At 65.8% G+C, this 54,643-nt stretch carries 59 protein-coding genes and 2 tRNA genes (1 of these 61 cut by a window edge); 29 read left to right on the top strand and 32 right to left on the bottom strand.

Annotation, left to right across the window (positions count from 1 at the left end; genetic code table 11):
- The 7 genes in view from EPL04_RS02515 to EPL04_RS02485 are tightly spaced (at most 18 nt apart) and all read left to right on the top strand, a layout consistent with a single transcriptional unit that may run on beyond the window.
- On the top strand, positions 1–14 hold the 3' portion of the coding sequence (locus EPL04_RS02515) for a plastocyanin/azurin family copper-binding protein (protein WP_134669128.1). Its footprint begins 655 nt before the window's first position; 14 of the gene's 669 nt are visible here — the last part of the coding sequence; its start codon lies beyond the left edge, outside the window; it ends in the stop codon at positions 12–14.
- Between the two features lie 2 nt (positions 15–16).
- The gene (locus EPL04_RS02510; protein ID WP_134669126.1) at positions 17–403 is read left to right on the top strand and encodes a DUF7318 family protein; all 387 of its coding nucleotides are present in this window, start codon (positions 17–19) and stop codon (positions 401–403) included.
- Between the two features lie 3 nt (positions 404–406).
- Positions 407–1,258, top strand: a complete 852-nt coding sequence (locus tag EPL04_RS02505; protein ID WP_134669124.1) for a ubiquinol-cytochrome c reductase iron-sulfur subunit — start codon at positions 407–409, stop codon at positions 1,256–1,258.
- A complete protein-coding gene (locus EPL04_RS02500) occupies positions 1,259–2,053 on the top strand; it encodes a cytochrome b (RefSeq protein WP_134669122.1) in 795 nt (264 codons plus the stop codon).
- A gap of 6 nt (positions 2,054–2,059) precedes the next feature.
- The gene (locus EPL04_RS02495) at positions 2,060–2,842 is read left to right on the top strand and encodes a cytochrome bc complex cytochrome b subunit (protein ID WP_134669121.1); all 783 of its coding nucleotides are present in this window, start codon (positions 2,060–2,062) and stop codon (positions 2,840–2,842) included.
- Between the two features lie 18 nt (positions 2,843–2,860).
- Positions 2,861–3,193 (top strand): DUF7315 family membrane protein, encoded by a 333-nt coding sequence (locus EPL04_RS02490; protein ID WP_134669119.1) that lies wholly within the window; start codon positions 2,861–2,863, stop codon positions 3,191–3,193.
- Complete coding sequence (locus tag EPL04_RS02485; RefSeq protein ID WP_134669117.1) at positions 3,186–3,440, top strand: DUF7314 family protein; 255 nt, start codon at positions 3,186–3,188, stop codon at positions 3,438–3,440. The genes EPL04_RS02490 and EPL04_RS02485 overlap by 8 nt, the downstream gene beginning before the upstream one ends.
- A gap of 389 nt (positions 3,441–3,829) precedes the next feature.
- On the opposite strand, the gene EPL04_RS02480 is transcribed toward EPL04_RS02485, so the two are convergent.
- The 3 genes from EPL04_RS02480 to EPL04_RS02470 form a co-directional block, all read right to left on the bottom strand.
- Positions 3,830–4,270, bottom strand: a complete 441-nt coding sequence (locus EPL04_RS02480) for a DUF7313 family protein (protein ID WP_134669116.1) — start codon at positions 4,268–4,270, stop codon at positions 3,830–3,832.
- Positions 4,271–4,331: 61 nt separating this feature from the next.
- Positions 4,332–5,096 carry an NAD(+)/NADH kinase gene (locus EPL04_RS02475; protein ID WP_134669114.1) on the bottom strand — a complete coding sequence of 255 codons (765 nt, stop codon included), beginning with the start codon at positions 5,094–5,096 and terminating at the stop codon, positions 4,332–4,334.
- Between the two features lie 47 nt (positions 5,097–5,143).
- Positions 5,144–6,454 carry a M28 family peptidase gene (locus EPL04_RS02470; RefSeq protein WP_134669112.1) on the bottom strand — a complete coding sequence of 437 codons (1,311 nt, stop codon included), beginning with the start codon at positions 6,452–6,454 and terminating at the stop codon, positions 5,144–5,146.
- 206 nt (positions 6,455–6,660) lie between these two features.
- On the opposite strand from EPL04_RS02470, the gene pdhA reads away from it, so the two are divergent.
- From pdhA to EPL04_RS02455, 3 genes are all read left to right on the top strand, one after another.
- Entirely contained in the window at positions 6,661–7,731 is a 1,071-nt protein-coding gene (pdhA, locus tag EPL04_RS02465) for a pyruvate dehydrogenase (acetyl-transferring) E1 component subunit alpha (RefSeq protein ID WP_167599396.1), read from the top strand.
- A gap of 95 nt (positions 7,732–7,826) precedes the next feature.
- Entirely contained in the window at positions 7,827–8,687 is an 861-nt protein-coding gene (locus tag EPL04_RS02460; RefSeq protein ID WP_134669110.1) for a cytochrome c oxidase subunit 3, read from the top strand.
- A 101-nt stretch (positions 8,688–8,788) separates the two neighbouring features.
- Positions 8,789–9,448, top strand: a complete 660-nt coding sequence (locus tag EPL04_RS02455; protein ID WP_134669108.1) for an HAD family hydrolase — start codon at positions 8,789–8,791, stop codon at positions 9,446–9,448.
- Between the two features lie 172 nt (positions 9,449–9,620).
- Here EPL04_RS02455 and coxB read toward each other — a convergent pair whose 3' ends face one another.
- A complete protein-coding gene (gene coxB, locus EPL04_RS02450) occupies positions 9,621–10,319 on the bottom strand; it encodes a cytochrome c oxidase subunit II (protein WP_134669106.1) in 699 nt (232 codons plus the stop codon).
- Between the two features lie 113 nt (positions 10,320–10,432).
- On the opposite strand from coxB, the gene EPL04_RS02445 reads away from it, so the two are divergent.
- Together EPL04_RS02445 and EPL04_RS02440 are read left to right on the top strand one after the other, a co-directional pair.
- Positions 10,433–11,842, top strand: coding sequence for a heme o synthase (locus EPL04_RS02445; protein WP_134669104.1), 1,410 nt, complete (start codon positions 10,433–10,435; stop codon positions 11,840–11,842).
- 2 nt (positions 11,843–11,844) lie between these two features.
- Positions 11,845–12,516, top strand: coding sequence for a DUF7546 family protein (locus tag EPL04_RS02440; RefSeq protein ID WP_134669102.1), 672 nt, complete (start codon positions 11,845–11,847; stop codon positions 12,514–12,516).
- A 38-nt stretch (positions 12,517–12,554) separates the two neighbouring features.
- On the opposite strand, the gene EPL04_RS18980 is transcribed toward EPL04_RS02440, so the two are convergent.
- The gene (locus tag EPL04_RS18980; RefSeq protein ID WP_209019546.1) at positions 12,555–12,923 is read right to left on the bottom strand and encodes a PGF-CTERM sorting domain-containing protein; all 369 of its coding nucleotides are present in this window, start codon (positions 12,921–12,923) and stop codon (positions 12,555–12,557) included.
- A 600-nt stretch (positions 12,924–13,523) separates the two neighbouring features.
- Between EPL04_RS18980 and EPL04_RS02430 the strand changes: the two genes are divergently transcribed.
- The 3 genes from EPL04_RS02430 (at position 13,524) to EPL04_RS02420 (ending at position 18,044) form a co-directional block, all read left to right on the top strand.
- Positions 13,524–16,223 carry a PKD domain-containing protein gene (locus EPL04_RS02430; protein ID WP_134669101.1) on the top strand — a complete coding sequence of 900 codons (2,700 nt, stop codon included), beginning with the start codon at positions 13,524–13,526 and terminating at the stop codon, positions 16,221–16,223.
- A gap of 82 nt (positions 16,224–16,305) precedes the next feature.
- Positions 16,306–17,289, top strand: coding sequence for an ABC transporter ATP-binding protein (locus tag EPL04_RS02425; protein ID WP_134669099.1), 984 nt, complete (start codon positions 16,306–16,308; stop codon positions 17,287–17,289).
- Complete coding sequence (locus EPL04_RS02420; RefSeq protein WP_134669097.1) at positions 17,286–18,044, top strand: ABC transporter permease; 759 nt, start codon at positions 17,286–17,288, stop codon at positions 18,042–18,044. Before EPL04_RS02425 ends, EPL04_RS02420 begins: the two co-directional genes overlap by 4 nt.
- A gap of 293 nt (positions 18,045–18,337) precedes the next feature.
- On the opposite strand, the gene EPL04_RS02415 is transcribed toward EPL04_RS02420, so the two are convergent.
- Positions 18,338–19,201 (bottom strand): fructosamine kinase family protein, encoded by an 864-nt coding sequence (locus EPL04_RS02415; protein ID WP_134669095.1) that lies wholly within the window; start codon positions 19,199–19,201, stop codon positions 18,338–18,340.
- Positions 19,198–19,812: a DUF420 domain-containing protein gene (locus EPL04_RS02410; protein ID WP_134669093.1), complete on the bottom strand. Its 615-nt coding sequence runs from the start codon at positions 19,810–19,812 to the stop codon at positions 19,198–19,200. Before EPL04_RS02410 ends, EPL04_RS02415 begins: the two co-directional genes overlap by 4 nt.
- 165 nt (positions 19,813–19,977) lie before the next feature.
- On the opposite strand from EPL04_RS02410, the gene EPL04_RS02405 reads away from it, so the two are divergent.
- The 3 genes from EPL04_RS02405 to EPL04_RS02395 all read left to right on the top strand — a co-directional run bounded on the left by EPL04_RS02405 (position 19,978) and on the right by EPL04_RS02395 (position 21,950).
- A complete protein-coding gene (locus EPL04_RS02405) occupies positions 19,978–20,394 on the top strand; it encodes a cobalamin B12-binding domain-containing protein (RefSeq protein WP_134669092.1) in 417 nt (138 codons plus the stop codon).
- Positions 20,391–21,443 (top strand): methylmalonyl Co-A mutase-associated GTPase MeaB, encoded by a 1,053-nt coding sequence (meaB, locus tag EPL04_RS02400; RefSeq protein ID WP_134669090.1) that lies wholly within the window; start codon positions 20,391–20,393, stop codon positions 21,441–21,443. The genes EPL04_RS02405 and meaB overlap by 4 nt, the downstream gene beginning before the upstream one ends.
- Positions 21,444–21,521: 78 nt before the next feature.
- The gene (locus EPL04_RS02395) at positions 21,522–21,950 is read left to right on the top strand and encodes a universal stress protein (RefSeq protein ID WP_134669088.1); all 429 of its coding nucleotides are present in this window, start codon (positions 21,522–21,524) and stop codon (positions 21,948–21,950) included.
- Positions 21,951–21,968: 18 nt separating this feature from the next.
- Here the strand turns inward: EPL04_RS02395 and EPL04_RS02390 are convergent, their stop codons facing one another.
- The 16 genes from EPL04_RS02390 to moaA form a co-directional block, all read right to left on the bottom strand.
- Complete coding sequence (locus EPL04_RS02390; protein ID WP_134669086.1) at positions 21,969–23,174, bottom strand: inorganic phosphate transporter; 1,206 nt, start codon at positions 23,172–23,174, stop codon at positions 21,969–21,971.
- Positions 23,175–23,386: 212 nt separating this feature from the next.
- A complete protein-coding gene (gene rpsB, locus EPL04_RS02385) occupies positions 23,387–24,184 on the bottom strand; it encodes a 30S ribosomal protein S2 (RefSeq protein WP_134669084.1) in 798 nt (265 codons plus the stop codon).
- The gene (eno, locus tag EPL04_RS02380) at positions 24,181–25,392 is read right to left on the bottom strand and encodes a phosphopyruvate hydratase (protein ID WP_134669082.1); all 1,212 of its coding nucleotides are present in this window, start codon (positions 25,390–25,392) and stop codon (positions 24,181–24,183) included. Before eno ends, rpsB begins: the two co-directional genes overlap by 4 nt.
- Positions 25,389–25,568, bottom strand: coding sequence for a DNA-directed RNA polymerase subunit K (locus EPL04_RS02375; RefSeq protein ID WP_134669080.1), 180 nt, complete (start codon positions 25,566–25,568; stop codon positions 25,389–25,391). The genes eno and EPL04_RS02375 overlap by 4 nt, the downstream gene beginning before the upstream one ends.
- Positions 25,568–25,768, bottom strand: a complete 201-nt coding sequence (locus EPL04_RS02370) for a DNA-directed RNA polymerase subunit N (protein ID WP_134669078.1) — start codon at positions 25,766–25,768, stop codon at positions 25,568–25,570. The genes EPL04_RS02375 and EPL04_RS02370 overlap by 1 nt, the downstream gene beginning before the upstream one ends.
- A gap of 44 nt (positions 25,769–25,812) precedes the next feature.
- Positions 25,813–26,211 (bottom strand): 30S ribosomal protein S9, encoded by a 399-nt coding sequence (locus EPL04_RS02365; protein ID WP_134669076.1) that lies wholly within the window; start codon positions 26,209–26,211, stop codon positions 25,813–25,815.
- The gene (locus EPL04_RS02360) at positions 26,205–26,642 is read right to left on the bottom strand and encodes a 50S ribosomal protein L13 (protein ID WP_134669074.1); all 438 of its coding nucleotides are present in this window, start codon (positions 26,640–26,642) and stop codon (positions 26,205–26,207) included. The genes EPL04_RS02365 and EPL04_RS02360 overlap by 7 nt, the downstream gene beginning before the upstream one ends.
- Positions 26,639–26,992: a 50S ribosomal protein L18e gene (locus EPL04_RS02355; RefSeq protein ID WP_134669072.1), complete on the bottom strand. Its 354-nt coding sequence runs from the start codon at positions 26,990–26,992 to the stop codon at positions 26,639–26,641. The genes EPL04_RS02360 and EPL04_RS02355 overlap by 4 nt, the downstream gene beginning before the upstream one ends.
- Positions 26,993–27,025: 33 nt before the next feature.
- A tRNA-Leu gene (locus tag EPL04_RS02350) sits at positions 27,026–27,110 on the bottom strand.
- A gap of 164 nt (positions 27,111–27,274) precedes the next feature.
- Positions 27,275–28,021 carry a DNA-directed RNA polymerase subunit D gene (locus EPL04_RS02345; RefSeq protein WP_134669070.1) on the bottom strand — a complete coding sequence of 249 codons (747 nt, stop codon included), beginning with the start codon at positions 28,019–28,021 and terminating at the stop codon, positions 27,275–27,277.
- 3 nt (positions 28,022–28,024) lie between these two features.
- Entirely contained in the window at positions 28,025–28,417 is a 393-nt protein-coding gene (locus EPL04_RS02340) for a 30S ribosomal protein S11 (protein WP_134669068.1), read from the bottom strand.
- On the bottom strand, positions 28,414–28,938 hold the full coding sequence (locus EPL04_RS02335; protein WP_134669066.1) for a 30S ribosomal protein S4: 525 nt from the start codon (positions 28,936–28,938) through the stop codon (positions 28,414–28,416). The genes EPL04_RS02340 and EPL04_RS02335 overlap by 4 nt, the downstream gene beginning before the upstream one ends.
- Complete coding sequence (locus EPL04_RS02330; protein ID WP_134669064.1) at positions 28,938–29,459, bottom strand: 30S ribosomal protein S13; 522 nt, start codon at positions 29,457–29,459, stop codon at positions 28,938–28,940. Before EPL04_RS02330 ends, EPL04_RS02335 begins: the two co-directional genes overlap by 1 nt.
- 16 nt (positions 29,460–29,475) lie before the next feature.
- Positions 29,476–29,560 (bottom strand) — tRNA-Ser (locus EPL04_RS02325).
- Between the two features lie 132 nt (positions 29,561–29,692).
- Positions 29,693–30,019 (bottom strand): hypothetical protein, encoded by a 327-nt coding sequence (locus EPL04_RS02320; RefSeq protein WP_134669062.1) that lies wholly within the window; start codon positions 30,017–30,019, stop codon positions 29,693–29,695.
- 49 nt (positions 30,020–30,068) lie between these two features.
- Positions 30,069–31,076, bottom strand: coding sequence for a GTP 3',8-cyclase MoaA (moaA, locus tag EPL04_RS02315; RefSeq protein ID WP_134669060.1), 1,008 nt, complete (start codon positions 31,074–31,076; stop codon positions 30,069–30,071).
- Between the two features lie 210 nt (positions 31,077–31,286).
- Here moaA and EPL04_RS02310 point away from each other — a divergent pair, with 210 nt between their 5' ends.
- The gene (locus tag EPL04_RS02310) at positions 31,287–32,321 is read left to right on the top strand and encodes an Mrp/NBP35 family ATP-binding protein (RefSeq protein ID WP_134669058.1); all 1,035 of its coding nucleotides are present in this window, start codon (positions 31,287–31,289) and stop codon (positions 32,319–32,321) included.
- A gap of 3 nt (positions 32,322–32,324) precedes the next feature.
- Positions 32,325–32,537 (top strand): hypothetical protein, encoded by a 213-nt coding sequence (locus EPL04_RS02305; RefSeq protein ID WP_134669057.1) that lies wholly within the window; start codon positions 32,325–32,327, stop codon positions 32,535–32,537.
- A gap of 3 nt (positions 32,538–32,540) precedes the next feature.
- Here EPL04_RS02305 and EPL04_RS19140 read toward each other — a convergent pair whose 3' ends face one another.
- Positions 32,541–33,464 (bottom strand): hypothetical protein, encoded by a 924-nt coding sequence (locus tag EPL04_RS19140; RefSeq protein ID WP_245154516.1) that lies wholly within the window; start codon positions 33,462–33,464, stop codon positions 32,541–32,543.
- Positions 33,465–33,488: 24 nt separating this feature from the next.
- Positions 33,489–36,863 carry a PKD domain-containing protein gene (locus EPL04_RS02295; protein WP_134669055.1) on the bottom strand — a complete coding sequence of 1,125 codons (3,375 nt, stop codon included), beginning with the start codon at positions 36,861–36,863 and terminating at the stop codon, positions 33,489–33,491.
- Positions 36,864–37,090: 227 nt separating this feature from the next.
- Here EPL04_RS02295 and EPL04_RS02290 point away from each other — a divergent pair, with 227 nt between their 5' ends.
- Together EPL04_RS02290 and EPL04_RS02285 are read left to right on the top strand one after the other, a co-directional pair.
- Positions 37,091–38,980: a 2-oxoacid:acceptor oxidoreductase subunit alpha gene (locus EPL04_RS02290; protein ID WP_134669053.1), complete on the top strand. Its 1,890-nt coding sequence runs from the start codon at positions 37,091–37,093 to the stop codon at positions 38,978–38,980.
- A gap of 2 nt (positions 38,981–38,982) precedes the next feature.
- Positions 38,983–39,918 carry a thiamine pyrophosphate-dependent enzyme gene (locus tag EPL04_RS02285; protein WP_134669051.1) on the top strand — a complete coding sequence of 312 codons (936 nt, stop codon included), beginning with the start codon at positions 38,983–38,985 and terminating at the stop codon, positions 39,916–39,918.
- 55 nt (positions 39,919–39,973) lie between these two features.
- Here EPL04_RS02285 and EPL04_RS02280 read toward each other — a convergent pair whose 3' ends face one another.
- The gene (locus EPL04_RS02280; protein ID WP_134669050.1) at positions 39,974–40,183 is read right to left on the bottom strand and encodes a hypothetical protein; all 210 of its coding nucleotides are present in this window, start codon (positions 40,181–40,183) and stop codon (positions 39,974–39,976) included.
- A 197-nt stretch (positions 40,184–40,380) separates the two neighbouring features.
- On the opposite strand from EPL04_RS02280, the gene lrpA1 reads away from it, so the two are divergent.
- Positions 40,381–40,809, top strand: a complete 429-nt coding sequence (lrpA1, locus tag EPL04_RS02275) for an HTH-type transcriptional regulator LrpA1 (protein ID WP_134669048.1) — start codon at positions 40,381–40,383, stop codon at positions 40,807–40,809.
- Here the strand turns inward: lrpA1 and EPL04_RS02270 are convergent, their stop codons facing one another.
- The gene (locus EPL04_RS02270) at positions 40,810–41,967 is read right to left on the bottom strand and encodes a pyridoxal phosphate-dependent aminotransferase (protein WP_134669046.1); all 1,158 of its coding nucleotides are present in this window, start codon (positions 41,965–41,967) and stop codon (positions 40,810–40,812) included. It lies immediately after the preceding gene.
- A 95-nt stretch (positions 41,968–42,062) separates the two neighbouring features.
- On the opposite strand from EPL04_RS02270, the gene EPL04_RS02265 reads away from it, so the two are divergent.
- Positions 42,063–42,563, top strand: coding sequence for an SRPBCC family protein (locus tag EPL04_RS02265; protein ID WP_134669044.1), 501 nt, complete (start codon positions 42,063–42,065; stop codon positions 42,561–42,563).
- On the opposite strand, the gene EPL04_RS02260 is transcribed toward EPL04_RS02265, so the two are convergent.
- A complete protein-coding gene (locus tag EPL04_RS02260; protein WP_134669042.1) occupies positions 42,546–43,787 on the bottom strand; it encodes a tripartite tricarboxylate transporter permease in 1,242 nt (413 codons plus the stop codon). The genes EPL04_RS02265 and EPL04_RS02260 overlap by 18 nt on opposite strands.
- A gap of 161 nt (positions 43,788–43,948) precedes the next feature.
- Here EPL04_RS02260 and EPL04_RS02255 point away from each other — a divergent pair, with 161 nt between their 5' ends.
- Positions 43,949–46,675, top strand: coding sequence for a PAS domain S-box protein (locus tag EPL04_RS02255; RefSeq protein ID WP_134669040.1), 2,727 nt, complete (start codon positions 43,949–43,951; stop codon positions 46,673–46,675).
- 72 nt (positions 46,676–46,747) lie between these two features.
- On the opposite strand, the gene rpl12p is transcribed toward EPL04_RS02255, so the two are convergent.
- The 4 genes from rpl12p to EPL04_RS02235 form a co-directional block, all read right to left on the bottom strand.
- On the bottom strand, positions 46,748–47,098 hold the full coding sequence (gene rpl12p, locus EPL04_RS02250; RefSeq protein ID WP_134669038.1) for a 50S ribosomal protein P1: 351 nt from the start codon (positions 47,096–47,098) through the stop codon (positions 46,748–46,750).
- An 18-nt stretch (positions 47,099–47,116) separates the two neighbouring features.
- The gene (locus tag EPL04_RS02245; RefSeq protein ID WP_134669036.1) at positions 47,117–48,163 is read right to left on the bottom strand and encodes a 50S ribosomal protein L10; all 1,047 of its coding nucleotides are present in this window, start codon (positions 48,161–48,163) and stop codon (positions 47,117–47,119) included.
- Position 48,164: 1 nt separating this feature from the next.
- Entirely contained in the window at positions 48,165–48,803 is a 639-nt protein-coding gene (locus tag EPL04_RS02240; protein WP_134669035.1) for a 50S ribosomal protein L1, read from the bottom strand.
- 274 nt (positions 48,804–49,077) lie between these two features.
- Positions 49,078–49,566, bottom strand: coding sequence for a 50S ribosomal protein L11 (locus tag EPL04_RS02235; protein ID WP_134669033.1), 489 nt, complete (start codon positions 49,564–49,566; stop codon positions 49,078–49,080).
- 125 nt (positions 49,567–49,691) lie between these two features.
- Between EPL04_RS02235 and EPL04_RS02230 the strand changes: the two genes are divergently transcribed.
- From EPL04_RS02230 to EPL04_RS02215, 4 genes are all read left to right on the top strand, one after another.
- On the top strand, positions 49,692–50,801 hold the full coding sequence (locus EPL04_RS02230) for an OBG GTPase family GTP-binding protein (protein ID WP_134669032.1): 1,110 nt from the start codon (positions 49,692–49,694) through the stop codon (positions 50,799–50,801).
- A complete protein-coding gene (locus EPL04_RS02225) occupies positions 50,802–51,242 on the top strand; it encodes a TIGR04206 family protein (RefSeq protein WP_134669030.1) in 441 nt (146 codons plus the stop codon).
- A 66-nt stretch (positions 51,243–51,308) separates the two neighbouring features.
- Complete coding sequence (locus tag EPL04_RS02220) at positions 51,309–52,067, top strand: VOC family protein (RefSeq protein WP_134669028.1); 759 nt, start codon at positions 51,309–51,311, stop codon at positions 52,065–52,067.
- A gap of 540 nt (positions 52,068–52,607) precedes the next feature.
- A partial coding sequence (locus tag EPL04_RS02215; RefSeq protein WP_134669026.1) for a DUF7827 domain-containing protein occupies positions 52,608–54,643 on the top strand: 2,036 nt, incomplete at its 3' end.

The following is a 54,643-nucleotide window of genomic DNA, read 5'->3' as shown; positions in this document are numbered from 1 at the left end:
AGGGAGGTAACTGACGATGTCATCCACAGGCTCGACCTACGGCGACATTCACCGCTACGAACCGCCCCGAGAGAGCACGGCCGCCGCGATCGCCATCGTCTTGCTGACGGTGGTCGAGATCGTGTTCGTGGGTCTGTTCACGTACGGCCTGATCGACGGCTGGGGGTACACCGGGATCGGCAACATGTATCTCGGGTCGGTCCTCGCGGTCATCTTCATCGACCTCGCGTTCATCCTGTTGCTCTACCGCAAGGAGTTCCTCCCCGACGTGATGATCGTCAAGAAGCGCCGGCGCAAGTGGGAAGACCTCTACATCCGGGAAGATCAGCAGGACGGCGTCGACACGGTCGGCGACGCGTGGGACCAGTTCAAGCGCGCAGTGTATCCGTACTACAAACGATAAATCATGTCAGCAGACGATAAATATCCAGAGAGCACAGGGCGGCGTCGCTTCGTGAAAGGAGTCGTCGGGAGCGCGGCGCTCGCGGGCGTCGGCACCGCGACCGCTGTGGGGATCGACTCCGCCACCGGTCCGACCGGCGGCGGCGGCGGGATCGTCGACTTCTACGGCGTCGAGAACACCGCCGGCCCCGCGCCGCGGGCGATGCCCCAGATCCCGCTGGAAGTCGACTCCGAGGGGTATCTCAAGGGCATCTGGCCCGAACCCGAGACCATAACGCTCGAGAACGGCTCCGAGATCACCGTCGCGGAGATGGAACTCGGCGGCACCACCTACTCCTCAACGTGGTACCAGTACTGCGGGGTCCAGACGAACGCGGGCGTCCGTCCCGACGCCGATCAGGACAACTACTTCCGGTACATCGGCAACTCGAAGTACGACTGGCAGAACAGCGAGATGGAAGAAGGCGCTAAGATCCACGTCGACGACTTCAGCGACTACGAGACGTGGGGCAACGGCATCGGCGACGACGGCCTCGGCAAGCCCGCGCAGGCGAAGTGGCGCTCCGAGGACGTCTCCTCCTCGGAGATTCTGCCGGTTCAGGTCATCCGCTCGACCCGCGTCGAGGAGATGGCACAGGACAACGAGTGGCTCTCGGCCAGCACCGAAGAAGGCTTCATCGCCAACCTGAACAAGTGCACGCACTTCTGTTGCGTGCCGACGTTCAAGGGCCTCGCCGGCTCCGCCAGCGCCGAAGCCGAGAACCAGATCTACTGTCAGTGTCACCAGTCGGCGTACGACCCGTTCAGCATCGTCCAGAAATCGTTCGCCGCGCTTCCGATCCCGGAGGACAGCTAGATGAGTCTCGAGCGCAAAGACGAGTACGACCACGGCGAGTGGATGAAAGAGAAGGATCTCACGCCGGTAGAGTCGGTGTTCCTGACGACGCTCGTCTGGATGGACCGGCGCTTTCGGATCGTCGACTACCTCGAGATCCTGGAGACCCTCTACTACCGGGTCAACCTCCAGATGCCGAAAAGCCACACCGAGCAGTACAACCTCGACAACAAGTTCTGGTACTGGTACCCCCTGTACGCGCTCGGGAGCTTCTCGACCATCGCGTACGTGGTGGCCGCCCTGAGCGGGGCGCTGCTCGGGTTCTACTACGCACCGGGCACGGAGGGCGATCCGTCACTGGCGTACAACCAGCTCGCGTTCATCATGACCGACCTGAACTTCGGGTTCATGCTCCGGTCGATCCACCGGTGGTCGGCCCAGGTCATGGTCGCGGCCGTGTTCCTCCACATGCTCCGGGTCTACTTCACCGGGGCGTACAAGGAACCGCGCGAGCTGAACTGGATCATCGGGATCATCCTGATCAGTCTCACGATGGTGTTCGGGTACACGGGCTACCTGCTTCCGTGGGACCAGCTCGCGTTCTGGGCGGGCCAGATCGGCGTGGAGATGAGCCTCTCGATCCCCCTCGCGGGCGAGTGGGTCGCCAAGCTGTTGTTCGGCGGCTTCAGCCTCGGGGCGTCGACGCTCCAGCGGATGTACATCATCCACGTCTTCTTGCTCCCGTTCGTGGTGACTACGATCATCGCGGTCCACATCGCGATCGTGTGGATTCAGGGCATCGCCGAACCCCACTAATCAACCATGGCAGACGACCAATCACAAACCGACGAAAGCGGCGAAGCACAGACAGACGGTGGCACGGGCATCGTCCCGCCCGACGACGAGACGCCGACGTGGAGCGAGCGCAAAGAGCGCAGACAGGGTCTCTCGCGGCTGACCTACGAGTACTTCGAGCGCTCGCGCCGAGAGGACCAGGACCTCCGACAGGAGTCCAGCTACGTCGAGCGCGACGTGTTGGCGTTCCCGACGTGGCCCCACGAGATGATCCGGAACCTCTCGCTGACGAGCTTCTTCGTCGGCATGATCGTGTTCCTGTCGGCGACGCTCCCGCCCCACTTGGGCCCGCCCGCCGACCCGAGTTCGACGCCGGCGATCATCCTGCCCGACTGGTATCTCTACTGGTCGTTCGGACTGCTAAAGCTCGGCCCGCTCAACCCCGAACTCGCCATCCTCGGCGGCGAGAAGCTGTTCGCCGACCGTACCTACGGCGTGCTCGCCAACGTGGTCGTGGTCGGGTTCATCGCGATCGTCCCGTTCCTGAACAAGGGGAGCGCGCGCCGCCCGGTCGAACAGCCGTTCTGGGCGAGCGTCGGCGTCTCGGGCGTCGTGTTCGCGTTCACCATCAGCGTGCTGTCGGTCAAGAACATCATCAGCGACCTCATCGACCCCCACCTGCTGTTCGACCTCACGTTCTTGCTACCCATCGTGGCGGGTGCGGTCTCGTACGCGGTGTTGAAGTCGATGCAGGAGGGGTACATGTACGACCTCAACCGCCGGTACTACCGGCTTCGGCCGCCGAAGTAACGGACTCGGTCACCTTTCATGGATTCCAGTATCGACGACACCGACACCGACACCGACACCGACCCGGAGGCAAGCGCCCGCGAGGTCGTGGTCCCGCTCCAGCTGTACAAGGTCGTGACCGTCTTCTCGACGATGTTCGCCGTTGGATTCGTGGTCGGCGGATTCATCGTCCTCGACACCGCGACCCAGCGGGCGCGCCTCTCGATCGCGGAGGCCGACGTCCCGCTGGCCATCCTCGGAGTGGTGATGATCGCCGCAGGGGCGGTGGTGTACGCCTTCTCGACCCGGTTCCGCGCCGAGGGAATGGGAAAACCTAAAGACGGCTCCGACGAACCATCAAACAATGGCTGACGAATTCATCAAGGGACTCGGCATCCTCACGGGTGGCGGGCTCCTCTGGATGGTGCTGTCGGGCTGGTACACCACGCCGGGGTTCGAGGACACCCAGCTCGTCGGGGAGATCCCCGAGGGGCTCGGGGCGTACGGCGAGGCCGCGATCGCGCTCCGCGCGGGACTGTTCTGGTTCATCATTCTGGGCGTGTTGACCTTCTGGGTGCTGATCCCGGCGTTCAAACAGCTTCGAGAAGCCTCGACGTGAGGTCGCGGTCTGTTCTGGCGGACGATTTCGACGCCCGGTAGCGTCGCCGTTTCGGGCCCGAGCCACGCTCACGGCCGTAGGCTTCAGGCCGGACGGCGTGGTCGTCTCGGCCCGCCGTCGTGTGCGCGAGGCCCGAGGGTCCGGTCAGGTCTTCCGGAGCGTGCCGGCCCTGTACTCCTCGCGCTGTCGACGATCACTCGACCGAGCCACTTGCGAGCGTCCGCACCGACGCCCTCACGCGCCGAGCGTCGGCGTCGAGACGGCGGCGAGACGAGCGAGTCGGTCTCGTCAGAACGAGGACTGCTCGGCGAAAGACAGCGCCGATGAGAACGTAGAAACGGAGCCGCCCCGACGCGGTTCGGCGTCGGCGGCGTCGAGAACCCAACCGGTTAGACGATCGCGCTCCAGTACGGCTCGATGAGATAAAAGAAGCTCTGGTAGCCGGCGTAGAGCAACACGAGCGCGGACGCGGTGAGCGCGCCGTTGGGTCTGCTCAGCCGCTCGCCCTTCCTGAGTTCGACCTCCCGGGCCTCGAACTCGAAGAAGTCGGCGATGAACAGCCCGAGCACGAGCGCCGACATCACCATCCCCGCGTGGTGGTGTACCGTCAGGAGGTAGAACGACGCCAGCACGAGCACGCCGTTCGACACCTCGTGGACGACGTTGCGGCTCAGTTCGTCGTCGTGGTCGTCGGTTTGGGCCTGTTTTCGGTAGCCGCGGTACGCGAACAGCCGCGTCCCCATGTTGACCAGCACCAGCGCGAGCACCACGTACTCGATGACGGGCGCGACGACGGCGTCCACCGGTCCGAACATCGACAGCGATTGCATACTAGATATTCGTGAAGGCGGCGTATTATATCCTTTCCATCGCCGCGAGCGATCGCGGCGCTCACCCGAAGAACCGCCGTGACTCGGGCACCCGAGCCAGTCGGACCGCGTCGTCGGCGACGATATCGACCCGCGCGCTCGGAGCGACAGCGCGTGCGCGCTCGCCGTCGAGGAGCAACTCCACTTCGCCGTCGTCGCGTTCGACCGTCAGCGAGATCGGCTCCGCGACGTCGAGCACCCAGTGGTCGACGTTCACCGCGAACGGGGCGATCGGGACTACGCCGACGACGCCCCCGCCGGGTTCGAGCAGCGGGCCGCCCGTGTTCCGACCGTAGCCGGGACTGCCGGTCGGCGTCGAGACCACGATGCCGTCGGCCCGGACGCTCGCGACCGACTCGCCGCCCGACCGGATCGCGTACTCCGAGATGCGAGCCGGCTCGCTGGTGACCAGCATCGCGTCGGCCACCGCGCGCCCGACGGGGTCGCCGTCGACCGACGCGCCGAGCACCGTCCGGGAGTCGGTCTCGAACCCGTCGTCGAGCAGGGACTCGACCCCCGCGACCGCGTCCGGTTCGGGGACCGCGCCGTAGCCGTCTCCGGCCCCGACCGGGAGGACGGGCGTCGTGACTCCGGCCCGGACCAGCGCGACCACCGCCGGTTCGCCGACCGCGGCGATCGCGTCGAGGTCGGTCCCGACCAGTTCGGCCGCCGACCCCCGGACGGCGGTCGCGTCGCTGGTGTCGGCCGCGGCCGCGACGCTGTCGGCCACGGATCCCTCGCCGACGACGCCGAGTCGCCCGACTCCCCGCTCGTGAGCCCTAACCATCACCTTGCCCCTTGCGCGGCGTGCATGAAAAGCGTACGGAGTCGTCGTTACTCGTCGTAGGGCCAGTCGCCGATGATCTTCATCCCCTCGGCCTTGTCCTCGGCTTCGAGCGCGGTCGCGATCTCGGCGGGGTCTTTGGGCGCGACCTCGAACGTCTCGTCGGCGACTGCGACCGCGAGCTCGGTCAGCAAGATCGCCTGCTCGCGGAGGTCCCGGACCTCGATCTTGTCGAGGGTGTCGGCGTACGTGTGGCCCCAGCCGCGGCCCTCGTCGCCGGTCTCGCTCATGAGGTGGACGCCGGGGACGCCCCACTGGACGTACGGCCAGTGGTCGCTGTGGGGGCCCTGCTCGGGGATCGTCGTCATCGGGTGGCCGAACGCGTCGCCGACCTCGCTGGCGGCCTCCTCGAGCGCGTCGAAGCCGTGGGTGTACACCGAGAGGGTGCGGCCCCGGACCACGCCGTCGTTGTTGAGGACCGCCTTGACCGACTCGAAGTCGCGCTTCTCGGCGTCGTACCCCGATCCGACGAGTCCGACCTCCTCGGCGCCGTAGGCGACGAAGTGGACCTTCGTGTCGAGGTCGTCCTCGCGGGCCGCCAGCGCCTTCGCCATCTCGACCACCATCGCGGTGCCGGCGCCGTTGTCCGCCGCGCCCTCCGCGATGTCGTGGGCGTCGACGTGGCTGGTGACCAGCACCTCCTCGTCGGTGTCGGGGCCGAGTTCGGCGTGGACGTTCTGGCTCGTCGCGTCGTGGGCGTCGGCCTCGACCTCGACGGCGACCTCCTCGCCGTCGTAACGCCGGGCGAGTCGCGCGCCGACCTCCTTCGAGACGCCGACCGCGGGCACGTCCCCGATGGGGTCGTCCTCGGTGCCGACGCTCCCGGTCGGCGGGAGACACCCCTCGACGTGGTTCTTGAACACGAAGCCCGCCGCGCCCGCCTCGACCGCGTGGTAGTACTTCTCGCGGCGGTGGACGAACCGGTCGTAGTGGCTCGGGACGTTGGTCGCGACCATCACGACGTCGCCCTCGACGTCGGCGTCCTCGAAGTCCTCGGGTAGCCCGTAGCCGAGGTCTACGAGCTCGCCCGCGGCGGTTCCCGCCGGGCTCCGCGGAAGCGCGATACACGAGAGGCTGTCGCCGCCGGCCCGGATCTCGCTGTCGCCGCGGGTCCAACCCTGAATGTCGAACTCGTCGAGGCGGGCGTTCCGGGCCCCGGCCGATTCGAGCGCGTCGCGGGTCAGTTCGGCGCCCTCGCGTTCGCCCTCACTGCCCGCCATCCGGTCGCCGATGTCGACGAGGTCCTCGAGGTGGTTCCAGCCGGCGTCGCTCGTGAACGTCTCGCCGATCCAGTGTGTCATACGTTCGCGTGCTCGTGGATCGCTGGTAAGCTTTTCGAATCGAAACCCGACGGTTCGTTACTCGGGCGCCGGTTCGGCGGCGGATCGGTTACGAATCTTCACTAGATTTTTCAATACGGTCGTCTATCCACCGAGCTTTTCTCATGATGCCGACTTTTTATAACGTCCTGCGACGTTACACCGGTGGACAGTCGGTGATCGATGCTATGGCAACCCAGACACCCGACGTGAACCGCGTCGTCGACCTCGACGGCACCGTCGACGAGCGGGCCGACCCGGACCTCCCTGCCTCGACCGTCGAGGAACTCTACCGCCAGCAGGTGCTGGCCCGGACCTTCGACGAGAAGGCGGTCGGGCTCCACCGCCAGGGCCGGATCGGCACGTACGCACCGGTCCGCGGACAGGAGGCCGCGCAGGTCGGCGCGGCGGCCGCGCTCACCGCCGAGGACTTTTGCTTTCCGACCTACCGTGACCACGCGCTGTACCTCGGTCGGGGCGTCCCGCTCGAAAACGTGGTGGTCCACCTCCTCGGCGAGGGCAACTACGTCGACGGCACCGACGGCCCGGGCCGCCGGACGTTCCCGCCCACCATCCCGATCGCCACACAGATTCCCCACGCCGTCGGGGTGAGCATGGCGGCCGACTACCGCGACGACAACCGGGCGGCGCTTGTCAGCTTCGGCGACGGCGCCACCTCCGAGGGCGACTTCCACGAGGGGCTGAACTTCGCGGGCGTGTTCGACGCGCCGACGGTGTTCTTCTGTCAGAACAACCAGTGGGCGATCTCGGTGCCCCGCGAGCGCCAGACCGCGAGCGCCACCATCGCCCAGAAGGCCCGGGCCTACGGCTTCGAGGGCGTCCGGGTCGACGGCAACGACGTGCTGGCGGTGTACGGCGCGGTCAGCGACGCCCTCGACGCCGCGAAGGCCGGCGAGGGGCCCCGACTCATCGAGGCGGTCACCTACCGCCGGGGCGCCCACACCACGACCGACGACCCCTCGCAGTACCGCGACGATTCGGAGGTCGAGCGGTGGGCCGAGCGGGACCCGCTCGATCGCACCCGCGAGTACCTCGAAGACGCCCACGGCTGGACAGACGCCGACGAGCGCGACCTCCGGGCGTGGGCCGACGAGCGGGTCGCTGAGGCGGTGGTCGCCGCCGAGGAGCGGACCGGCCTCGACGTCGACGACATCTTCGAGCACGTCTACGCCCGGACGCCCGAGCGACTCCGCCGCCAGCGCGAGCGGGTGGTCGACGACCCCGAGGTCGACCGATAGGGTCGTCCGACGCGGCGGTCGCTCCCGGCCGGTCGGCTCCGGCAGGGCGGACGCGTTCAGGTGGCTTTTTACTATTCGACGCGCAAACCACCGGTATGACAGTAGCGGACGATTCAACGGAAGAGCACGGCCATCACCTCCCGGCGGTCGAGGACTGGCCCCGCGGGTTCGGCGAGGCCAGTTGGTGGCCGTTCATCGCGGCGCTGGGCGCCGGTGGCGTCTACATCGGCGCGGCGCTGTTCGTACTCGCGCAGGGCGAGGAGCCGATCGTCGACGCCATCTACGGTTCGGTGGTGTTCGTGGGGTCGGTCGGTCTGTTCCTCGTCGGGCTGTACGGCTGGGTGTACCACGCGTTCGTCAAGGCCTTCTGGAGCGGCGGCGGCCACGGCGATGGCAGCTCACTGCGATGGGGGATGATACTGTTCCTCGGCTCCGAGCTGGCGACGTTCGGGGCGGGGTTCGTGTACTTTTTCTTCATCCGTGCGGGGACCTGGCCCCCGACGGGCGCCGAGCTCCCGCCGTTGCTCAGCTCGCTGGTGCTCGCTAACACCGCCCTGCTGGTGCTTTCGAGTATCACGCTCCACTGGGGCCACGTCGAACTCCGGAAGGGCAACCGGCAGAACTTCGTCGTCGGCATCGGGGCGACGCTCCTGCTCGGCGTGGTGTTCATCGGCGGCCAGATATACGAGTACTACGAGTTCATCGTCCACGAGGGGTTCAATCTCACCTCGGGCATCTACAGTAGCGCCTTCTTCGGGCTGACGGGGCTCCACGGTCTCCACGTCTCGCTTGGCGCGGTGCTCATCGGTATCGTGTTCGTCCGGGGGCTGTACGGACAGTACACCGCCGACCGCCACGTCTCGGTGTCGACGGTCTCGATGTACTGGCACTTCGTCGACGCGGTGTGGATCTTCCTCGTGGTCGTGCTGTACGCCGGCGCGGCGATCACGCTCTGAGACGCCCCACTCTTTTCACCTCGCGAACACAGTCGCTTTCGCGACCGGGACCGCCGCGGCGTTCAGGAAACGCTTATCAGTGCGAACCACCCATATCCGCTATGCACTACGACGCCGTCGTGTTCGACAACGACGGTGTCCTTGTCGGCCGGACGAGCTACGACGTTCTCCGCGAGGCCGTGCAGGACACCTTTGCACAGTTCGATATCGCCGATCCCGACCCCGATCACGTCGAGGGCGTGACCGTCGGAACCACCCCCAACGAGGTCGCCGACGTCTGCGCCGAGTACGGGCTCGACGCCGCCGAGTTCTTCGCCGAGCGCGACCGGATGCTCTCGCGCGCCCAGCAAGAGGAGATCCGCGCGGGCCGAAAGACCCTCTACGACGACCTCGACACTCTCCGGGACCTCGACGTCCCGATGGGGATCGTGAGCTCGAACCAACAGGAGACCGTCGACTTCGTCCTCGACCACTTCGGGGTCTCGGATATCTTCGACACGGCGTACGGCCGCGAGCCCATCGTCGAGAGCCTCCGGCGGTGCAAGCCCGACCCCCACTACATCGACAAGGCGCTCGCCGACATCGACGGCGACTCCGTCCTGTTCGTCGGCGACAACGAGTCGGACATCCGGGCCGCCGAGAACGCGGGCATCGACTCGGCGTTCATCCGCCGACCCCACCGCGACGACTGGTACCTCAACGTCTGGCCGACGTGGGACATCGACTCGCTCGAAGACCTCCACGACATCTGCGCGGTCTGAACGGGGTCGGCGACCCGGCCACCATTGAGGAGTCGTTTCGACGCGTCGCGAGCCCTCGGCTCGCCGTCACGGGACAGTCGCCGTACACAAGAGTCCGCACGCTCGGATGTCATGGTCGAACGGGTACGGCAACGGGAGAACCGACGACCGCAGAGACGCTGTCAGAACCGCGCTACTGCTCGTCGAGCCACTCCTCGTACTCTTCTTGGGAGACGACCTCGACCTCGCCGAGCATCTGGGAGTGGCCGACGCCACAGTACTCCGCACAGTAGAGCTGGTAGGTCCCCTCGCTGGTCACCTTCGTCTTGAGTGTGTTGTGCGTGCCCGGCATGGCGTCTTGCTTCAGCCCGAGTTCCGGGACGTGGAACGCGTGTATCCAGTCCGAGGAGGTGATCCGGAGATACAGGTCGGTGTTGTTCGGGACGACCATCGTCCCGGTCGTCGAGACGTTCTCGCCCTCGTAGTTGTACGTCCAGAGGTACTTCTCGCCGACGACTTCGATCTCGACCGCGTCGCCCTGTGCTTCGAGGTCCCCCGTGTTCGAGACGTAGTCGTTGGCCATCACGCCGTAGGAGGCGTAGCCGACGACCAGCAACACCAGCGCGGTCGCGATGGTCCACGAGATCTCGAGCCGACGGTTCTCCTTGGTGGGCTGGGGATCGTCGTTGTTGCGGTACTTCAACACCGTGTAGATGAGGATCCCCTCGACGAGTACCGTGATGGGGATCGCCATGAACAGCAACTGGGTGTTGAGCGACCGGATCAGCTCCTCGGTCGTGGAGTCGTACCCCTGAGCGAGGACCGGATCGGCGAACAGGGCGAGCACCCCGACGCCCAGCAGCGTTGTGAGCGCTGTCCGCTTGGCTTTCATACTGGGTCCAACTTAGGACGATTTCCATAAATACCTACTGACTTGGCGGCCGTCCGGCCCCGATTTCGGTTCTACTAAATACGACGAGATGGAAGATACGACCAAGGATTCGCGTGACCGAACAAGGCTCTCCCCGCCGGCTCGTCTCGCTGCTCGCAGCGACCGCGATCGGCGTCTACCTCTTGGTGGTCGTCGGCGCGACGACCGCGCTGACCGACGCCGCCGCGGCGTGTCCGACGTGGCCCGCGTGTCACGGCCAGTGGGTCGTCCCGCTCGGCGATCCCCAGCTCGCGATCGCGTGGGGCCACCGGGTCGCCGCGCTCGGCGTCGGCTTGTTGCTGGCGGCCACCGCGGTCGTCGGCCTGCGCCGCTCGGACGTCTCGCGTCGCGTCAAACTCGGCGTCGGCATCGCGACCGCGCTCTACCCGGTCCAGATCGGGATGGGCGCGCTCGCGGCGACGACCGCCACCCCGGCGTTGCTGTCGGGGCTCCACCTGCTCGTCGGGATGGGAATCTTCTCGGGCGTCGTGCTCGCGCTCGCGTGGACGCTCGAACCCGAGACCCACGACGAGCCCCGCGGCGTCGAGGACCCCGACGAGGTGGCGCCGGCCAGCGACGCCCCGACCCAGCCCCGCGAGACGCCCACGTCCGCGCTCGCACGCGCTCGGCGGACAGTCGGCGCGTACTTCCGGCTGATGAAGCCCCGGCTGATGTGGCTGCTCTGTCTGGTCGCGTCGGCCGGCATGGCGCTCGCGGCCGGCCCCGCGCTTCGGGTCGAAACGGTGGTGGCGACGCTCGCAGGCGGCGTGCTCTCGATCGGCGCGTCGGGAACGTTCAACCACGTCCTCGAACGGGACGTCGACCGGAAGATGAACCGGACCGCCGACCGCCCGGCCGCCACGAGCCGGATCCCGGTGCGCAACGCCGTGGCGTTCGGCCTGCTGTTGGCCGCGCTCTCGCTGGTCGCGTTCCTCTCGGTGAACCTCCTGGCGGCGGTGCTGGGTCTGTTCGCCATCGTCTTTTACAGCGTCGTCTACACCCTCATCCTCAAGCCCAACACGGTCCAGAACACAGTCATCGGTGGGTTCGCGGGCGCGCTTCCGGCCCTGATCGGTTGGGCCGCCGTGACGGGCGACGTCGGGGTCCCAGCGCTCGTGCTCGCGGGGGTCATCTTCCTGTGGACGCCCGCCCACTTCTACAACCTCGCGCTGGCGTACAGGGACGACTACGCCCGCGGGGGCTTCCCGATGATGCCGGTGGTTCGCGGCGAGGCGGTTACCCGCAAGCACATCCTGCTGTACCTCGGCGCGACCCTGCTCGCGGCCGGCGTGCTCTCGACGGTCACGACGCTGGGGTGGCTCTACGCCGCGACCAGCGTGGCGTTCGGCGCCCTCTTCCTCTGGGCGGTGGTCCGCCTCCACTACGAGCGCACCGAGCGGGCGGCGTTCCGGTCGTTCCACGCTTCGAACGCCTACCTCGGCGCGCTGTTGCTCGCGGTCGTCGCCGACGCGCTGGTCCTCTGACCATGAGCCGCACCCTCGATCTCGACCTCGCGGGGCTGACCCCCGACCGGGACGCGTTGCTGTGGGCCGGACTCGTCGTCAACACCGAAATCATCCTGACCGCCGCGTACCTCCTCGTCGCGGACGTGACCGTCACCGAGTGGCGCTACCTCGTCTACCCGTTCGTCTGGATCAACCTCAGCGCGCTGGCGGTGGGCCGAACCGACCTCGTCGCCGAATCGAGCCGCGCCCGGTACGTCGGGGCGGCGATCGGTGCGGGCTACCTGCTCGTGCTGGCGTCGGTCGGCGGGCTTGTCTCGCCGGGGGTCGGGGTCGACCACGCGCTCGGCTGGCGGGTGGCGTGGCTCCCGCCCGGCTGGGGGCCGGCGCTCGTCTACAGCGGGACGGCGGTCCAGCTCACTCTGATGCCGTACAAGGTCGTCGGCTACCTGACGCTTGCGTATCTGGTGTACGCGTCGGTCCTCGACGCCGCCGGGTCGGCCGTCTCCGGTCTGCTCGGGCTGGTCTCGTGTGTGAGCTGTACGTGGCCTGTCCTCGCGAGCGTCGCGGGCGCGGTGGCGGGCAGCGGCACGGCTGTCGCGGCGGCCGCCAGCGAGTGGTCGTACCTGCTCGGGACCGTCGCGTTCGCCGTCACCGTCGGGCTGTTGGTGTGGCGCCCGACCGTCGGTCGGTGACCGATCCGACGCGTTCTCGAAATCGGACGAAGAAGGAGTTACTCGCGCCGGAGAAGCGCGAACGCACAGACGAGCGCACCGAGCGTCGCGATCACACCGAAGCCGGGCGTGGAGATCTGGAGGCCCTCACCGTCCTCCGACCCCGTCTGCGTGGGCGTCGCTGGCTCTTTCACGTCGTAGGTGAAGCTCAGTCCGTCGATCTCGCGGGCCATCTCCTGGTGGCCTTCCGGCCAGTACTGGATGTCGGCGGTGACGGTTCGCTGACCGGTGTTCTGGCTGTACACGTTCGCGGCGATGTCCTTGACGTTCGCGCCGGGGCGAACGGTAAACTTCGCGGTGACCATCCCCGCACCGGCGCTGGCGATGTCCGACGATCCCTCGATGGACATTCCGCTAGGGACCGACATCGTGATGTGGACCACGACCGGGCACTGGGCAGTCGGGTCGACCTGGAAGCCACCGGCGATGCGTCCGGGGCTTCCGGGTTCGACCGTCTTCTGGGCGGCGTAGAGCCGCGATTGGGAAAGCTTCGGCTCCGAACTTCCCGGCTCACACGCCGCGGTCGTGGTCGTTTCTGCGGTCGTCGGAGTGGCTGTCGTAGTCGTCTCCGCCGTCGTCGAGGAGGTAGTCGCCGTCGTTGTCGTAGCAGTCGTCGTAGTCGTTTCCGTCGTCGTCGCAGTAGCAGTCGCGTCGTTGCCGCCGTCCTGCGCCAGAGCGAGACCGCTCGCTCCGACCGGGAGAGCGAGAGCGGAGAGCAACACCGTGAATGCGATAGCGACAGATACGACTCGTGTCGTGTTCCGTATCATCTCTCAGTTCGTGCGTTCCACTCGGATATTCCGACTTATATCTTGCTAACTACATCTAATCTGTAGCGCATTAGCTAGCAATAAGACGAATAGTCGGGCCACAGTCGGGCACTCATCCAAATTCTCGGACGTATACTTGATCTGTAATTACTCGTCTAACGAAAGCTATAAGGCCGACATCTGACGGTCAACATACGAATGGAATTCATGACTTTCGACAGCCGTTCGTACGCAGTCGTGGTCGCAGTGCTTCTTCTCTCCGGAGCAGGTCTCGCGGGCGCGAGCCAATCACCGACTGCGACGTTCGAATACTCCCCTTCGGATCCGGTCGCGGGAGACACGGTGACGTTCGACGCGTCGGGATCGACGGACGCCGACGGTGAGATCGCCTCTTACGAGTGGGACACGGAGGGCGATGGCGACTACGGCGACTACGGCGAGCCCACCGGCCAGACAGCCGAGAAGACGTTCGATAGCCACGGGACCTACACGGTGGGCGTGCGAGTGACCGACGACAGCGGCGATACCGACACCTACACCGAGACGATACGGGTCACCAACGAAGCGCCGACCGCGTCGTTCAGCTACACGCCGTCGGACCCGGTCGCGGGAGATACCGTGACGTTCGACGCGTCGGGGTCGACGGACGCCGACGGCGAGATCGTCTCCTACGCGTGGGACACGGAGGGCGACGGCGACTACGGCGACTACGGCGAGCCCACCGGCCAGACAGCCGAGAAGACGTTCGATAGCCACGGGACCTACACCGTTGGGCTGAAAGTGACCGACAACGGCGGTAAGACCCACACCGTGACGGAGACGGTGACGGTGACGAACGAGGCGCCAGAACCGTCGTTCAGCGTCTCGCCATCCGAGCCGGTCCCCGACGAGACGGTGACGCTGGACGCGTCGGGGTCGACGGACGCCGACGGCCGGATCACGTCGTACAACTGGGACACGGAGGGCGACGGCGATTACGGCGACTACGGTGAGCCCACCGGCCAGACCGCGACCATGTCGTTCGACACCGCCGGAACGTACACCGTCGGGCTCGAAGTCACCGACAACGGCGGGAAATCGAAGACGTTCAGCAAGTCGGTGACGGTGACGAACGATGCGCCCACCGCGACCTTCAGTTTCTCCCCGTCCGAGCCGGCGCCCGACGAGGAGATAGCGCTCGATGCCACCGACTCGACGGACGCCGACGGCCAGATCACGTCCTACGCGTGGGACACGGAGGGCGACGGCGATTACGGCGACTACGGCGAGCCCACCGGCCAGACGGCTTCGGTGGCGTTCGACACCGCCGGTACCTACACCGTCGGGCTCGAAGTCACCGATAACGGCCAGGAGTCGACGACCGTAACCAAGCAGATAACAGTCACCAACGAGCCTCCAGAGCCGAACTTCACGTTCTCGCCGTCCGAGCCGGCGCCCGACGAGACGGTGACGCTGGACGCGTCGGGCTCGACGGACGCCGACGGCCAAATCACCTCCTACGTGTGGGACACGAACGGCGACGGCGACTACGGCGGCTGGGGCGAACCAACCGGCCAGACGGCCTCGACTGCGTTCGAGACGGCCGGCACCTACACAGTCGGGCTCGAAGTCACCGATAACGGCGAGGAGACCCGGACCGTGAGTCGGACGATAACGGTCTCGAACGACGCTCCCGAGCCCCGGTTCGACTACACGGTCTCGACCGACGACGGGCTCGACGTTCGACTCGACGCGTCAGAATCGAACGACACCGACGGATCTATCCACGACTACTCGTGGTACGTCGGCGACCGCCACGTCGCGTCGGGACAGACCGCGACGATTTCGTTCTCCGAGAAGGGATCGTACCGCGTTCGCCTCGAAGTCACGGACAACGGTGAGAAGACGGCGTCTACGACCCGCACCGTCGGCGTCAGCGAGCCTCCGACCGCTGAGTTCTCGTTCGGTTCGAACCCGGTCGGGACGGGGAACGCCGTCCGGTTCGATGCCGCCGAGTCCAGCGACCCGGACGGGCGGGTCACCGACTACGTCTGGAAGTTCGAGGACGGCAGGACGTTCCGGGGGAGGACCGTCGAGCGGACGTTCTCGGACCCCGGGACGCACAACGTGACGCTGACGGTCGGGGACGATACCGGCAACCGGGTACGCGAGCGCAAGACGATTCGGGCGGCGGTCCCGCCGGAGGCGTCGTTCGAGTGGAGTCCCGAGACGCCCAAAGACGGGATGGACGTCGTGTTCACCGGGAGCTCTCCCGCCAATGTGACCGGCTACGAGTGGGACTTCGACGCCGACGGCGAGTTCGAGGCGGACGGGAACACGGTGTCACACTCGTTCGACGAGGTCGGCAAGCACACCGTCTCTCTCAAGGTCGTCGACGGCGAGGGCGTCCCGGGCGTCCTCACGCGCGTGCTCACCGTTCAGAAGAGCGCGACGTTCCAGTTCACCTCCCACCGCTCGAACGTGTCGGTCGGCGACGAGGCCATCGTCACGTTCACGGTGACCAACAGGCTCCGGAACCGATCGCTCGACGCGAAGCTCGGTCTCGAACTTCCCCCCGAGGGGGCGTCTATCTCGTCGGTCGAGGGCGGGGAAGTCGTGAGCAGGAAAGGGACCGACTACATCACGGTCGGTCCGGGCGACGAGCAAACCCTGCGGGTCCACGTCCGGTTCAACGACCCCGGCGAGTACGATCTCACCGGGGAGGCGGTGTACTACTTCGACGGACGCAACGACAGCGACCGACGGGTCTCCGAGGTCGGACCGGTGAGCGTTTCGGTGGATTCGGCCGACGAGGGGTCGGTCACGTCCGAAGTACCCGGGTTCGGCATCGGATCCGCGCTGGTCGCACTCCTCGTCGCGGCGCTGATAGGGCGGCGTTCGCCCCCGGCCGGCGAGTAACCGGCCGGAGTCGCCGACAGCCCGTCTCCGGTTCTCGGAGCGTTCCGAAACCCCTTACCCCCGAACGGCCCAACCTCCGGCCATGACCGACGCAATCGTCGCCGAGGAGGTCCGGCGGACGTACGGCGACACCGCCGCGCTCGCCGGGGTCTCGCTCTCGGTGGCCGACGGGGAGGTGTTCGCGCTCATCGGCCCCAACGGCGCGGGCAAGACCACGCTGGTCCGGGCCCTGACGGGGACGACCGACCTCGATTCGGGGACGGTCTCGGTGCTGGGCGAGCGCCCGCGCGAGGTCGAACGCTCCCGGCTGGGACTGCTCCCCCAGTCGTTCGACCCGCCCGAACGGCTCACCGCGCGCGAGCTGGTCGCCTACTACGCGGGGCTGTACGACGACGCCCGCGACCCCGACGCGGTGCTCGCGGAGGTCGGCCTCGACGCGGCCGACGACACCCGCTACGAGAACCTCTCGGGCGGCCAGCGCCGCCGGACCTGCGTCGGGACCGCGCTGGTCAACGACCCCGACGTGCTCTTTCTCGACGAGCCGACGACCGGCATCGACCCCGCGGGCCGGCGCGCCCTCTGGGGGCTCATCGAAGACCTCGCCGCCGGCGGCACGACCGTTTTCCTGACGACCCACTACATGGCGGAGGCCGAGCGGCTCGCCGACCGCGTCGGACTGCTCGGAGGCGGCGAGCTCGTCGCGGTCGGCTCGCCCGGGGAGCTCGTCGCCGACCACGCGGGTCGAAGCCGACTCGTCGTCGAGTTCGCCGCGCCCGACGAGAGCGCGGACACACTCGACGGCTCGGACGCGGCGGCCGCGCTCGCCGACGGCTTCGACGCCGAGCCGACCGACGCCGGACTGGTCGTCCGCGGGGTCGACCCCGAGGGGATCGGCGCGGTCGTCGCGGCCCTCGACGATCGGGGCGTCGCCTACGACGCGCTGACGTGGAAAGAGCCTGACCTCGAAGACGTCTTCCTCCGGCTGACCGACCGGACGGTCGGCGACGACGACGCCGACCGCGTCGGTGGGCCGACCGATGCCGTCCTCGCGGGGGGCGACCGATGAGCGGGCCGGCCCGGATCCGATCCGAGGCGGTCGCGGCGTGGCACGCGTTCGTCCGGCGCCGGACCGCGGTGTTTTTCACCTTCTTCTTCCCGGTCATCCTCATCCTCATCTTCGCGGTGCTGGTGGGGACCAATCCCGGCGGCGGCGGGCTGTTCGCCGAGCCGCCGGGCTACTACCTCCCGGGGTATCTGGCGGTCGTAGTGCTTTTCACGCCGCTGTCGCGGGTCGGCTCGACCGTGGCCCGCCACCGTGAGGGCAACCGGTTCGAGAAGCTGGCGACCACGCCGCTGTCGCGGGCCGAGTGGCTGTTGGCCCACACGCTGGTCAACGTCCTCATCATCGGGATCGCCGCGTTGCTCATCCTCGGCCTGCTGACGCTGGCGACCGACGCCGCCCTCGCGCTCGGCCCCGCGAATCTGGCGGTGGTGGCGGCGTTCACCGCGCTGGCGGTCGCGCTGTTTTGCGGACTGGGCGCGATCCTGGGAAGCACCGCCGACTCGCAGGACGGCGTCATCGCCGCGAGCAACGGCATCGCGCTCCCGCTGCTCTTTCTCTCGGAGACGTTCGTCACGCCGGCGCTCCTGCCGGCGTGGTTCCGACCCGCGATGAACGTCTCGCCGCTGACGTACTTCGCGCGCGGCGTCCGTCAACTGACGTTTTCGGGCGGGCCGGTCGCCGGCGAGCTGGCGGTGCTGGCGGCGCTCGCGGTCGCCTTTTTCGCCGCCGGCGCGTACGCGATCCCGGAGACGGACTGATCGCAAGCGCCGACGGTAATCCGAGCGAAACGACGTAACGGCGCCGTACCGTTCCGCATTCTGGATTACCGCATGGGACGGTATCCGACTGCTCGACCGAGAGCCCGCGAGGGACCGACATTCGGGATCCGGAGATACAGTACGCCCACTCCAAGAGCACGACCGCGTTCATCGACGGCTCGGTCGTCGTCGGCGGGTACGTCTACGACGGCGAGGCGGTGGCCGACCTCCGAGGCGACTACGTGTTCGGCAACTGGAGCGGCTTCGGCGTCGTCGACCCGGTCGGAGACGGGTCAGCGCCCGAGGGCTTCGAGCGTCTCGCGAAGCCGGTTCGCGTACCGGTCGTCCCCGAAGTACAGCAGGTGGACCAACACCGGGTAGAGCTGATAGACCTCGCGGCGCCCCTCGAAGAACCCGGCGTCGATACCCCGGGCGGCCTCGTAGGCGTCGAAGAAGGCGTCGCCGAACGATCCCGCGAAGTCGACGTACGCGAGTTCGACCTCGGCGTGGCCGAAGTAGCAGGCGGGGTCGAGAAACGCCCGGACCTCGCCGTCCCGGACCACGAGGTTCTCGTCCCAGACGTCGCCGTGGAGGAGCGATGCGGGCGGCGACGACGGGAGCAACGACTCGAGGTCCGCGGCGAGCGACTCGACGCGGGCGAACAGGTCGGCCGACAGCGCGCCCGCCGCTCGGGCCTTGGCCGCGACGGACAGCAGGCGGTGGTCGCGGTAGAACGCGGCCCACGACTCCGTCCACGGGTTCGGCTGGCGGTACGGCCCGTCGAGGGTGTCGAACGGGAAGCCGTAGGCTCGCCGCTCTTTCCGCGGGGACTCCTCGTGGAGCGCGGCGAGGTGACGGGCCGCGTCGCGTTCGGCGTCGGCGGTGTGGTCGCCGTCGCCGGCGACGTACTCTACCACCAGCAGATCGTCGCTTCCGTGGACGACCTCGGGGACGGGCAGGCCCCGATCGTCCAGAAACGCCAGCATCTCGGCCTCGACTCCGAGGGGCGTCGGGCCCGTCTTGGCGACGACGGTGCGACCGTCGGCGAGGGCAGTCCGGAAGACCGCGCCGACCTCGCCGCCCTCGAGCGCCGAGAGTTCCTCGACGGCCGTGTCGAGCGCGTCGGCGACGCGCGAGTCGACGCCGGGCTGGCTCATCGGCGCCAGACGACCGGCGCGAGCGCCGCGAGATACTCCTCGACGCCGTAGATGTGGTTGAGCATGAGGTAGGTCACGATCCCGAGAGCGAGGCTCAGCCCCCACGCGGCGGCCGCGATGCGCCCGACGCGGGCGTGGGCGGTCTCGCGGAGCTCGGCCGGCGTGTGGGTCAGCCCGAGCACGACGGCGTGGATCACGACCGGCACCGAGACCGCCGAGAGGACGATGTGGATCGCCAGCATGATGAGGTACGCGTAGTAGACCAGACCGGTCGCGTCGATGCTCTTCTCGCCGCCGCCGCCGATCTTCACGAGGTAGAGCACCAGAAACAGGAGGATGAGCCCGAACGCGGTCAGCATCGCGGCCCGGTGTTTGCGGACCTCTTCGCGGCGGATCCACCGCCACCCGAGCAGGAGGGCGGTGAGCGCGACCGTGTTGACCGCCGCGATGGCGTGGCTGAACAGGTCGGTGGTCGCCCGCGAGAGCTCCGGATAGATCGGGAGCAGTCCCGCGAACGTCCCGAGCACGAGCACGTACCCCACCGCCGAGAGAATCGCGGTCGCGGCGCGGGGGTTGTTTTTCACCCGGCGCCTCGCCGTTGCGGTTGCCATGTCCGGTGGTTGGGACTACCGGCCCAAGAGCGTTCCTGTCCGACGTTCGGCCGGCGACGAAGCGACCGCAGTCGGGCGGTTCTCCAACCCCGTTTGGGCGAATCCAAATGAACTTTCGCAAATGTTTCCGTTAAAGTGAAACCCGAACGGACGGAATCGGTAGGTATGAGCGCAGACCAGGAACAGCAGTCGATCCGCTGTCTCGTCGCCAAGGTCGGTCTCGACGGTCACGACCGGGGGGCGCACGTCATCGCCCGGGCGTTCCGGGACGCGGGGTTCGAGGTCATCTACTCCGGGCTCCACAACGCCCCGGACGAGATCGTGCAGGCGGCGGTCCAGGAGGACGTCAACGTCCTCGGCATCTCTATCCTCTCGGGGGCTCACAACACCCTGATCCCGAAGGTCATCGACGGGCTGAAGGAGTACGACGCGTTCGAGGACACGCTCGTGCTGGTCGGCGGCGTGGTCCCCGACGACGACAAGGCCGAACTCAAAGACCTCGGCGTCGCCGAGGTGTTCGGCCCCGGCACGCCGATGGAAGAGACCGTCGAGTTCGTCCGCGAGAACGCTCCACAGCGATGAGCGCGCCCGACCACGACGAACTGCTCGAGGAACTGCTGGCGGGCAAACACCGCGCGCTCGCCCGCGTCATCACCAAGATCGAAAACCGCGACCCCGGCTACCGCGAACTGGTCTCGGCGCTTCACGCCCACACCGGCGACGCCGAGGTCGTCGGCATCACCGGCAGTCCGGGCGCCGGCAAGTCGACGCTGGTCGACAAGCTCGCGGACTACTACCGCGAGCGCGGCGAGACCGTCGGGGTCATCGCGGTCGACCCCTCCTCGCCGTTCACCGGCGGGGCGGTGCTTGGCGACCGCATCCGGATGGCGAGTAACGTCGGCGACATGGACGTGTTCTTCCGGTCGATGAGCGCCCGCGGGACGCTCGGCGGGCTCTCGACCGCGACCACGGACGCGGTAAAGGCCTTAGACGCCTTCGGAAAGGACAAGATCCTCATCGAGACCGTCGGCGCCGGCCAGAACGAGATCGACGTGGTGAAGACCGCCGACACCGTGGCGGTGCTGGTCCCGCCCGAGAGCGGCGACAACGTCCAGATGCTCAAGGCCGGCATCCTCGAGATCGGCGACGTGTTCGTCGTCAACAAGGCCGACCTCGACGGCGCGGACCGCACCGTCCAGGAGCTCCGAGAGATGATCCACATGCAGACCGACCGCACCGCGAACCTCGCGACGGGCCACCACGGCGCGAGCGCGGTCTCGGACGGCGACGCCGACGAGCGGGCCGACGACGAGGGCTGGACGCCGAGCGTCGTCGAGACGGTCGCCAAGACCGGCGAGGGGGTCGAGCGACTGGTCGAGACGCTCGCCGACCACTACGACTATCTGGAGTCGTCGGGCGCGCTCGAAGCCAAGGCCCGGACCAGATACGCCGAGGAGATCCGCAACCTCCTCCGGGAGGACGTCGGACAGCTCCTCGAAGCCGAGATCGAGCGCCGCGGCGGGATGGAGGAACTGCTCGCGGACGTGGTCGCCCGCGAGACCGATCCGTACGCGGTCGCCGACGAGGTCATCGAACCGCTCGAACGGTGTCTAGAAGCGCCCCGGGAGTGAGTCGGCCCGGCCTCGGATTCCGCGCCGAGATCGAGTTGTCGGGGGTGGGTACTTGTACGCGGGAGCGATAGCGTCGGTATGGCGCCCGACCACGTCCTCGTTCCCATCGACGGCTCGCCGCTCGCTGACCGAGCGCTCGTCCACGCCCTCGAGACCTTCGACTGTCGCGTCACGGTGCTGAACGTCGTGACGCCGATCGACGAATCAATGATCGAGAGCGGCGTCCTCGACCCGAACGAGCGACGCCACACCGAAGCCCGCGAGCGCGCGGCCGAGCTGATCGAGCGGGCGGAAACCCGCGCACGGGAGGTCGATCGAACGGTCGATACCGCGGTCGAGACGGGCGACCCGGTCGAGACGATACTCGCGTACGCCGACGCCTCCGCGGTCGACCACATCGTCATGGGCGGCCACGGCGGCGAGACCGGCCTGACCGCCCGACTGCTGGGGACGGTCGCGACGAACGTCGTCGCCCGAGCGCCCGTCACGGTGACCGTCGTCCGGTAGCGCTCGCCGACCGCCGACCTATCGGAGCCCGAGAACCGACGAGAGCGTCCGGTAGAGTCCGAATCCGATCACGATCGAGGTCACGAGCGTGACGACCCAGAACGCAAGCGTCACCCCGATCTTCCGGCGGGAGACGCCGGCCGATCCGGCGGCGAGCCCGCCGCCGATGACCCCGGAGATGATGATGTTGTTGAACGAGATCGGGATTCCGAACGCGATCGCGAGCTGTGCGATGACGAACCCCGGCACGAGGGCCGCGATGGACCGCCGAGCGCCGAGCTGGGCGTATTCGCGCGAGGTCGCCTGGAGGAGCCGGGGCGAGCCCATCCACGCGCCGGCGAGGATGCCGGCCGCGCCGATCGCCAGCAGGACGATCCCGGGCGCGCCGAGTTCGACCCGGTAGAGATTTTCCAGCGGCCCCGTCGCCAGCCCGACCTGACTCCCGCCGCTGGAGAAGGCGACGACGCTCCCGAGCCCGACCAGAAACGTCCGGGTCCCCCGTTCGACGGACTGCTGTGTCCGGCGTCGGATGAACTGGAAGCCCGCGGCGGCGAACGCCAGCGTCGTGACGACGGTGAGTACGTCGACGCCGCCAACGGCGGGGGCGTCGACAGTTCGCGCGGCGAACTCCGCGACCGACGCCTGACTGACTTCCGGCGGCGAGGGGACGACGCTCAGCCGGATATGCGCGAGGATCCCCGCGACGAGGGCGGCCAACAGCGGGATGCCGACGGTGTCGGGAACGTCGTCGCGGCGCAAGACCGTGGCAGTGAGGTACGCCAGTCCGCCGGACATCGGCGGCACCAGAACCCAGAACGTCCCGATTCGGCGGTACGTCTCGAACGTCGGATCCCCGCCGAGCGAGAGCCCGACCCCGACCATCGCACCGGTCGTCGCGAACGCCGCGGGCACCGGATAGCCGGTGTAGACGCCGAACGCCATGAACCCGGTGGCGGTCAACAGCCCGGCGGTCGCGGCCAGCGGCGTGATCGCGACGCCGTCGACGAGGCCGGCGCCGACCGTCTCGGAGATGCTCCCGCCCTGCACGAACGCCCCCAGTGCGGCGAGGATCCCGATGAGGAACGCCGCACGCATCGTGGAGATCGCGTTCGCGCCGATGGCGGGGGCGAACGGCGGCGAGTTGCTGTTCGCGCCGAGCGCCCACGCCGCGACCAGTCCGGTGGCGGTGGCGAGCACGACCAGCCCCCAGAACGCCGGCGTCACGCGGCTCTCCGGACGTCACCGGGCCGGGCGCGACCGCTCGCGGGGCGGATCCTCGCTCGAACGTCCCGAAACCTCACTCTTGTGCCGGATTCGAACTCGTCGCTGTCGATCATAGAGAGACATTCTGACGGACGGACAAAAGCGTTCGCCGGTCGCGGCCGTCGCTACGAGCATTCGTGCGAAATACGACCACGAACGCAGAAAAGCCCGCGTTAGATCCCGCTCTCGAAGTCGTCGAGCGAGTAGGCGGGCTCGGCGCCGCGCCGATCGAGCGTCTCGTTGGCCAGCAGCCAGTAGACGACCGACAGGGCCTTGCGACCCTTGTTGTTCGTCGGGACGACGAGGTCGACGTTCGAAGTGTTGTTGTTCGAGTCGCACATCGCGATGACCGGGATGCCCACAGTGATGGCCTCCTTGACAGCTTGGGCGTCGCCGATGGGGTCGGTCACGACGAGCACGTCGGGCTCGATGTAGCCGTCGTACTTGGGGTTGGTGAGCGTGCCGGGGATAAACCGGCCCGTACGGGCCCGCGCGCCCACGGCGTCGGCGAACTTCTCGGCCGGGAATCGACCGTACTGGCGCGAGGAGGTGACGAGCACCTGCTCGGGGTCGTAGTTCGCGAGGAAGTCCGCGGCGGTCCGGATGCGCTCGTCGGTCTTCGAGACGTCGAGGACGTACAGCCCGTCGGTCCGGACCCGGTGGATGAACCGCTCCATGTCCTGGGTCTTCTGCTGGGTCCCGATGTGGACCCCAGCGCCGAGGTACTCGTCGACGGGGATGAGGAGGTCGGCCTCCTCCTGGTTGTCCATGACGTCCTCGTCGAGGCTCGGGCCGGCGTCCTCGACTTCGGCGTCGTCGGTCGTCTGGTCGTCGTCAGCCTCTGCCGCCACGTCGTCGTCGGCGTCGACCGACGGCTCCGCACCGGATTCGCCCTCTGCTTCGAGGTCGGTCTCCGATTCGGCGGCTTCGAGGCCTTCGTCTTCTACCTGTTCGCTCTCGTTGTCACTCATGGTGTGGAAACGTTCTGCTCGATACGGATGAGCTCGTTCAGCTTCGCGGTTCGCTCGCCGCCGACCGCGCCCGTCTTGATGTACGGGGCGGCGGTCGCCGCGGCGAGGTGTGCGATAGTCGTGTCTTCGGTCTCTCCGCTCCGGTGGGAGATGACCGGTCGGTAGCCGTTCTCGACCGCGAGCTCGACGGCGTCGACGGCGTCCGAGAGGGTGCCGATCTGGTTGGGTTTGACCAGAACGGCGTTGGCCGCCTCCTGCTCGATGCCCGTCCGGAGTCGCTCGACGTTGGTGACGAACAGATCGTCGCCACAGACCAGCGTCCGGTCGCCGACCCGGTCGGTCAGCTCGGCAAAGCCCTCGTAGTCGTTCTCGTCGAGCGGGTCCTCGACGTACGCGAGGTCGTACTCGTCGACGAGGTCGGCGACGTACGCGATCTGCTCGTCGGCGTCGCGGGTGGTCTCGCGGTAGACGTACGCCTCTTCGTCGGCGTCGTAGAGTTCGGCGCCGGCCATATCGAGGCCGAACCGAATCTCGAAGCCGAACTCCTCGGCGACGGTCTCGACCGCCGCGTCGACGAGTTCGAACGCCTCGTCGTCGTCGATCGACGGTGCCCACGCGCCCTCGTCGCCCTTGCCGGCGGCGATGCCTCGGCCGTCGAGGCGATCGTGGACCTCCTGGTGGACCGCCGCGTTGGCGAACACCGCGTCCTGGACGCTCGGGGCGCCGACGGGTGCCGCGAGGAACTCCTGAATCGCGGTCGCGTCGGCGGCGTGCTCGCCGCCGCCGACCACGTTACCGAGCGGCGTCGGGAGCTCGTCGCCCCGGAACGCGCCGCCGAGATGCTGGTACAGCGGCGTGCCGAGCACGTCCGTGGCCGCCTTCGCGGCGGCCATGCTGATCGCGACCGCGCTGTTCGCGCCGATCTCGGAGAAGTCGTCGGTGCCGTCCGCGGCCCCGAGGGTGCGGTCGACGTCGCGCTGATCGCCGACGTACACCTGCCCTTCGAGTCGAGGGACGGCGTGTTCCCGGGCCGAGGCGATGGCCTCGGTCGGGTCGAGTTCGATCGCCTCGTACTCGCCGGTCGACGCCCCGCTCGGGGCCGCCGCCCGGCCGAACCCGCCGCTCTCGGTTATCACGTCGGCCTCGACCGTCCGGTTGCCTCGGGAGTCGAGGATCTGACGGAGTCGGACCTCGCTGACCAGCGTCATCGCTCGCCTCGTCGCACCGTGAACGGAAGGACGCCGGCGTCGTACTCCTCGGCCGCGATGAGGATGGGCTCGGTCTGGTCGGTCTCGACCAGCACCGGTGCGCCGTACGACACCTGCAGGGCTCGGGCCCCGATGATGCGTGCCTTCTCGTACCGGGAGTAGCGTTGCTGAGCCATTACTGGTAGGGGGAGACGATGTCGACGAGGTCCTTGTGCGAGACGAGCATCCGGCGACAGCACTGTCGCTCGACGCCGAGTTCGTCGAGGACCTTCTCGGGGTCCTCGTCGCCCTCTTTCGTCTCGGAGCGCGCCTTGAACTCCTCCCAGTACTCCCCGACGACCTTCCCGCATGTGAAACAACGGACCGGTACCATCATGGGTTATCGGGCCTCCGTGGACCGCGGGTTTCCTGTCATGGTAATCAGCGGTAGGACTTCTGGTAGCGCGCGCGAGCGCCGGGGCCGCCCCACTTCTTGGGCTCGGAGCGCCGGGAGTCGTTGACCAAAAGCGACCGGTCGAACTCGGTGAACGCGTCCCGGAGTTCGGCGTCGCTGGTGTGCTGGACGAGTCCGCGAGCGATCGCGGTCCGAACCGCGTCGGCCTGCCCGCTGACGCCGCCGCCCTGCACGTCGATCTCGACGTCGACCGCGTCGCGGCGTTCCTCGCCGGCGATGCGGAACGGTTCGAGCATCTTCAGTCGGGCCGTCTCCGGTTCGATCAGTTCGACTGGTCGGGAGTTGATTCGCACGCGACCCTCGCCGTCCGTGACCGTCGCACGGGCGATGGCCGTCTTCTTCTTGCCGCTCGTGTTGGTTACCATGTGACGTTAGCACCCAGATTCTTGCTGATGTCGCCCAGTTGGACGAACCGAATGTTCGAGAGCCGGTCCAGCGACGTGCCCTCGAGGACCTCGCTGTCCTCGTCGTGGGGGTTGCCGACGTAGACCCGGACGTTCTCGAACGCCTCGCGCCCGCGGGTCTTCTTGTACGGAACCATCCCGCGGATCGCGCGCTTGAAGATCATGTCCGGCCGCTTGGGGTAGTACGGACCGCTGTCCGACCCAAGTTCGGCGCGCTTCTCGTAGGTCTCCATCACGTCGTCCTCGCTGCCGGTGATGACCGCGTCCTCGGCGTTGACGACGGCGACGCGCTCGCCGTCGAGCGCGCGCTGTGCGACCTGACTTGCCACGCGACCGAGAATACAGTCGCGGGCGTCGACGACGACGTCTGCGTCGAATTCTGCGATACTCATCGGATCACCCGTACGTTCGAGCCGTCGGGGTTCTGTTCGATTGCCTGTTCGAGCTTGAGCGTCTCACCGTCTGCCTGCTGAATCTTCGTCTCCGCGGTGGACGAGAAGTCCACTGCGGCGACGGTGACGTTTTTCTGCAGAACGCCGCTCCCGAGAACCTTGCCGGGCACGATGACGGTCTCGTCTTCCTCGGCGTACCGCTCGATGCGGCCGAGGTTGACTTCCGCGTGCGTGCTTCGGGGCTTCTCGAGGCGATCTGCGACAGTACTCCACACGTCGGCGCCCGAACTGCGGGCCTCCGACTTCAGATCGGCGATGAGACTGCTGAGCCTCGGATTTGTCTTGCTCATAGTGCTTCCTCCTGATGGGAATGAAAACTGAAGTGCAGGGAGCAGGATTTGAACCTGCGGACTCCTACGAGACAGCGCCCTGAACGCTGCGCCGTTGGCCTGACTTGGCTATCCCTGCACGTAGAACACACATGCAGCCCGTCGCGGGCAACTGTGTGTAGTGGGTGGCCCTTCAAACCTGTTTCGGTCTGCGTCCGCCGTCGCGCTCCCGGCTTGCGATTGCGTCGCTGGCCGGACCGGGCGAGCGGCGCCGAAACGCGGTTCGAAGTGCCCTGCATTGTTCTATAGCTGTACGGCCTGTTCGAGTTCGTCGGCGCGGGAAGCGATCGAGTCGGCCGCCGCGGTGACGAGGTCGTCGACCGGTAGCGAGCCGTCGCTCTCGACGCTGAACACGAACGCGTTGTCCACGTCGTGGACTTCGAGCTCCTTGCCGGGGTAGCGGTTCGTGAGGTCGTGGTCGAACGCCTCGGTCGGGACGAGTTCGCCGTCGTCCTCGATGACCCCGCGAAGGATGTTGGTCTCGGCCTCGTCGTAGGCGTCGCGGTCGCCGACGACCTCCACGCGCTGGAGGTGTCGGTAGCCGACGGCCACGCCGCCCTGATGTTTGGCGTGGTCTTTCCCCGTCGAGAGGACGGCGTCGGCCTCGAGTTCGAGACGCTGGCCGTCCTTCAGGTCGATGATGGGGACGTTGTCGTCGGCCGGCTGGACCATCTCGTCGGAGCTGACGAGGTCGCCCGAGTAGGCGGTCCCCGGCCCCGACACGTCGAGGCTGAGGGTGACGCTGTCGCCCTCTTCGAACTCGCCCAGCGGCGTGCTGAGCGGGACCAGACCCAGTCGGAGCCCGATCTGCTCGTCGAACATGACCGACGAGTTCTCGATGAACCGAACGGTGTCGATCGAGAGCGTCGGCACGTCGGCGATGATCGCCCGGCGGATGCCGTTGGCGAACGCCGGCGTCACGCCCCGGACGAGGAACCGGGAGTCTCGGTCCCCGCGTTCGATGAACTCAACGTCGAAGTCCTCGCTCATGGATTAGAATCCACTCTTTCCTTTCGGCGCTCGGGTGCCGTCGTGCGGGATCGGGGTCACGTCCTCGATGCGACCGATCTCGAGTCCGGCGCGGGCGAGCGCGCGGATCGTCGCCTGCGCGCCCGGACCGGGGTTCTGCTGGAGATTCCCGCCGGGGCCGCGGACCCGAACGTGGACGCCCTCGATACCGGCGTCTTTGACGTCCTCGGCGACCGTCTCGGCCATCTGCATGGCCGCGTACGGCGAGGACTCGTCGCGGTTCTGCTTGACGACGGTCCCGCCCGAGGACTTCGCGATGGTCTCGGCGCCGGTCAGGTCAGTGACCGTGATGATGGTGTTGTTGAACGATGCGTGTACGTGGGCTACGCCCCATTTGCCGTCTTCGTTTGCGCTCATTCGTTACCCTCCGATCGCGCGGGGTGAAGGTCGTCCGCCAGCGGGCTGTTCTCGTCGAACGCGACGGTGTCTTGCTCGGCGACCTCGACCTTGTACGAGGGCGCCTGAACGCGCTGACCGTCGACGGTGACGTGGCCGTGGACCACGAACTGACGCGCCTGCTGGGGCGTCTGGGCCAGCCCCTTTCGGTAGGCGACCGTCTGGAGCCGGCGCTCCAGGACGTCGGTCACTTCCAGGAGCAACACGTCGTCGAGTTCGTCGCCGTCGTCGAGGATGCCGAGTCGCTTGAGCCGCGAGACGAACTCCGAGCCCTCGGTCGCTTCGACGTCGCCCTGCGCTCGCTGGCCGAGGATGTCGCGGGCTTCCCGGCGGAAGCCGCGAAGTTCCGACTGGGCGCGCCAGAGCTCTTCTTTGTTGTGGAGTCCGTAGCGGTCGACCAGACCGCTCTCCTCGGAGATGCGCTCGCCCTGGAAGGGGTGGTTCGGCGTCTCGTACGATTTGGTGTTCTGTCCGAGCGCCATTATTCCTCACCACCCTCCTCGTCGGCGGCCTCTTCGGCGGCCTGCTCTTCTTTGATCTCCTCGACGTTGACGCCGATGGTGCCCTCCGTACGGCCGGTCGAGCGGGTCCGCTGTCCGCGGACCTTCTGGCCGCGCTTGTGGCGGACGCCCTTGTACGAGTCGATCATCTTCATCCGGTTGATGTCCTGACGACGGGTCATGTTCAGATCGTTGCCCGTCTCGTGGGTGGTCTCACCGGAGAAGTAGTCGTTGCGGTGATTCGCGAGCCATTCTGGGACCTCGTCGGCGAAGCTCTCGACGGCGTCGACGACCGAGTCGATCTTGTCGTCGTCGAGACGGCCGAACGTCGCCGTTCGGTCGACGCCCGCCTTGTCGGCGATGATGCGCGCCGCTCGGCGACCGATCCCGTTCATCTCGGAGAGGGATCGCTCGACAGTCTTCGTCCCATCGAGGTCTGTGCGCCCGATGCGAACGAAGTACTGGAGGTCCTCGTCTTCCTCCTGTGGTTCTTCCGTGCTCATAGTTGGGTACTGAAAGCGTCGAGGGAGGGATTTGAACCCTCGAGGCTTGACGCCACAGAGTTAGCAACCCTGCGCCGTGGGCCAGACTAGGCTACCTCGACACGTTTCGTGCATTCACTGTCGCCCTCTCGGACTCGGGACCCGGCGCCCCTACAGGTTTGCAACTCAACGTACCCAGGGGATACATATAAACGCAACGAATCGCCGAGGGGCGGCCGGGCCGGCGTCTCGACCTACGACTCGTCGCTGTCGGCGCTCACGTCGCCCCCGGCGTCGCGGGCTTCGAGGCTCTCGACGGTCCCCAGTCGCGCCCATTCGGTCTCGTCGCCGTCCATGTCGGCCCGTCGGACCGTCAAGTCGCTCCACCCTTCGTCGTACTCCCCGCTGATCTCGTAGCGTTCGCCCGCTCGATCTCGGGGTCGGACCTCGACCCGCAACGATTCGTCGGGGACGTAGTCGACGGGGCTGGCTCGCCCCTCGAACTCGGTCCCGTCGTCGAGTACGACGCGCACGGTGTCCTCGGCATCGACCTCTCCGAACGTCTCGGCGAGATGGCTCATACGGGACGTTGGCCCGAGAGTCGGTTAAGCGTGCGGGCCCCCGCGAGAATCAGACCTCGATGTAGTCGTCGTTGATCTCCCACTCCCCGCCCTCGCCTTTCACCATGTACTCGCCGTAGTAGGGCACCCGGTTCGCCACGGTCTCGCGGAACGTCTCGCGGATCTCGGGCTTGGTCATCGCACCCATCGGCCGCAAGTCGTCGTTGCGGTTCAGACAGCCCTTGAGGTATCCTTCGTGCGTGACGCGGACGCGATGGCAGTTCGCACAGAAACTCTCGTTCTCGACCGGGTCGACGATCTCGACCATCCCGCGGCCCGACGAGTCCGTCGGGGCGCCGGCCTCCTCGGTCGCATCATCGCCGCCCACCCAGTAGCGCCGCCGGCCGTGCATCTCTCGGATCTCGATCTCGTCGGCCTGCTCTTCGAGCCACCCGTGGACCCGGTCTATGTCGATCGCCCACTCGGGTTTGCCGGTCAGCTCGGGCATGTACTCGATGAGCTGGAGCTGGAGCCCGTCGTTGTCGGCGACGTGGTCGACCATCTCTGGCACGTAGCCCGCGGTCTTCTCGAACACGACCATGTTGAGCTTCACCGGATCGAGCCCGGCGTCGAGCGCGGCGTCGACGCCTTCCATCACGCGGTCGTAGGCGCCGCTCTCGGTCACCTCGGCGAACGCCTCGGGGTCGAGCGCGTCCTGTGAGACGTTGACCCGTTCGAGTCCGGCGTCGACGAGGTCCTCGGCACGGCCGGGCAGGAAGGTCCCGTTCGTGGTCAGCGACACCTCCATCGCGTCGGGCGTGCGTCGGATGATCTCCTCTAAGTCCTGGCGCAACATCGGCTCGCCGCCCGTGAACTTCACCTTTCGGACGTCGAACTCCCGGGCGACTTCCAGAAACCGGACGACCTCGTCGGCGGTCATCTCGTCGTCCTGTGGGTCCATCGGTCCGCGGGTGTCGCCGAGCCCCTCGTTGTGACAGTAGACGCAATCGAAGTTACAGCGGTCCGTGAGCGAGACCCGCACCCCAGACACCTCGCGCCCGAAGTCGTCCTCCAACATATGCGATCCTTTCTCGTGAGACACCTTAAAATCGCGGGCGAACGACGCCGTGCTGTAACCAAATATAGTTACATATGTGCGGCGATCCGGCCGGTGTCGTTTTCATTTTCCGGTTCGATCGCTGTCACGCCGGCGCTGGGTCGGGTCCCCACGCTTCGTCCTCACCGGACTGCACAAGCCTTATCGCTCGCTCGCACCCTACCCACCCGCATGGACGAACCAGCGGTACGCGACCTGCTCCGGGAGGTCGAGGACCCGGATCTCGGCGACGATATCGTCTCGCTGAACCTCGTCAACGACATCTCCGTGGAGGGCGACACCGTCGAGATTTCGCTCGCGCTCGGCGCGCCGTACTCCCCCAACGAGACGGCGATCGCGAATCGAGTTCGCGAGGTGCTGGCCGACCACGACCTCGAGGTCGCTCTCTCGGCGCGCGTCGACGATGACGTCGCGGCCGACGACCAGGTGCTCCCGAACGTCGAGAACATCATCGCGGTCGCGTCGGGTAAGGGCGGCGTCGGCAAGTCGACAGTCGCGGTCAACATCGCCGCGGGCCTCTCCCAACTCGGGGCGCGAGTCGGACTGTTCGACGCCGACGTGTACGGCCCCAACGTCCCGAGGATGGTCGCGGCCGACGACGTGCCGACCGCGACCGAAGACGAGACCATGATCCCGCCCGAGCAGTTCGGCGTGAAGCTGATGAGCATGGCGTTTCTCGTCGGCGAGGACGATCCGGTCATCTGGCGCGGTCCGATGGTCCACAAGGTTCTCACCCAGCTCTGGGAGGACGTCGAGTGGGGTCACCTCGACTACATGGTCGTCGACCTCCCGCCGGGGACCGGCGACGCCCAGCTCACGCTCCTCCAGAGCGTCCCGGTCACGGGCGCGGTCATCGTCACGACGCCCCAAGAGGTCGCGGTCGACGACGCCCGCAAGGGCCTGCGGATGTTCGGCAAGCACGACACCAACGTCCTCGGGATCGCCGAGAACATGGCGACGTTCAAGTGTCCGGACTGTGGCGGCGAACACGACATCTTCGGGCGGGGCGGCGGTGCGGCGTTCGCCGAAGACAACGACATGCCGTTCCTCGGCTCGATCCCGATCGACCCCTCGGTCCGGACCGGCGGCGACGAGGGCGAACCCATCGTACTCGACGAGGACAGCGACACCGGCGACGCGTTCCGCGTGCTGACCGAGAACGTCGCCAACAACGTCGGGATTATCAAACGCCGAACGCAACAGTGAGCCATGTCTCAAGACCCTGATATCGAAGGTTCCGACCCCGAACGCGCCGAACGGCTCCGGGAGATCGCCGACGACGTTCGCGGAGACTCCTCCGAGAGCGAGCAGGTCGCCGCGATGCTCTACCGGGTGAGCGACCTCTACGATCCGGACGAGGAGACGTCGCCGAAGGACATCTACTTGAACATGCGCGAGATCCTCCGGACCAAAGAGTCCTGAGCGCTATCGGAGTCGCCGGAGGCTGACGAGTCCGACCACCAGCGCCGCGGCGACGAAGACGGCGGGGACGCCGCCGACTTCGTGGCCTCGACTCAACTTCGCGCCGATGTCACGCTCGTAGCTCGCGTTCTCGTACTCGTAGTTGTCGTCCATCCACGTCGGCCGGACGGGTTCGTACGGCGCGTTCCAGACTGCCGTGTCGTCCTCGACGGTCCCGGCGAACTCGACCTGATCGATTGCGCCGTCTTCCGTCGTCATATTACCGGTGTACAACCGCGCCTCGCCCGCGATTTCTGCGTCGCGCTCGTCGAGCAGTTCGACGCTGATCGTCCGGGTGTCTCCCGGGCGAACGGAGGCGGGATACAGACTGCCGTCGGTCCCGACGGTGTGGACCATGAGCTTCGTGCTGTAGAGTTGTTCCGACGGGTTCGCCAGCGTGACGTTGGCGACGACGGACTCTTGTCCCTTAGCGGTTCCCATCGTCACCTCGACGTCGGTGATTTTCGGAGTCGGTATCGATCCGGAATCGCTGGAGTCGATCTCGCGGGTGAAATTGAACTGCGTGTGGTTTCCGTACGTCGAGAAGGTGACTGTGTGGTCGTCTTGATTTACGTTTATTCCCGGCGTGAGGTTTATTCTCTGTTTGTGGGTCTCGCCGTGGTCTAAGCGCAGGTCTGAATCGTATACGCGCTGATTGTCAACTTTTATATTATACCCAGAAAATTTATTTTCCCAGCTTACTGTATTAGTTGATCTAACTAAGATGGAGCTATCTTCTTCTTGAATAACTAATTCGTGTTTATACCCGTCGCTTCCGTTGACCGTTATAGTGGTCTCGGCATCTTCTGACAACCCTTCGACCATCATAGGCGACATAAGACTAATGGTCAACAATAGTATGGTGACCCATATGAATTCATTTCCCATAGTATTAAATTAAATATTATATACTTATATTCTATGGTTTAATATGCTGGTTATCTGCCAGGGATCCATAGCACTATTATATTCGACCTTTTTAGAATATGACTTCTTATGCTTAGTGATGGTCTTTCCAGTCCGCTCATTAACATATTTTTCTGTAAGGGTACCACGGACCGTAGCCCTCGTTTTGATCACATGGTATTCATTAGAGTATGAGCGTTTCCAGAGTCGATCAACACCAGTCTGCTTCGCTAGATCCCATGATGTAATAGTTTCCGACTTCCCAACTCGCAAGTCTTCTTGAGCGTTTACCGCTCTATAGGCTGATCGAACTCGATTGACCGATCGTACTTTTTTCCATTCATATTCCGGTGGCTTAATGATATTTTTCCGAGAGGCTTCATACACTTGCACTGAGTCCTTATAGCGGGATTTTTCCCTAATCTTGTGCTCTGTTTCATATACCGCATCGTCTATTTTTACTCTCCTTGTTTTTCCGGTGAACTCTCCATTTACGCGTGAACCAGTCGTTGCCCAACGAGTTCTAGTGCGGGTAACCGTGTAGGTATAGGCTCGAGTAATTTCATAGGATCGGGTTTCAGTAGTATGGTATGTTTCTGTATGCGTAGTCTCGAAACATCCAAGATACCGATCACAACGAGTGATTGTCCTCGTTCTTGTCTTCTCGACCGGAACTTGTTTCCTCCTTGTCACTGTTTTAGTTCTTGTCTTCTGAACCTCGTGTTGGTATTCGTACTGCTTTTCAGTTCGGTACTCTACTGGTTCAACGACGACACGCCGAGTTTCACCAGTCAACTCTCCGTTCCATAGATTTGAATCGCGTAGTCTAGGACGTTCGGAAACATCACTTAACCAATGTTCCTCCGTCTTCACCTTCGTTACTTCCCTACGACTCGTTCCACTTGACCTCCAATCCATAGACACGAACGCGTCGCGAGCTGCCTTACTGCGGAAAGTTCTGGTCTCCGTCTCATATACCGCGTCCTTTATTTTAGTTTTCCTTTCAATCACATAGTTTGTCTCTCTATTTCTTTCGTTAATTGAATATCCATTAAGCAGATATCGATTGAGTTCTCGGGGGGTGTCGACACTAACCTCTCTCAATCGTGGTTTCTCTATTAAATAGCTTGATTCGATAACTGTAGGGTTTTTCCAGTACTGCTTCTGCTTAGTCAGTATATCAACCCTTGGTAATTTGGTTGTGTCTTCCTTCTTGGGGTTATCTTTGTTGTATATTACTATTTTTGGCCTTTCTTGCTTGGACAGAGCCGACACAGGTATATTGACAACACCGACCCGCTTTTGTGGGTTTTCAGTAGCGTCTGAGTGCTCTGGGCTTGATGCCGGAACTCGCTCCCATCTTTCGATTGAAGCTTCTCGATGCTTTACCGAAATCGCAAGGTCGAGATCGTCGTAGTATGTTCTCTTTGAAAGGAAGTACGGTTTCGTCTCGATGCGGACTCTCACAACATCGTTCGGTCCATATAACCCCGAGCTTAGAACTTCCTTTGACTTAATCCCAGGTGTGAAACTATCGAGGAAGTCGAAGCTACGTTTTGTTCGGAGATCGTACTGATCTTCGATGATACTAACAGCTCTTTTATAAGAAGAAAACTTCGCAGTTGTATTATCTGAATTTTCGGGATGCGCCCCATACTTCCATATATACTTCAGATCCGTTTTATCCGGATCAAAAGATCCGCTAGCATCAACGGATATTCCGTGTTCACGGGTGATGTATTCTTCTGTCCCATCATTTAGAACATTGATACGCAACTCTGGATTACTTGGAGTTACTCGAAATACAGTGGACCACCTATGCTTCCAGTCCAGTAAGTCGTTTTTATGTTTGTATAAGGTGCTTATTTTGTATGAACCGGGATAGTTGCCAGCCCAGAAACTTGTTATCGTGATGGTGTCGTCACCGTCCTTGATTTCTGTAGAAATATTTACCTTTGAAACATCCTCGCTTTCTGAACCGATACTAATGCTAATATTCTCTCGATCAACTCCATTTAAGTCAATTTTCAATACGTGACGCGCTGTATACCGCTCTGCATCGATTCGCTCGTGATACGAATCGACCGGACTGTTGACAAACTCGGACGTGACGATCTCGGGCTCTTTGACCGGGACGATTTCTCGACTGTCGCGTGCGACCTGCCCGCGCTCGTCGATCGCAACCACCGTTATTTCGTAGCGCTCACCAGGTGTGAATTCGTGATGTGAGAATCGCAGGGTCTGGTGGCGCCCGCCCGAGGGTTGGTAGCGTCGCCGGGTCGGTGCCGGCGCTCTCGCAATCTGCTCTCCGTCGAAGGTCACCCGGACGGTCTCCAAATTCTCGTACTCGTCTTCGGCTGTCGCGCTCCCCGAGACGGAGCCGAACCTATCGAGCGAGCGTATCGAGGCGTTCGGCCTCGGGTCGGCTACGACCGCGGTCGAACCGTTCGAAAAGGTCGCGACGTTCTCCGACCCGTCGGTGTACGAAACGACGGCGTAGAGTTCGTGATCGCCGGGTGCCCACGCGCGGACGAGGCGCGCTCCCGTTCCGATGCGCGTCGACGTATTGTGCCACGCGATCGACTCGATGTTGGCGGCCGCGGCGTCGAGTTGAACCTCGTAGCGGGCGCGGAGCGGTTTCGCGCCGGTGACGACCGCATCGCCGTCGACGACGGGCGTCGCTCGGTCGGCGAGGGTGCCCGTCCGATCCCGTTCGGGCGTCGAACGCGAGCGGGCGTTCGCGTCGGACCGCGCGGTAACGCCGAGGGAACTCGATGCCGTCTGTCCGTCGACGTCGTGGACCGTCGCCGTCAGTGTTCGCGCCCCGGTCGTCGGGAACCGCCGCGGTATCGTGTCTAAACCCTGTTCGGCCGCCACCGAGTGATTCGCCACCGTCACGCCGTCGACGGTCCAGACGACGAAATCGAGCGCGCCCGCCCCCCGGTCGAGGTCCGCGGTGTACGTCGTCGAGTCGCCGACCGTCGGCGTCTCGGGGCCCGAAAGCGAAATGTCCGGGGCCGCACCGGGCGTTACGTCCACGTACAGCGTATCGGACTTCGCGGTCCCGTCGTCGGCTACCACGGTCAACGTGACACTGTACCGGCCGACCTCCGCGGGGACGAACGATGTGCGCGGACACGTCCGACAGTTCGGCGTCACGGACTTGTTGCTCGGCGCGCGAATCGTCCAGCGGTAGGTGCCGATCTCCCCGTCGGGATCGCGCGATCCCGTGCCGTCGAGGTGCACCGTCGCGCCTTTGTTCACCTCTTGGTCGAGACCGGCGTCAGCGAGCGGTGCGTCGGTCGCGGCGGGAACGGTCGCGCCCACGGCCGTGGGGACGACGACGAGGACGAGAATAGCGGCGAGACTCGATTTCGACATTTTCGACCCAATTTTCTTCCTCTATCGTATATAAAATCACTTAATTAGATGTGGAAACAATATGGGCTAGTTCTGCGATAAACGAGCCGTTACGGCTGTGTCCATCCGAATCGGCCGTTCGTCGCGCCAGATTCCTCATGAACATTCCTTGCTAATCTATAGCAAAGGCTTTACTGTATCACCGACCAAGTTACGAACACTGGGCCTAACGGCCGTGAGCTACCACTATGACCGACGATGAACTCATCTGGCGAATCGCGGGTGGTTCCGGCGACGGGATCGACTCGACGAGCCAGAACTTCGCGAAGGCCCTGATGCGGTCGGGGCTGAACGTCTTCACGCACCGCCACTACCCGTCGCGGATCCGCGGCGGCCACACGTACGTAGAGATCCGGGCCAGCGACGAGGAGGTCAAGTCCCGCGGTGACGGGTACAACTTCCTGCTCGCGCTCGGCGACAGTTTCGCCCGGAATCCCCAGGAAGAGGCGTACTACGGGAACGAGGAGATCAAACCGCTCTCGGAGAACCTCGACGAGCTCCGGGAGGGCGGCGTCATCATCTACGACAAGGGACTGCTCGACGCGAGCGAGATCGACAACTTCGACGAGCGCGTCGAGGAGAACGACTGGCACGTCTACGACCTCGATCTGCGCGGACTGGCCAAAGAGTACGGCCGCGAGGTCATGCGCAACACCGCCGGCGTCGGCGCGACGGCCGCGCTGCTCGATCTCGACCTCGATCCGATCGAGGACCTGATGGACGACGCGATGAGCGGCGACGTGCTCGAGGCGAACCTCACCATCCTCCACGACGCCTACGATTCGCTCAAGGACGACTACGAGTTCACCCACGACCTCCGAGCGCCCGAGGGCACCAACGACGAAGAGCAGGTGTTCGTCTCCGGGTCCCACGGCATCGCGTACGGCGCCCTCGACGAGGGCTGTCGGTTCATCTCGGGGTATCCGATGACCCCGTGGACCGACGTCTACACCCTCATGACCCAGAACCTCTCGGAGTTCGGCGGCATCTCCGAGCAGGTCGAAGACGAGATCGCGGCGGCGTCGCTCGCCATCGGCGCGAGCCACGCCGGCGCCAAGGCGATGTCGGGGTCGTCCGGCGGCGGCTTCGCGCTGATGTCCGAGCCGCTCGGACTCGCCGAGATCACCGAGACGCCCATCGTGCTCGTCGAGGCGATGCGGGCCGGCCCCTCGACCGGGATGCCGACCAAGCCCGAGCAGGGCGACCTCGAACACGTCCTGTACACGAGCCAGGGCGACTCCAACCGCGTGGTGTTCGCGCCCGGCGATCCCGCCGAGTGTTACCGCCAGACCCGCAAAGCGTTCGAACTCGCCTACGACTACCAGATTCCGGCTATCGTCCTCTACGACCAGAAGCTCTCGGGAGGCCACCAGACCATCCCCGAGTCGGTCTTCGACGAGGAGCCAAACCCCGACCTCGGTAGCGTCGTCAGCGAGCAGGACCTCGAAGAGGCCGCCAAGAAGGCCGGCCGGTTCAAGCGGTACGTCTACGACGGCGAGGGCGGCGTCAGTCCCCGCTCGCTCCCCGGCCAGAAGGGCGGGAACTTCCTCGCCTCCGGCAACGAGCACAACGAGGTCGGCCACATCAGCGAGGATCCGGACAACCGGGTCACTCAGATGAACCGCCGGCTGGCGAAGCTCGACTCCATCAGCGAGGACCTCGCGGAGAACGCCGACCACCAGGCGGTCCACGGCCCCGAGGACGCCGACTACGGCATCCTCAGCTTCGGGTCGACGAAGGGCGTCGCCGAGGAGGCGGTCGACCGGCTGAACGAGGAGGGCCACTCGGTCAAGTCGATGAACGTCAGCGACATCATGCCGTTCGCCAAAGACGAAGTGACCGAGTTCCTCGAGAGCGTCGACGAGGCGCTGGTCATCGAGATGAACGCGACTGCGCAGTTCCGTCGCCACATCCAGGGCCAGCTCGGACGCTTCGGCGAGAAGCTGTACAGCCTGCTCAAATACGACGGCAACCCGTTCGAGCCCGCGGAAGTCGTCTCCGGCTTCGAGGTCCGTCTCGAAGGCGGCGCAGACGTGACCGACCACAACGTCCGCATCGAATCCGCAACGGGTGATTAATCATGAGTGCATTCAACGCAATCGGCGAGGACCGAGAGATTGACCGAGACGAGTTCACCCCGGAGATCGAACCGCAGGCGACGTGGTGTCCGGGCTGTGGCGACTTCGGCGTCCTGAAGGCGCTGAAACAGGCGATGCCCCAGGTCGGGCGCACGCCCGAGGAGACCCTGCTGGTGACCGGGATCGGTTGTTCGGGCAAGCTGTCGAGTTACTTCCGTAGCTACGGCTTCCACTCGATCCACGGCCGCTCGCTCCCCGTGGCCCGCGCCGCGAAGATGGCGAACCCCGACCTCGAGGTCATCGCGGCCGGCGGGGACGGCGACGGCTACGGCATCGGCGGGAACCACTTCATGCACACCGCCCGCGAGAACCACGACATGACCTACATCGTCTTCGACAACGAGATCTTCGGGCTCACGAAGGGCCAGACGTCCCCGACCAGCCCGAAGGGCCACAAGTCGAAGACCCAGCCCCACGGGAGCGCCAAGAGCCCGATTCGACCCCTGTCGCTCGGGCTCACCTCCGGGGCGTCGTACGTCGCCCGGACGGCGGCAGTCAACCCGAATCAGGCCAAAGAGATCCTCACGGAGGCGATGGAACACGACGGGTTCGCGCACGTCGACTTCCTCACGCAGTGTCCGACCTGGAACAAGGACGCCAAGCAGTACGTCCCGTACATCGACATCCAGGACAGCGACGACTACGACTTCGACATCCACGACCGCCGCGAGGCGTCCGAGATGATGCACGAGGCAGAGGACGCTCTCTACGAGGGCGAGGTCCTCACCGGTCGCTTCTACGTCGACGAGGACCGGCCGTCGTACCAGGCCGAAAAGCAGGCCACGGGCGACATGCCCGAGGAGCCGCTGGCCGAGCGGTACTTCGACGACGACTACGAGTGGGAGCGCAGCTACGACCTGCTCGACCGTCACAAGTAACGCCGGCTCGCGTTCGCGATTCTTTTTGGCGCGCTCGCCGACCGTAGCCCCGGCCTCAGTCGTCGCGCCCGAGCGAGGGCGGCGAGCGTGCGTCGCTCTCCTCTTCGTCTCCGTTCTCTTCGTCTCCGTTCTCCTCGTCCTCCTCTTCGTCTCCGTTCTCCTCGTCCTCCCCGTCGCCGCCGGGCATCCCACAGCCAGCTAACCCGGCGGCCGAGAGGGTCACTGTCGCTGTGAGCACGCGTCGGCGAGAGGTTCGTCGTGCCATGGACCGACCGCTACGCCGTCCGGACCTAAGAGGCGGACGGCCGTCGGGCGTCTGCGGACTCGCCCCGAGAACCGGTCGAGTGCTCGATGCCGACCCCGTCGGCCCGATTCGGCCCCGGCTTCGAGGCGGTTCGGTCCGAAAGGAAACCATTTTCCGGTTCGGAAGGTATTTTTTCCTGTATCGGAAATACTCTGGTAATGAGCACCCAATCCACGCAGGACCGGATTCTCGCGGTCCTCGAAGAGGACGCTCAGGCGTCCTACGCCGAGATCGCCGACCGGGCGAACGTCTCGAAACCCACGGTCCGCAAGTACATCGACAAGCTCGAAGACGAGGGGGTCATCGTGGGGTATTCGGCCGAGATTGACCCGAAGAAGCTCTCCAGTCAGAGCATCGCGATGGTCGGGATGGACGTCGCGAGCGACGAGTACGTCGAGGCCACCCGCGCGCTCAAGAACCTCGAAGAGATCGAGACGCTTTACACCTCCAGCGGCGACCACATGCTGATGGCGGAGGTCCGCGCCGAGGACGGCGACGCGGTCGGCGACGTCATCCGCGACGAGATCCTGGAGATCGAAGGCGTGACCGCCGCCCACCCCTCGTTCCTGCAGGAGCGACTCAAGTAGTCAGTCGAGGGCGGGGGTTTCGACGGTCGTCAGCGCGCGCTGGATGCGGTCCGATGCTTCCGCGAGCTTCTCGGCGCTGTTGGCGTACGACACCCGCAGGCAGTTCTCCGCGTTCGAGCCGAAGTCGGGTCCGGGGGTCATCGCCACGCCGGCCTCTTCGAGGAAGAAGTCCGCGGCGTCGAACGCGTCGCCCGGGAGATCGCTCACGTCCGCGAGGAGGTAGTACGCCCCGCCGGGCGTGTAGCCCATGCTCATCCCCCAGTCTTCGACCGCGTCGACGAGGAAGTCCCGGCGCTCGCGGTAGGTGTCTCTGACTCCGGCGAGGAAGTCGTCGCCGGATTCGAGGGCGGCCACGCCCGCCGACTGGACGAAGTTGGGCGCACAGATGAGCGTGTTCTGGGCGATGCGGTTGACGTGGTCGACGTAGTCGGGCGGGGCGACCATCCAGCCGAGCCGCCACCCGGTCATCGAGAACCGCTTCGAGAAGCTGTCGAGCACGAAGGCGTCGTCGGTGTACTCCAGCACGGTGTGGTCCTCGCCCTCGTAGGTCAGTCCGTGGTACACCTCGTCGGAGATCACGGTCGCGCCGGCACGGTCGGCCAACTCGACCAGCTCGCCGAGGGTATCGCCGTCGAGCACCGCACCCGTCGGGTTCGCCGGCGAGTTCACCAAGAGCGCCTCCGTCTCCGGGGAGAGAACCCGTTCGAACGCGGACACGCGCGGACGGAACCCGTCGTCGGCCGACAGCGGGACGGTCGCGATCCGGCCGCCGGTCTGGCGGACGAAGTTGGGATAACACGCGTAGTGGGGGTCGGTGAGGACCACCTCGTCGCCGGGGTCGACCAGCGCCGAGAACGCGAGCAACAGCGCGGGCGAGGACCCGGAAGTGACGATGATCCGCTCGGGGTCGACGTCGACTCCGTACCGGCGATCGTAGTAGGCCGCGATCGCGCGCCGGAGTTCGGGCTTGCCCTTCGAGGAGGTGTAGCCGGTCTCGCCGGCGCGGAGCGCCGCGATCGCCGCCTCGGTTGCCGCCGTCGGCGTCTCGAAGTCGGGCTCGCCGACTTCGAGGTGAATCACGTCGTCCATCCGGTTGGCCCGTTCGAGCACGTCCATCGCGGCGAACGGGGTCGTTCGGTTCGCGCGCTCCGAAACCATGTTCGTCCCTCAGGCGTCGGGTGACTATAAACCCTCGAAGGCGACGCCGGGCGCTCGCCGCCGGAGTTTTATCGGCGCTGTTACTACTGTTCGACATGGCTACGTACCGACGCGAAGTCCGCGTCGACGCTCCCCTCGACGAGGTCTGGGCGTTCCACTCCCGAATCGACGGCCTGCGGGCTCTCACCCCCGACTGGATGAACCTCCGGGTCGAGCGTGTCTCGGGCCCCGACGGCGCTGACGACGCCGACGACGAGGTGCTCGACGTCGGCTCGGAGATCCACATGTCGCTTCGGCCGTTCGGGGTCGGCCCCCGACAGCGGTGGCGCTCGCGGATCACGCGCCGCGAGCGAGGGGACGGGACCGCCGTCTTCGAGGACGTGATGGACGGCGGTCCCTTCCCGACGTGGCGCCACACCCACCAGTTCTACGCCCTCTCCGAGGGCGCCACGCTCGTCCGCGACCGCGTCGAGTACGAACTGCCGGTCGTGGGCGATCTGCTCGGACCGCTCGGCTGGATCGGGTTCGAGCCGATGTTCCGGGACCGCCACCGTCGGACGAAGCGGATACTCGAAGACTCACGCGCCCGCGATTAGCGGCCCGAGCAACACCCCCATCAGGTGGACGCGGCGCGCTCCGTACCGGGCCGGCACGAGGCCGACGAGCGTCGCGACCACGAAGACTCCGACACCGACCCCGCCGGCGAACAGCCAGCTAACCCCGACCAACAGGACGAGCACGCCCACCGAGAGCCGGACGTTGTCGACGGCCCCGACCGCGAGGAGATACCGATCGCCGACGAGGAGGACGAGCGCGAAGCCGGCGATCCCCGCGAGCCCCGCCGCGGCGACCAAAAGCGGGAGGTCGACGGGCGCGCCGGCCTCTCGAAGCGCGACCATCACGCCCGTCCGGGGCGCCCCGAGCGCCGCCAGCGCGAAAAGCGCGAAGACGGTGTTGGCCGTGTTGACGCCGCTGGTCGCGACGACGAACCCCCGTGCGTCGGTCGATCCGGGCACGAGCGCGAGCGCGAACACCGCCGCGATGGCCGACGAGACGCCCGGCAGGTAGCCGACCACGGCGCCGGCGAGCGCGCCCGCGAGTGCGGTTCGGGCGACCGCTCGACGCGAGACGGCGATCGTCGGATCGCCCTGCTCGGGCACGCCGGCGCCGGACATAGCTTCGAGCAGGATCGGCGCGCCGAACAGCCCCGCGAACAGCGGCGTGAGCATCCCGCCGGCGTCGAGGGGCGCGGCCGGCGAGAGATCGAGGGTCGCGTGGCCCAACGCGGCGCTCCCGAGGAATCCCGCCGCGCCGCCGCCGACGGCGCGGACGGACCGCTCGGTCGCCAACAGGGCGACGGTGACGCCCCCGAGGACGAGCGGGAGGTGGGCCCGAACGGTCGGGTACGCGACCGTCATCGTCTTGGTGACCGGGACCGCGAGCGGGACCGCGAAGGCGACCGCCAGCCCGCTCCCGAGCGCCGAGAGCCTGACCGCCTCCCGGCCGCGTCCGGCGACGACCAGACGGTGGCCCGGGAGCGCGGTGGCGGCCATCGCGGGGTCGGGTACGCCGAGCGCGAGCGCGGGCACCGCGTCCAGAAACGAGTGGACGACGCCGGCCGAGAGCATCGCGGCGCCGACCAGCCGCGGCGGGCCCGGGACCGCAGGCGCGATCGACGCCAACATCAACGCGAGGTTGTTGACGTGCAGTCCCGGGATCAGCCCGCTGGTCGCTCCAAGGGCGACGCCCCCGAGCACGAACGCGAGCGCCGCCGCCGTCGACGCGGGGTCGACCGCGAGGCGCGGGCCGAGCGCTTCCATCGCGGCGAGTTGGCCGCCGGATCGCACTTAAACGCTCGGACCGACCTCGGGAGCGGTCGCGTCCGGGGACGGCTCCGGGCGGGGCTCCCAACGGGCTTTTAGTCGCTACCGGCCTAACAGGTGTGTCAGCCAACGACCGCTCGGTCCGCGGCCACGCGAGGATGTCTGATCACTACCACACACTGTACGTCGGCGGGGAGTCGTCGATCCCGCGAGCACTCGGGGCCGACGCGGCGCTCGACCCCGTCCGGGTCACGAGCGCCGGCCAACTGCCCGAGACGCTCGAACGGACGCCGACGTCGTGTGTCGTCGCCACGGCCGATCGCTCGGGCGGTGACGTCGTCGCGCTCCTGGACGCGGTCCGAGATCGCTCGCCGGCCCTCCCGTTCGTCGTGCTCGACGAGACTGCCGACCCGGAGCTGGCGGCGGCGGTGCTCGCCAGGGAGGCCACCGACTACGTCGACACGCGAGCCGAAACCTATCGCCCCGAACTGGCGGTCCGGCGCATCGAGACCGCGGCCGCCCGCTACCGGGCCGAGCGCCCGGGCGCGGGTCGTCTCGGCGCGACCCATCCCGAGATCGGAGCCACCGACGACTCGGCCGACCCGTGTCCGGACGTGTTCTTCACGCTGGACGCGTCGGGAGAGCTACTACAGTGGAACGAGCGAGCCAGCGACGTGCTCGGGTACGGCGAGGCGGAACTCGCCGGCTACCACCCGGCCGACCTCATCCCGCCCGACCACGCCGACCGCGTCGTCGACGCCATCGAGCGCGTCCGCTCGCAGGGGAGCGCCCGGATCGAGGTCCCACTCCGAACCACGGACGGCCGCGAACTCCCCTACGAGTTCTCCGGGGCGCTACTCGAACCCGCCGACGGCGGCTCCGCCGCGATCGCCGGCATCGGCCGCGACGTGACCCGGCGGCGCCGCCGGGCGACCCAACTCGCGGCCTCGCGGGAGAAGTACCGCCGACTCGTCGAGACCGCACCCGACGCCGTCTTCATCGTCGACGCCGAGACCGGCCGGATACTCGATACGAACGAGGCCGCCGCGGAGCTACTCGGCAAGCCCCAGACGGATATCGTCGGGATGCACCAGACGGAGTTGCATCCGGCGTCCGAGCGCGAGCGGTACCGACAGCTGTTCGAATCGCACGTCGACGCCGGCGGCGCCTCCCGGGTCGACGACGGCTTCTACGTCGTCCGCGACGACGGCCGCGAGATCCCGGTCGAGATCAGCGCAGGCGTGACGGAAATCGGCGACCGAACGCTCAATCAGGCGGTGTTTCGCGACGTCACCGCGCGCAAACAGCGCGAGGAGACCCTCGAAGCGCTCCGGGAGGTCACCCGCGACCTGATGGCGGCCGGGACCGGAGCCGAGATTTGCGGGCTCGCCGTCGAGACCGCCCAGAACGTGCTCGGACTGCCGATCAGCGGAATTCACCTGCTCGATGACGGCGGAACCGAACTCCGTCCGGTCGCAATCGCCGACGCGGCCGAGCGACTGTTCGACGACATTCCGAGCTTCGAGGAGGGCGAAGGGCTGATCTGGGAGGTGTACCGCGAGGGGAGCCCGCGCCTCTACGAGGATGTCGGCGATCAGACGGGCGCCTACAACCCCGAGACGCCGGTCCAGACCGAGATGATACTCCCGCTGGGCGACCACGGGGTATTCATGGCGGGGTCGACCGAGAGCGAGCGGCTCACCGAGTCGAAGCTCAACCTCGCGAAGATACTGACCGCGAACATCCACACCGCGCTCGATCGGGCCGAGCGCGAGCGACAGATCGAGCGCCAGCGCGACGAGCTACAGGCCGAACTCGAGGAGGTGTTCGAGCGCATCGACGACGGCTTCTTCGCGCTCGACGACGAGTGGCGGGTCACCTACGTGAACGAACGGGCCGAGCGACTGCTCGGGGCCAGCGAACGCGAGCTTCGGGACCGGGTCGTCTGGCAGGCCGTCCCGGAACTGCGGTCGTCGGTGGGCGACGAGGCGTTTCGACGCGCCGCCGAGACCCAGCGCCAGACGACCGACGAGGCCTTCTTCGAGCCGCTCGACGCGTGGTTGGAGTTTCACGTCTACCCCTCCGAAACCGGTCTGTCGGTGTACTTCAGGGACGTCTCCGAGCGAAAGCGCCGCGAACAGCGCCTCGAACAGCAGAACGCCCGCCTCGAGAGTTTCGCCAGCATGGTCGCCCACGAGTTCCGAAACCCGCTCTCGATCGCCCAGATATACCTCCAGGCGGCCCGAGACGGCGACGAATCGGCGTTCGACGACGTGGCAGAAGCCCTCGACCGCATGGAGGAGATGATCGACGTGCTCTTGATCATGACCCGAGGCGGGGAGTCGGTCGTCGATCCGGAGACCGTGTCGCTCGGCGAGGTGGCGAGTCAGGCGTGGTCGGACCTCTCGGTCGGCGCGAGTCGGCTCGAGATCGCGTCGGACCTGCGGGTGCGAGCCGAGCGCCACCACCTCCGCCATCTGCTGTCGAACCTCTTTCAGAACGCCCTCGAGCACGGCGACACGGAGAATCGGCCCGCGGCCGACGACGTTCATCGGACGCGGTCTGATGCAGTACGTCGGACTCCGGGCGACTCAGAGGACGCCGTCGAGACCGCCCCGACCGACGCCGACGGGCTGACGGTTCGAGTCGGCGAACTCGCCGACTCGGAGGGGTTCTACGTCGAGGACGACGGCTCCGGAATCCCGGAGGGCGAACGCGAGAGCGTCTTCGAGGCGGGGTACACGACCGACGCCAACGGTATCGGGCTCGGGCTCACGTTCATCGCACAGCTCGCCGAGACCTACGGCTGGGAGCACTCGCTCGCCGAGGGGACAGACGGCGGCGCTCGGTTCGAGTTCAGGGGCGTGGACGTTCCGTCCGAGTGAGCGGGCCCGACCGGACGGCGTCGCCACTCGCCGGTCGGCGCGCGAAAGAAAGATCGAGTTGTCGAGCCGGCGTTAGCCGAAGAGCTCGCCGAGACCTTCGCCGTCGGCCTCGTCGTCCTCGTCGTCCTCGTCGTCGCCTTCGTCGGCTTCCTCTTCGTCGGCCTCCTCTTCGGCCTCTTCCTCGGCGTCGGCTTCCTCGGCATCGCCCTCGGCGCCAGCGCCACCGGCGGCGCCGCCCGCGGGAACGGCCGCGGCCTGCTCGACGGCCTCGTCGATGTCGACGTCCTCGAGCGCGGCGACGAGCGCCTTGACGCGGGACTCCTCGACGTCGACGCCGGCGGCGTCGAGCACGTTGGTGAGGTTGTCTTCGTTGATCTCTTCGTCCGATTCGTTCAGGATGAGTGCAGCGTAAACGTATTCCATTGGTAGTAGTGGTGTGGGTTATCCGAACATCGCGCCGAGCGCGTCGCCGCCGTCTTCCTCGTCATCGTCATCGTCGTCGGCGTCGGCTTCCTCGGCGTCGTCTTCGGATTCGGGTTCTTCGTCGCTCGATTCGTCAGCAGTCTCCGCGTCGGCGCCCGCGCCGGGAGCCTCGACGTCGCTGAGCTCCTCGGGCAGCGCCTCCTCGTCGTCGATCTGCGCGGCGAGCGCGCGGACCTGCGCGTCGGCCGCGCTCACGAGGTCGTCGGCCAGGTCCGGGCTCTCGACGGCGGCCTCCAGACCGAGGCTCTTGGCCTCGCCCTCGGCCTTCCGGACGAGGGTGGGGACGGTCTGGTCGGTCGGGAAGACCGCGTTGACCGAGAGGTTCCGGGCGCGAGCCGCGGCGGCCTCGACGTCCGCGCGGTACTCCTCGACGTCGATGGCCAGCTCGTCGGCCTCGAACACGACGCCGTCGGAGAACACGCCTCGGAGGTCGAGTCCGACCTCTTTGGGCTCCATGCCGAGTTCCGCGAGGACGTTCGCCACGTCGGCGTCGACCTCCTCGCCCTCCTCGGCGACCACGCTGTCTTCGGTGACGTGAATCGAGCCCTCCATGATGCGCGCCGCCGCGCCGATGCTCTGGAGTTCGCCCACGAACGGACCGGGGTCGACGCCCGTGTCACCTTCGGTGATGACGATGTCGTTGGGGGCGACTTCCCCGGCGCTGATCGGCGCGGGGCTCTTCGAGGCTTCGAGTTCCTTGAACAGCCCGAAGGGGTTGTCGTTCGTCCCGATGAGACCAACCTCACCGGAGACGTACTGGGTCAGCTCCTCGATGCCCTCGTCGACTTCCTCGAGGGCGCGTTCGAGCAGTGTGTTCCGGCTGATCCGGAGCTCGGCGCTCCCGTGGAGGTTTCGCCGCATCGTCTGGAGCTGGCGGGACGGAATCCCGGTCACGTTGACGATGCCGACGCTGCTGTACCCCTCGATGAGGTCGACCAGCTCGTCGACCTCCTCTTGTTTCCACTGGGGAATCGTCTCTGTCTTGCGTTCGGCTTCGGCTGACATCTTAGGCGACCTCCACGGACGGTCCCATCGTCGTCTTCACGTAGACCGTGTCGACGTTGAGCGGACCTTTCTCGAGGTTGGAGTGGAGACGCCGGAGGATGACGTCGATGTTGTCGGCGATATCCTCGGCGCCCATGTCCTCCGCACCGACCCGGGTGTGGAAGGTGCGCCGGTCACCGCTGCGCAGCTGGACCGTGTTCTTCATCCGGTTGACGGTCTCGACGACGTCGTCGTCGGGCTGGAGCGGTTCGGGCATCTTCCCTCGGGGGCCGAGGATAGTACCGAGATACCGACCGATGTCTTGCATCATCGGCGCTTCCGCGATGAAGAAGTCGGTCTCGTCGGCCAGATCCTTGGCCTCGTCGTCGTCGTCACCGAGATCTTCGAGGTCGTCTCCATCGAAGACTTCGTCGGCGACTTCTTCGGCGCGCAGGGCGGTCTCGCCCTCCGCGAACACGACGATCTTGGTCTCCTGTCCGGTTCCGGACGGGAGGACGATACTCTCGTCTACACGATTCGACGGCTCGTTCAAATCTAAGTCGCGCAAGTTGACTGCGAGGTCCACCGTTTCGCGGAAGTTCCGCTCGGGTGCATCCTCGAGTGCGCGAGAGACTGCTTGCTCTATCTCCTGATCTGCCATTGTTCACCTCCGTAGTACGCAGGACGCTCCTACGGGTCAGTGAAACAGGTTACTGTCTAGGACGACAGTAGACGCCTGTCTCGTTCCGAAACGATGGCGATGCGAAACTTAAACCCGTCGAACCGCGACGAACCAGTTCGTGTCGGCTTCCCACGGGCTCCGTGGCGAACGCGTCGCTCCCGGTCTAAACGAGGCGTCGCTATCCGAACCGTCGCTACCCGTGAAGACGAAACGTCGAAAAGCTCGGTCCGCCCGTTTTTCGAGCAGTCGGGCGTTAGGCCGTCGCTTCGCTCGCGAGTACGTCGTCGTACTCGCCGGCGTCGACCTTCTCTTTGAACTCGCGGGCGTCCTCGCCCTCGATCGTGACGCCGAGCGAGGCGCACGTCCCGACGATCTCCTTCGCGGCGTTCTTCGTGTCGTAGGCCAGCAGGTCCGGATGCTTCTGCTCGGCGATGGTCTTCACCTGCTCGATGGTGATGTCCGCGACGAAGTCCTTCTGGGGCTCGCCGCTCCCGGTCTCGAAGCCGGCCTCGTCTTTGATCAGCGCGGCCGTCGGCGGGACGCCGACTTCGATCTCGTAGCCGCCGTCGTCCTCGACCGTGATGGTCACGGGGACCTCGGTGCCGTCGAAGGCTTCCGTCCGGTCGTTGATGTCGCTGACGACTTCCTGTACGTTGACGGGCGTCGGTCCGAGCTCGGGCCCGAGCGGCGGGCCGGGGTCGGCCTGGCCGCCGGGGACGAGCACTTCTATCGTCTCAGCCATACGTGTACGAACCCCCGCGGCGGTTTTAAGAGTTATCTTTCGGTCGTCTCCCCGGCGGCCGCCGAGACCGACCCACCCGCCGGGAAGGAAAGGGTTTTTCGGCGCGCGCGGCCCACTCTCTCCCAATGGGACTGGAGGACGAAATCGATGCCCTCCGCGAGGAGATAGCCGAGACTCCGTACAACAAGTCTACGGAGGCCCACATCGGACGGCTCAAAGCCAAGCTCGCGGAGAAAAAGGAGAAACTCGAGAACCAGTCCTCCGCGGGCGGCGGCGAAGGCTACCACGTCGAGAAACACGGCGACGCGACGGTCGCGTTCGTCGGCTTCCCGAGCGTGGGCAAGTCGACACTCCTGAATTCGCTGACCGCCGCCGAGAGCGAGGTCGGCGACTACGAGTTCACGACGCTCAACGTCAACCCCGGGATGTTGCAGTACAACGGCGCGAACATCCAGCTACTCGACGTTCCGGGGCTCATCGAGGGCGCGGCGCAGGGCCGGGGCGGCGGTCAGGAAGTGTTGTCGGTCGTGCGTGCGGCCGATCTGGTGGTGTTCGTGCTCTCGGTGTTCGAGATCGACCAGTACGCCCGCCTCCGCGAGGAACTCTACGAGAACAAGATCCGGCTCGATCAAGCGCCTCCGAGCGTCAAGATCTCGAAGAAGGGCAAGGGCGGGATCCGGGTCACGTCGAGCGTCGACCTCGACCTGCCCGAAGACGTCGTCAAAGAAGTCATGCGCGAGCACGGTTACGTCAACGCCGACGTGACCGTCCGCGAGCAGGTCGACATCGATCGGCTCGTCGACGGCGTGATGGACAACCGCGAGTACATCCCCTCGATCGTGACGGTCAACAAGGTCGATCTCATCGAACCCGACTACGTCGAGACGGTCAAAGACGATCTGCGCGACCACGACATCGACCCAGAGGAGACGATCTTCATCTCCGCCGAGGAAGAGAGGGGCCTCGACTCGCTCAAACAGACCATCTGGGAGGAGCTCGGCCTGATGCGGATCTACATGGACAAACCCGGTCGCGGGGTCGACTACGACGAGCCGCTGGTGCTCCCGAAGGGGTCGACCGTCGAGGACGCCGCCCGGCGGCTCGGCGGCGACCTCGAAAGCCGGTTCCGGTTCGCCCGCGTCTCGGGCCCGAGCGCCAAACACGACGAACAGCAGGTCGGGAAAGCCCACGAGCTCGCCGACGAGGACGTCCTCCGGATGGTCGTCCGGAAGTAGATGCGCCGCGTCCTCGCGCTCGCCGGGCTGGCCGCGCTCCCGTGGACCGTCTTCGCGACCGGAGATCTCGTCTTCTCGTGGGGGCTGGTGAGCACCGCGCCGTTTCACGTCACGACGCTCCCGGACTACCTGCTGGTCTACACGATCGGTCTGCCCCGGCGACTGTTGGCGTGGCCGATCGGCGTCGGACTGTACCTGCTCGCGGTCGCGAGCGCCGTCCTCGGACGGCTCGGAGCGGCGTGCGAGGATCGGCGCGGAGCGGCGTACGAGGATCGGCGCGTAACCGGCGGGCTGTTGGTGCTCGCGGGCGCGAGCAATCTCTGGTTCTCGTTGGGGATGTCTCGGAGAGGCCTGCTCGCGGTTCCGTCGGGGACGCTCGCGCTCTGGGCCGCGGCGTGGTGGTTCCACTGGCCGGACCTGCGCGAGACGTTCCGGTGGTGACCCGCCGCTCGGGGTGCTTCCGCGAACAGTAGCCTTTTCGCCTCGGACGGCTCAACGTCTACGTGTATGAACGCGACGCTCGACCACGTCATGATGCGTGTCGAGGATCTCGAAGCGAGCCTCGACTGGTACCAGAACCACCTCGATTACGAGGAGAAGGGCCGCTGGGAGGCCGACACCTTCACCAACGTCTACCTCGGTCCGGCCGACGTTCACGAGGAGGGCGCGGTCCTCGAACTCACGTACAATCACGACGACCGGACCTACGACCTCGGCGACGCGTGGGGCCACATCGCGGTACGTGTCGACGACGTCTACGATGCCTACGAGCAACTGATGGACGAGGGCGTCGAGGACTACCGCGACCCCGACTCCTGTGGGGGATCGTACGCCTTCGTCACCGACCCCGACGGCCACGAGGTCGAGATCGTCGAGCGCGACTACGGTGCGACCTGGAGTCTCGACCACACGATGATGCGCGTCGAGGACGCCGACGAGTCGCTCGGGTGGTTCATCCGCAAGCTGGAGTACGAACACACCGGCCGATGGGAATCCGACACCTTCGCGAACTACTTCATGAAGCCCGAAGGCGCCGCCGACGAGGCGATGGCGGTCGAGCTCACGTACAACTACGACGGCCGGACGTACGAGCTGGGCGACGGGTGGGGCCACCTCGCGATCCGGAGCGAGGACCTCCACGATGACTGGGAGACGCTGATGGAACGCGAGGCCGAGGACTATCGCGACCCCGCCTCCTGCGACGACCGCTACGCGTTCACCACGGACCCCGACGGCCACGAGTTCGAAGTGCTGTCGCGGGACTGAGCTACCGATCGACGCCCGATCTAGTGACAGGGCGCCCAGTGAGCGGTCGGTCCCGTGACTCGGCGATTCGGGAGCGGCGACCGTGACAGAATTCGAGCACGCGCGCCACACGCGCTCCATTCTACCACCGTTCCGTCCCTCGAAAGGCACCGTTATGACCCCGAGCTGACTACTCGTACGCGACGGTCGATCGCTCGCCCGACCGCTCGTCTTGACACGGCGCGCTACCGTGGGAGTGTCCCAGCGGGCGGGACTCGACTGTAAACGCGCCGTTTCGGACCGGACATGCATCGTTTCGCACGCGTGAACGATCGCAACGGAGTCGTTCCTCTCTGCAGAACCCGGACGTGTGAGGCGTTCGCACGCCCGAATCGGCGGTTAAGATAACACAAAGTATTTACCACACCCGCCGGTTGATTCCTACTGTACCCCTACCCATGGTGGCAGTAGCGAGTACAGCCGGCCCGCGCCCGGAAACGCCGGGTTACGAAACCAGGTCGCCGGAAAGGTGCTGTCGCCGACCGAATAACCAACCAAACCATGACAACGACAACAACAAAAGTTCGTGCAGTCTTCATGACTGCGCTGATGGTGATGTCCGTGTTCGCGATGGTTCCGCTGTCTGCCAGTGCGCAGTCAGCGAACGACGCGAGCGTGACTAGCCAACATACGATCGACCTCAGTCAGTCAAGTACTAATCTGGACGGCATAACCCAGACAATCACGCTGAGCAGTGTATCTGCAAACAGCCAGGATACCGTCCTCATCGATGTCAGCGAAACAACTGACGCTAACATCGAAGTGGATAGCGCTTCTGCTAGCGGTGGCAATGGTAATACCGACACCACCGACTACCACGCGCACAACGACACGGTGACCGTGAACTTCTCTGGCTCCACCAACAATAACGACGTCACGGTGGACCTTACCCTCGACGCAAGCAGTGACGATGTCGAGGAAGACAGCCGGATCCGTCACCAGATCTCGCTCGGTAGCAACTCGTACACGGCCGCGTACAAGACTATCGAGATTCCCAGTACTACGGTCGGTTCGAGTACTGGCTCTGTGACGGCGTACGCAGGTGAGACGCTGACCTTCCAGGAAGGTAAGGATACTGTCATCACGATTTATGAGCCCGACGGCGATAGTGGCTGGGACTCGATTGACCGGTTCTCGACTAGTCCCGGTGACGCTGTTGACTTCGACACCACTGAGCTTGAAGGCGACTACGTTGTGACCTACGATGACCAGGAACCGGACAACAATCCGGGTACTGTTGCAGGTGACGAAACCAGTCTGACGATCGATGAGCTGAATATGAACGTTGAGGCGGACGACCTCAACGTGACGACCGAAGACAACATCACCGCAGAAATCTCTGCGGCGGCGTTTGGAGAAGACTTCTACGCGGAGCTCTACGAGGAAGGCGCGGACTTCGAGGACGACAACCCGCTCCGACGCGTCGTCGATTCCTTCGACGGTACCGGTGACGCGAACGTCGACCTCGGGAATGTCTCCAGCCTTGAGGACGGTAGCGCTGGCGACTACGTCGTGCGTGCGGTCCACAACAACACCGAGATTGAGGACACGTCTGACACGATCAATGTCACCGCGGCCGGTGACGCTGACGTCGACTTCGAGGATAGCTCGACGCTCTACCAGGAGCGCGGTGACGTCGCGGAGTTCACCGTCGACCTCCAGAACACCGACGAGGCATACGTCGAGATCGGTGGTCAGAGCAGTAACTTCCTGGCGAACTTCACCGTCACCGATGGTGACGACGACGACAGCAACGTGACTGTCTCCGTCAACACCATGACGACCAAGGGCGCTCAGAATGTCGGCAAGTTCATTAGCGTTAGTGACACTGACTCGTTCAGTGTCGACAACAACGGGATGGCGTCGAGCCACGGCGATCAGGGTATCTACACGGGCGACCCGCTCACTCCTGTTGGCGCCACGAACGGTAACGCGCTCACCAGTCCGATTTCGGCCGGTGGGTCGTACAACCTGGTCGTCGCAACGGAGGACGACGAGCGTGACGCGAAGAAAATCCTGAGCGTTGACCGACCGTCGGTCGACGGCGTGAACACATGGGTCTACGAGGGTAGCCTGCCTGACAGCGACGAAACCGCTGAACTGCTCGACGGCGTCAGCAGCACTGACACCATCGCGCAGGGCGACGCAGTGGTCGTCGAAGCGCAGGTCTCCGGTATCCACGGCTACCTCAACGACAGTATCGAGGCACCGTTCGGCTACGGTGACCGCAGCGGTCCCGACACGATCAACAACGAGAACAGCAACGTCTTCCTGAACGTGACGGAGACGAACACGGGTCCGAACGCGGTCGCGACCGCCTACGACTACGACGACGTTGACACTGCATACTACGATGCAGAGAACAACACGGTGTACTACGCGTTCCAGACCGGCAACAACGGTCTGAGCGCAGACGCCAACTACAACGCGGAGATGAAGGTGTTCAAGGGCAACGATGCGTACACGAGTACGCAGAATGCGTCGGCTGACTTCGAAGTGGCCGAGCAGAACATCGAAATCACTGGCCTGAACTCGAG

This window comes from Halorussus marinus, assembly GCF_004521895.1.
Lineage (GTDB): Archaea > Halobacteriota > Halobacteria > Halobacteriales > Haladaptataceae > Halorussus > Halorussus marinus.
Note: the sequence above shows the minus strand (reverse complement) of the source record. Positions and strands in the feature narration are given on the sequence as shown.

Bases quoted from the DNA above. Each gene is read 5' to 3' on its own strand.
- EPL04_RS02370 (WP_134669078.1), bottom strand. From the start codon at position 25,768: ATGATGGTACCGGTCCGTTGTTTCACATGCGGGAAGGTCGTCGGGGAG.
- EPL04_RS02335 (WP_134669066.1), bottom strand. From the start codon at position 28,938: ATGGCGCTCGGACAGAACACCAAATCGTACGAGACGCCGAACCACCCC.
- EPL04_RS02405 (WP_134669092.1), top strand. From the start codon at position 19,978: ATGAGCGCAGACCAGGAACAGCAGTCGATCCGCTGTCTCGTCGCCAAG.
- EPL04_RS02310 (WP_134669058.1), top strand. From the start codon at position 31,287: ATGGACGAACCAGCGGTACGCGACCTGCTCCGGGAGGTCGAGGACCCG.
- EPL04_RS02260 (WP_134669042.1), bottom strand. From the start codon at position 43,787: ATGGAAGCGCTCGGCCCGCGCCTCGCGGTCGACCCCGCGTCGACGGCG.
- EPL04_RS02415 (WP_134669095.1), bottom strand. From the start codon at position 19,201: ATGAGCCAGCCCGGCGTCGACTCGCGCGTCGCCGACGCGCTCGACACG.
- pdhA (WP_167599396.1), top strand. From the start codon at position 6,661: ATGGCAACCCAGACACCCGACGTGAACCGCGTCGTCGACCTCGACGGC.
- EPL04_RS02230 (WP_134669032.1), top strand. From the start codon at position 49,692: ATGGGACTGGAGGACGAAATCGATGCCCTCCGCGAGGAGATAGCCGAG.
- EPL04_RS02510 (WP_134669126.1), top strand. From the start codon at position 17: ATGTCATCCACAGGCTCGACCTACGGCGACATTCACCGCTACGAACCG.
- EPL04_RS02410 (WP_134669093.1), bottom strand. From the start codon at position 19,812: ATGGCAACCGCAACGGCGAGGCGCCGGGTGAAAAACAACCCCCGCGCC.
- EPL04_RS18980 (WP_209019546.1), bottom strand. From the start codon at position 12,923: ATGTCGGTCCCTAGCGGAATGTCCATCGAGGGATCGTCGGACATCGCC.
- EPL04_RS02290 (WP_134669053.1), top strand. From the start codon at position 37,091: ATGACCGACGATGAACTCATCTGGCGAATCGCGGGTGGTTCCGGCGAC.
- EPL04_RS02345 (WP_134669070.1), bottom strand. From the start codon at position 28,021: ATGAGCGAGGACTTCGACGTTGAGTTCATCGAACGCGGGGACCGAGAC.
- EPL04_RS02460 (WP_134669110.1), top strand. From the start codon at position 7,827: ATGACAGTAGCGGACGATTCAACGGAAGAGCACGGCCATCACCTCCCG.
- rpsB (WP_134669084.1), bottom strand. From the start codon at position 24,184: ATGAGTGACAACGAGAGCGAACAGGTAGAAGACGAAGGCCTCGAAGCC.
- EPL04_RS02355 (WP_134669072.1), bottom strand. From the start codon at position 26,992: ATGAGCAAGACAAATCCGAGGCTCAGCAGTCTCATCGCCGATCTGAAG.
- EPL04_RS02485 (WP_134669117.1), top strand. From the start codon at position 3,186: ATGGCTGACGAATTCATCAAGGGACTCGGCATCCTCACGGGTGGCGGG.
- EPL04_RS02320 (WP_134669062.1), bottom strand. From the start codon at position 30,019: ATGAGCCATCTCGCCGAGACGTTCGGAGAGGTCGATGCCGAGGACACC.
- EPL04_RS19140 (WP_245154516.1), bottom strand. From the start codon at position 33,464: ATGGGAAATGAATTCATATGGGTCACCATACTATTGTTGACCATTAGT.
- EPL04_RS02365 (WP_134669076.1), bottom strand. From the start codon at position 26,211: ATGGTAACCAACACGAGCGGCAAGAAGAAGACGGCCATCGCCCGTGCG.
- EPL04_RS02305 (WP_134669057.1), top strand. From the start codon at position 32,325: ATGTCTCAAGACCCTGATATCGAAGGTTCCGACCCCGAACGCGCCGAA.
- eno (WP_134669082.1), bottom strand. From the start codon at position 25,392: ATGACGCTGGTCAGCGAGGTCCGACTCCGTCAGATCCTCGACTCCCGA.
- EPL04_RS02360 (WP_134669074.1), bottom strand. From the start codon at position 26,642: ATGAGTATCGCAGAATTCGACGCAGACGTCGTCGTCGACGCCCGCGAC.
- EPL04_RS02255 (WP_134669040.1), top strand. From the start codon at position 43,949: ATGTCTGATCACTACCACACACTGTACGTCGGCGGGGAGTCGTCGATC.
- EPL04_RS02295 (WP_134669055.1), bottom strand. From the start codon at position 36,863: ATGTCGAAATCGAGTCTCGCCGCTATTCTCGTCCTCGTCGTCGTCCCC.
- EPL04_RS02225 (WP_134669030.1), top strand. From the start codon at position 50,802: ATGCGCCGCGTCCTCGCGCTCGCCGGGCTGGCCGCGCTCCCGTGGACC.
- EPL04_RS02330 (WP_134669064.1), bottom strand. From the start codon at position 29,459: ATGAGCACGGAAGAACCACAGGAGGAAGACGAGGACCTCCAGTACTTC.
- EPL04_RS02395 (WP_134669088.1), top strand. From the start codon at position 21,522: ATGGCGCCCGACCACGTCCTCGTTCCCATCGACGGCTCGCCGCTCGCT.
- EPL04_RS02280 (WP_134669050.1), bottom strand. From the start codon at position 40,183: ATGGCACGACGAACCTCTCGCCGACGCGTGCTCACAGCGACAGTGACC.
- meaB (WP_134669090.1), top strand. From the start codon at position 20,391: ATGAGCGCGCCCGACCACGACGAACTGCTCGAGGAACTGCTGGCGGGC.
- lrpA1 (WP_134669048.1), top strand. From the start codon at position 40,381: ATGAGCACCCAATCCACGCAGGACCGGATTCTCGCGGTCCTCGAAGAG.
- EPL04_RS02420 (WP_134669097.1), top strand. From the start codon at position 17,286: ATGAGCGGGCCGGCCCGGATCCGATCCGAGGCGGTCGCGGCGTGGCAC.
- EPL04_RS02340 (WP_134669068.1), bottom strand. From the start codon at position 28,417: ATGAGCGCAAACGAAGACGGCAAATGGGGCGTAGCCCACGTACACGCA.
- EPL04_RS02475 (WP_134669114.1), bottom strand. From the start codon at position 5,096: ATGGTTAGGGCTCACGAGCGGGGAGTCGGGCGACTCGGCGTCGTCGGC.
- moaA (WP_134669060.1), bottom strand. From the start codon at position 31,076: ATGTTGGAGGACGACTTCGGGCGCGAGGTGTCTGGGGTGCGGGTCTCG.
- EPL04_RS02490 (WP_134669119.1), top strand. From the start codon at position 2,861: ATGGATTCCAGTATCGACGACACCGACACCGACACCGACACCGACCCG.
- EPL04_RS02495 (WP_134669121.1), top strand. From the start codon at position 2,060: ATGGCAGACGACCAATCACAAACCGACGAAAGCGGCGAAGCACAGACA.
- EPL04_RS02425 (WP_134669099.1), top strand. From the start codon at position 16,306: ATGACCGACGCAATCGTCGCCGAGGAGGTCCGGCGGACGTACGGCGAC.
- rpl12p (WP_134669038.1), bottom strand. From the start codon at position 47,098: ATGGAATACGTTTACGCTGCACTCATCCTGAACGAATCGGACGAAGAG.
- EPL04_RS02440 (WP_134669102.1), top strand. From the start codon at position 11,845: ATGAGCCGCACCCTCGATCTCGACCTCGCGGGGCTGACCCCCGACCGG.
- EPL04_RS02245 (WP_134669036.1), bottom strand. From the start codon at position 48,163: ATGTCAGCCGAAGCCGAACGCAAGACAGAGACGATTCCCCAGTGGAAA.
- EPL04_RS02470 (WP_134669112.1), bottom strand. From the start codon at position 6,454: ATGACACACTGGATCGGCGAGACGTTCACGAGCGACGCCGGCTGGAAC.
- EPL04_RS02375 (WP_134669080.1), bottom strand. From the start codon at position 25,568: ATGGCTCAGCAACGCTACTCCCGGTACGAGAAGGCACGCATCATCGGG.
- EPL04_RS02240 (WP_134669035.1), bottom strand. From the start codon at position 48,803: ATGGCAGATCAGGAGATAGAGCAAGCAGTCTCTCGCGCACTCGAGGAT.
- EPL04_RS02480 (WP_134669116.1), bottom strand. From the start codon at position 4,270: ATGCAATCGCTGTCGATGTTCGGACCGGTGGACGCCGTCGTCGCGCCC.
- EPL04_RS02500 (WP_134669122.1), top strand. From the start codon at position 1,259: ATGAGTCTCGAGCGCAAAGACGAGTACGACCACGGCGAGTGGATGAAA.
- EPL04_RS02430 (WP_134669101.1), top strand. From the start codon at position 13,524: ATGGAATTCATGACTTTCGACAGCCGTTCGTACGCAGTCGTGGTCGCA.
- EPL04_RS02220 (WP_134669028.1), top strand. From the start codon at position 51,309: ATGAACGCGACGCTCGACCACGTCATGATGCGTGTCGAGGATCTCGAA.
- EPL04_RS02285 (WP_134669051.1), top strand. From the start codon at position 38,983: ATGAGTGCATTCAACGCAATCGGCGAGGACCGAGAGATTGACCGAGAC.
- coxB (WP_134669106.1), bottom strand. From the start codon at position 10,319: ATGAAAGCCAAGCGGACAGCGCTCACAACGCTGCTGGGCGTCGGGGTG.
- EPL04_RS02455 (WP_134669108.1), top strand. From the start codon at position 8,789: ATGCACTACGACGCCGTCGTGTTCGACAACGACGGTGTCCTTGTCGGC.
- EPL04_RS02265 (WP_134669044.1), top strand. From the start codon at position 42,063: ATGGCTACGTACCGACGCGAAGTCCGCGTCGACGCTCCCCTCGACGAG.
- EPL04_RS02270 (WP_134669046.1), bottom strand. From the start codon at position 41,967: ATGGTTTCGGAGCGCGCGAACCGAACGACCCCGTTCGCCGCGATGGAC.
- EPL04_RS02235 (WP_134669033.1), bottom strand. From the start codon at position 49,566: ATGGCTGAGACGATAGAAGTGCTCGTCCCCGGCGGCCAGGCCGACCCC.
- EPL04_RS02505 (WP_134669124.1), top strand. From the start codon at position 407: ATGTCAGCAGACGATAAATATCCAGAGAGCACAGGGCGGCGTCGCTTC.